Origin of the sequence: Pseudocitrobacter cyperus, assembly GCF_039889165.1 — a bacterium.
Taxonomy (GTDB): Bacteria; Pseudomonadota; Gammaproteobacteria; order Enterobacterales; family Enterobacteriaceae; genus Pseudocitrobacter; species Pseudocitrobacter cyperus.
In genome coordinates, this window is the sequence record NZ_JAYMYY010000001.1 from 1,373,158 (window position 1) to 1,430,828 (window position 57,671).

The 57,671-nt window shown below is 53.7% G+C and carries 52 protein-coding genes, 7 tRNA genes and 1 pseudogene (2 of these 60 only partly in view); 43 read left to right on the forward strand and 17 right to left on the reverse strand.

Annotated elements, in window-relative coordinates:
• The 3 genes in view from tcuA to tcuC are tightly spaced (at most 55 nt apart) and all read left to right on the forward strand, a layout consistent with a single transcriptional unit that may run on beyond the window.
• Positions 1 to 632: the 3' portion of an FAD-dependent tricarballylate dehydrogenase TcuA gene (tcuA, locus tag VSR74_RS06755; protein ID WP_347793969.1), read on the forward strand. It extends 772 nt beyond the left edge of the window; the window shows 632 of its 1,404 coding nt (coding positions 773–1,404); its start codon lies beyond the left edge, outside the window; the stop codon is at positions 630 to 632.
• On the forward strand, positions 619 to 1,758 hold the full coding sequence (tcuB, locus tag VSR74_RS06760) for a tricarballylate utilization 4Fe-4S protein TcuB (RefSeq protein WP_347793970.1): 1,140 nt from the start codon (positions 619 to 621) through the stop codon (positions 1,756 to 1,758). Before tcuA ends, tcuB begins: the two co-directional genes overlap by 14 nt.
• A 55-nt stretch (positions 1,759 to 1,813) precedes the next feature.
• Positions 1,814 to 3,109 (forward strand): tricarballylate/proton symporter TcuC, encoded by a 1,296-nt coding sequence (gene tcuC / locus VSR74_RS06765; RefSeq protein WP_347793971.1) that lies wholly within the window; start codon positions 1,814 to 1,816, stop codon positions 3,107 to 3,109.
• A 63-nt stretch (positions 3,110 to 3,172) separates the two neighbouring features.
• On the opposite strand, the gene VSR74_RS06770 is transcribed toward tcuC, so the two are convergent.
• From VSR74_RS06770 to nagE, 4 genes are all read right to left on the reverse strand, one after another.
• Complete coding sequence (locus VSR74_RS06770; protein WP_347793972.1) at positions 3,173 to 3,505, reverse strand: ChiQ/YbfN family lipoprotein; 333 nt, start codon at positions 3,503 to 3,505, stop codon at positions 3,173 to 3,175.
• Positions 3,506 to 3,556: 51 nt separating this feature from the next.
• Positions 3,557 to 4,960, reverse strand: coding sequence for a chitoporin ChiP (chiP, locus tag VSR74_RS06775; RefSeq protein WP_347793973.1), 1,404 nt, complete (start codon positions 4,958 to 4,960; stop codon positions 3,557 to 3,559).
• 394 nt (positions 4,961 to 5,354) lie between these two features.
• Positions 5,355 to 7,019, reverse strand: coding sequence for a glutamine--tRNA ligase (gene glnS, locus VSR74_RS06785; RefSeq protein WP_347793974.1), 1,665 nt, complete (start codon positions 7,017 to 7,019; stop codon positions 5,355 to 5,357).
• A 184-nt stretch (positions 7,020 to 7,203) separates the two neighbouring features.
• Positions 7,204 to 9,225 (reverse strand): N-acetylglucosamine-specific PTS transporter subunit IIBC, encoded by a 2,022-nt coding sequence (gene nagE, locus VSR74_RS06790; protein ID WP_347793975.1) that lies wholly within the window; start codon positions 9,223 to 9,225, stop codon positions 7,204 to 7,206.
• 322 nt (positions 9,226 to 9,547) lie between these two features.
• On the opposite strand from nagE, the gene nagB reads away from it, so the two are divergent.
• The 5 genes from nagB to asnB all read left to right on the forward strand — a co-directional run bounded on the left by nagB (position 9,548) and on the right by asnB (position 15,525).
• Positions 9,548 to 10,348 carry a glucosamine-6-phosphate deaminase gene (nagB, locus tag VSR74_RS06795; protein WP_347793976.1) on the forward strand — a complete coding sequence of 267 codons (801 nt, stop codon included), beginning with the start codon at positions 9,548 to 9,550 and terminating at the stop codon, positions 10,346 to 10,348.
• A 55-nt stretch (positions 10,349 to 10,403) separates the two neighbouring features.
• Positions 10,404 to 11,549 carry an N-acetylglucosamine-6-phosphate deacetylase gene (nagA, locus tag VSR74_RS06800; RefSeq protein WP_347793977.1) on the forward strand — a complete coding sequence of 382 codons (1,146 nt, stop codon included), beginning with the start codon at positions 10,404 to 10,406 and terminating at the stop codon, positions 11,547 to 11,549.
• A gap of 12 nt (positions 11,550 to 11,561) precedes the next feature.
• The gene (nagC, locus tag VSR74_RS06805) at positions 11,562 to 12,782 is read left to right on the forward strand and encodes a DNA-binding transcriptional regulator NagC (RefSeq protein WP_347793978.1); all 1,221 of its coding nucleotides are present in this window, start codon (positions 11,562 to 11,564) and stop codon (positions 12,780 to 12,782) included.
• An 80-nt stretch (positions 12,783 to 12,862) separates the two neighbouring features.
• On the forward strand, positions 12,863 to 13,615 hold the full coding sequence (gene nagD / locus VSR74_RS06810; RefSeq protein WP_015965359.1) for a ribonucleotide monophosphatase NagD: 753 nt from the start codon (positions 12,863 to 12,865) through the stop codon (positions 13,613 to 13,615).
• 245 nt (positions 13,616 to 13,860) lie between these two features.
• Positions 13,861 to 15,525, forward strand: coding sequence for an asparagine synthase B (asnB, locus tag VSR74_RS06815; RefSeq protein WP_347793979.1), 1,665 nt, complete (start codon positions 13,861 to 13,863; stop codon positions 15,523 to 15,525).
• A gap of 43 nt (positions 15,526 to 15,568) precedes the next feature.
• On the opposite strand, the gene VSR74_RS06820 is transcribed toward asnB, so the two are convergent.
• Positions 15,569 to 16,009, reverse strand: a complete 441-nt coding sequence (locus VSR74_RS06820) for a hypothetical protein (RefSeq protein ID WP_347793980.1) — start codon at positions 16,007 to 16,009, stop codon at positions 15,569 to 15,571.
• 349 nt (positions 16,010 to 16,358) lie between these two features.
• Here VSR74_RS06820 and VSR74_RS06825 point away from each other — a divergent pair.
• The 7 genes from VSR74_RS06825 (at position 16,359) to VSR74_RS06855 (ending at position 17,063) form a co-directional block, all read left to right on the forward strand.
• Positions 16,359 to 16,435: transfer RNA gene (locus tag VSR74_RS06825), tRNA-Met, on the forward strand.
• A gap of 9 nt (positions 16,436 to 16,444) precedes the next feature.
• Positions 16,445 to 16,529 (forward strand) — tRNA-Leu (locus VSR74_RS06830).
• A 23-nt stretch (positions 16,530 to 16,552) separates the two neighbouring features.
• A tRNA-Gln gene (locus VSR74_RS06835) sits at positions 16,553 to 16,627 on the forward strand.
• A 36-nt stretch (positions 16,628 to 16,663) separates the two neighbouring features.
• Positions 16,664 to 16,738, forward strand: a tRNA-Gln gene (locus VSR74_RS06840).
• A 19-nt stretch (positions 16,739 to 16,757) separates the two neighbouring features.
• A tRNA-Met gene (locus VSR74_RS06845) sits at positions 16,758 to 16,834 on the forward strand.
• Between the two features lie 43 nt (positions 16,835 to 16,877).
• Positions 16,878 to 16,952 (forward strand) — tRNA-Gln (locus tag VSR74_RS06850).
• Positions 16,953 to 16,988: 36 nt separating this feature from the next.
• Positions 16,989 to 17,063 (forward strand) — tRNA-Gln (locus tag VSR74_RS06855).
• A 90-nt stretch (positions 17,064 to 17,153) separates the two neighbouring features.
• Here the strand turns inward: VSR74_RS06855 and ubiF are convergent.
• The gene (ubiF, locus tag VSR74_RS06860) at positions 17,154 to 18,329 is read right to left on the reverse strand and encodes a 3-demethoxyubiquinol 3-hydroxylase (RefSeq protein WP_347793981.1); all 1,176 of its coding nucleotides are present in this window, start codon (positions 18,327 to 18,329) and stop codon (positions 17,154 to 17,156) included.
• 162 nt (positions 18,330 to 18,491) lie between these two features.
• Between ubiF and miaB the strand changes: the two genes are divergently transcribed.
• From miaB to rihA, 10 genes are all read left to right on the forward strand, one after another.
• A complete protein-coding gene (gene miaB, locus VSR74_RS06865) occupies positions 18,492 to 19,916 on the forward strand; it encodes a tRNA (N6-isopentenyl adenosine(37)-C2)-methylthiotransferase MiaB (protein ID WP_347793982.1) in 1,425 nt (474 codons plus the stop codon).
• A 186-nt stretch (positions 19,917 to 20,102) separates the two neighbouring features.
• Entirely contained in the window at positions 20,103 to 21,149 is a 1,047-nt protein-coding gene (locus tag VSR74_RS06870; protein WP_347793983.1) for a PhoH family protein, read from the forward strand.
• The gene (gene ybeY, locus VSR74_RS06875; RefSeq protein ID WP_347793984.1) at positions 21,146 to 21,613 is read left to right on the forward strand and encodes an rRNA maturation RNase YbeY; all 468 of its coding nucleotides are present in this window, start codon (positions 21,146 to 21,148) and stop codon (positions 21,611 to 21,613) included. The genes VSR74_RS06870 and ybeY overlap by 4 nt, the downstream gene beginning before the upstream one ends.
• Positions 21,614 to 21,711: 98 nt before the next feature.
• Positions 21,712 to 22,590 carry a CNNM family magnesium/cobalt transport protein CorC gene (corC, locus tag VSR74_RS06880; RefSeq protein WP_347793985.1) on the forward strand — a complete coding sequence of 293 codons (879 nt, stop codon included), beginning with the start codon at positions 21,712 to 21,714 and terminating at the stop codon, positions 22,588 to 22,590.
• 22 nt (positions 22,591 to 22,612) lie between these two features.
• Positions 22,613 to 24,151: an apolipoprotein N-acyltransferase gene (gene lnt, locus VSR74_RS06885; RefSeq protein WP_347793986.1), complete on the forward strand. Its 1,539-nt coding sequence runs from the start codon at positions 22,613 to 22,615 to the stop codon at positions 24,149 to 24,151.
• A 632-nt stretch (positions 24,152 to 24,783) separates the two neighbouring features.
• Entirely contained in the window at positions 24,784 to 25,689 is a 906-nt protein-coding gene (locus VSR74_RS06890; protein WP_347793987.1) for an amino acid ABC transporter substrate-binding protein, read from the forward strand.
• Between the two features lie 161 nt (positions 25,690 to 25,850).
• A complete protein-coding gene (gene gltJ, locus VSR74_RS06895) occupies positions 25,851 to 26,591 on the forward strand; it encodes a glutamate/aspartate ABC transporter permease GltJ (RefSeq protein ID WP_015965369.1) in 741 nt (246 codons plus the stop codon).
• Positions 26,591 to 27,268, forward strand: coding sequence for a glutamate/aspartate ABC transporter permease GltK (gltK, locus tag VSR74_RS06900; protein ID WP_347793988.1), 678 nt, complete (start codon positions 26,591 to 26,593; stop codon positions 27,266 to 27,268). Before gltJ ends, gltK begins: the two co-directional genes overlap by 1 nt.
• Positions 27,265 to 27,990, forward strand: coding sequence for an amino acid ABC transporter ATP-binding protein (locus tag VSR74_RS06905; RefSeq protein ID WP_347793989.1), 726 nt, complete (start codon positions 27,265 to 27,267; stop codon positions 27,988 to 27,990). Before gltK ends, VSR74_RS06905 begins: the two co-directional genes overlap by 4 nt.
• Before the next feature lie 117 nt (positions 27,991 to 28,107).
• On the forward strand, positions 28,108 to 29,043 hold the full coding sequence (rihA, locus tag VSR74_RS06910) for a pyrimidine-specific ribonucleoside hydrolase RihA (RefSeq protein WP_347793990.1): 936 nt from the start codon (positions 28,108 to 28,110) through the stop codon (positions 29,041 to 29,043).
• Positions 29,044 to 29,079: 36 nt separating this feature from the next.
• Here the strand turns inward: rihA and VSR74_RS06915 are convergent, their stop codons facing one another.
• The gene (locus tag VSR74_RS06915; protein ID WP_347793991.1) at positions 29,080 to 29,562 is read right to left on the reverse strand and encodes a zinc ribbon-containing protein; all 483 of its coding nucleotides are present in this window, start codon (positions 29,560 to 29,562) and stop codon (positions 29,080 to 29,082) included.
• 223 nt (positions 29,563 to 29,785) lie between these two features.
• Between VSR74_RS06915 and leuS the strand changes: the two genes are divergently transcribed.
• From leuS to nadD, 4 genes are read left to right on the forward strand one after another with little or no spacing between them, the layout of a single operon-like run.
• Complete coding sequence (leuS, locus tag VSR74_RS06920; RefSeq protein WP_347793992.1) at positions 29,786 to 32,368, forward strand: leucine--tRNA ligase; 2,583 nt, start codon at positions 29,786 to 29,788, stop codon at positions 32,366 to 32,368.
• 14 nt (positions 32,369 to 32,382) lie between these two features.
• Entirely contained in the window at positions 32,383 to 32,964 is a 582-nt protein-coding gene (lptE, locus tag VSR74_RS06925) for an LPS assembly lipoprotein LptE (RefSeq protein WP_347793993.1), read from the forward strand.
• Entirely contained in the window at positions 32,964 to 33,995 is a 1,032-nt protein-coding gene (holA, locus tag VSR74_RS06930) for a DNA polymerase III subunit delta (protein ID WP_347793994.1), read from the forward strand. Before lptE ends, holA begins: the two co-directional genes overlap by 1 nt.
• 1 nt (position 33,996) lies before the next feature.
• Positions 33,997 to 34,638, forward strand: coding sequence for a nicotinate-nucleotide adenylyltransferase (gene nadD / locus VSR74_RS06935; RefSeq protein ID WP_347793995.1), 642 nt, complete (start codon positions 33,997 to 33,999; stop codon positions 34,636 to 34,638).
• Positions 34,639 to 34,704: 66 nt separating this feature from the next.
• Here the strand turns inward: nadD and VSR74_RS06940 are convergent.
• Positions 34,705 to 34,806, reverse strand: a pseudogene (locus tag VSR74_RS06940) (hypothetical protein); the annotation flags it as partial.
• Between the two features lie 77 nt (positions 34,807 to 34,883).
• On the opposite strand from VSR74_RS06940, the gene VSR74_RS06945 reads away from it, so the two are divergent.
• The 11 genes from VSR74_RS06945 (at position 34,884) to lipA (ending at position 45,516) form a co-directional block, all read left to right on the forward strand.
• Positions 34,884 to 35,486: an adenosylcobalamin/alpha-ribazole phosphatase gene (locus VSR74_RS06945; protein ID WP_347793996.1), complete on the forward strand. Its 603-nt coding sequence runs from the start codon at positions 34,884 to 34,886 to the stop codon at positions 35,484 to 35,486.
• A gap of 265 nt (positions 35,487 to 35,751) precedes the next feature.
• The gene (rsfS, locus tag VSR74_RS06950; protein ID WP_347793997.1) at positions 35,752 to 36,069 is read left to right on the forward strand and encodes a ribosome silencing factor; all 318 of its coding nucleotides are present in this window, start codon (positions 35,752 to 35,754) and stop codon (positions 36,067 to 36,069) included.
• A 3-nt stretch (positions 36,070 to 36,072) separates the two neighbouring features.
• Positions 36,073 to 36,540 (forward strand): 23S rRNA (pseudouridine(1915)-N(3))-methyltransferase RlmH, encoded by a 468-nt coding sequence (rlmH, locus tag VSR74_RS06955; protein ID WP_108473933.1) that lies wholly within the window; start codon positions 36,073 to 36,075, stop codon positions 36,538 to 36,540.
• Between the two features lie 28 nt (positions 36,541 to 36,568).
• Entirely contained in the window at positions 36,569 to 38,470 is a 1,902-nt protein-coding gene (gene mrdA / locus VSR74_RS06960) for a peptidoglycan DD-transpeptidase MrdA (protein WP_347793998.1), read from the forward strand.
• Between the two features lie 2 nt (positions 38,471 to 38,472).
• Positions 38,473 to 39,585: a peptidoglycan glycosyltransferase MrdB gene (gene mrdB, locus VSR74_RS06965; RefSeq protein WP_347793999.1), complete on the forward strand. Its 1,113-nt coding sequence runs from the start codon at positions 38,473 to 38,475 to the stop codon at positions 39,583 to 39,585.
• A gap of 10 nt (positions 39,586 to 39,595) precedes the next feature.
• Positions 39,596 to 40,693, forward strand: coding sequence for an endolytic peptidoglycan transglycosylase RlpA (rlpA, locus tag VSR74_RS06970; RefSeq protein WP_347794000.1), 1,098 nt, complete (start codon positions 39,596 to 39,598; stop codon positions 40,691 to 40,693).
• Positions 40,694 to 40,840: 147 nt separating this feature from the next.
• Positions 40,841 to 42,040 carry a D-alanyl-D-alanine carboxypeptidase DacA gene (gene dacA / locus VSR74_RS06975; RefSeq protein ID WP_347794001.1) on the forward strand — a complete coding sequence of 400 codons (1,200 nt, stop codon included), beginning with the start codon at positions 40,841 to 40,843 and terminating at the stop codon, positions 42,038 to 42,040.
• 104 nt (positions 42,041 to 42,144) lie between these two features.
• Positions 42,145 to 42,408, forward strand: coding sequence for a DUF493 family protein YbeD (ybeD, locus tag VSR74_RS06980; RefSeq protein ID WP_015965386.1), 264 nt, complete (start codon positions 42,145 to 42,147; stop codon positions 42,406 to 42,408).
• 91 nt (positions 42,409 to 42,499) lie between these two features.
• Positions 42,500 to 43,141 (forward strand): lipoyl(octanoyl) transferase LipB, encoded by a 642-nt coding sequence (gene lipB, locus VSR74_RS06985; RefSeq protein ID WP_347794002.1) that lies wholly within the window; start codon positions 42,500 to 42,502, stop codon positions 43,139 to 43,141.
• A 256-nt stretch (positions 43,142 to 43,397) separates the two neighbouring features.
• On the forward strand, positions 43,398 to 44,351 hold the full coding sequence (locus VSR74_RS06990; RefSeq protein ID WP_347794003.1) for a YbeF family transcriptional regulator: 954 nt from the start codon (positions 43,398 to 43,400) through the stop codon (positions 44,349 to 44,351).
• Between the two features lie 199 nt (positions 44,352 to 44,550).
• Positions 44,551 to 45,516 carry a lipoyl synthase gene (gene lipA / locus VSR74_RS06995; RefSeq protein ID WP_347794004.1) on the forward strand — a complete coding sequence of 322 codons (966 nt, stop codon included), beginning with the start codon at positions 44,551 to 44,553 and terminating at the stop codon, positions 45,514 to 45,516.
• A 227-nt stretch (positions 45,517 to 45,743) separates the two neighbouring features.
• Here the strand turns inward: lipA and tatE are convergent, their stop codons facing one another.
• Positions 45,744 to 45,950 (reverse strand): twin-arginine translocase subunit TatE, encoded by a 207-nt coding sequence (gene tatE / locus VSR74_RS07000; protein ID WP_015965390.1) that lies wholly within the window; start codon positions 45,948 to 45,950, stop codon positions 45,744 to 45,746.
• 126 nt (positions 45,951 to 46,076) lie between these two features.
• On the reverse strand, positions 46,077 to 46,865 hold the full coding sequence (locus tag VSR74_RS07005; protein ID WP_347794005.1) for a deaminated glutathione amidase: 789 nt from the start codon (positions 46,863 to 46,865) through the stop codon (positions 46,077 to 46,079).
• A gap of 94 nt (positions 46,866 to 46,959) precedes the next feature.
• Here VSR74_RS07005 and crcB point away from each other — a divergent pair, with 94 nt between their 5' ends.
• On the forward strand, positions 46,960 to 47,337 hold the full coding sequence (gene crcB / locus VSR74_RS07010) for a fluoride efflux transporter CrcB (protein ID WP_347794006.1): 378 nt from the start codon (positions 46,960 to 46,962) through the stop codon (positions 47,335 to 47,337).
• A 58-nt stretch (positions 47,338 to 47,395) separates the two neighbouring features.
• Here the strand turns inward: crcB and cspE are convergent, their stop codons facing one another.
• The 7 genes from cspE to VSR74_RS07045 all read right to left on the reverse strand — a co-directional run bounded on the left by cspE (position 47,396) and on the right by VSR74_RS07045 (position 55,072).
• Positions 47,396 to 47,605 carry a transcription antiterminator/RNA stability regulator CspE gene (gene cspE, locus VSR74_RS07015; RefSeq protein WP_000034825.1) on the reverse strand — a complete coding sequence of 70 codons (210 nt, stop codon included), beginning with the start codon at positions 47,603 to 47,605 and terminating at the stop codon, positions 47,396 to 47,398.
• A gap of 192 nt (positions 47,606 to 47,797) precedes the next feature.
• A complete protein-coding gene (gene pagP, locus VSR74_RS07020) occupies positions 47,798 to 48,367 on the reverse strand; it encodes a lipid IV(A) palmitoyltransferase PagP (protein WP_347794007.1) in 570 nt (189 codons plus the stop codon).
• 155 nt (positions 48,368 to 48,522) lie between these two features.
• A complete protein-coding gene (locus VSR74_RS07025; RefSeq protein WP_347794008.1) occupies positions 48,523 to 51,642 on the reverse strand; it encodes an efflux RND transporter permease subunit in 3,120 nt (1,039 codons plus the stop codon).
• A complete protein-coding gene (locus VSR74_RS07030; RefSeq protein ID WP_347794009.1) occupies positions 51,639 to 53,075 on the reverse strand; it encodes an efflux RND transporter periplasmic adaptor subunit in 1,437 nt (478 codons plus the stop codon). Before VSR74_RS07030 ends, VSR74_RS07025 begins: the two co-directional genes overlap by 4 nt.
• On the reverse strand, positions 53,072 to 54,328 hold the full coding sequence (locus VSR74_RS07035) for a TolC family protein (RefSeq protein WP_347794010.1): 1,257 nt from the start codon (positions 54,326 to 54,328) through the stop codon (positions 53,072 to 53,074). Before VSR74_RS07035 ends, VSR74_RS07030 begins: the two co-directional genes overlap by 4 nt.
• Positions 54,329 to 54,340: 12 nt before the next feature.
• Positions 54,341 to 54,673 (reverse strand): copper-binding protein, encoded by a 333-nt coding sequence (locus VSR74_RS07040; protein WP_347794011.1) that lies wholly within the window; start codon positions 54,671 to 54,673, stop codon positions 54,341 to 54,343.
• A gap of 54 nt (positions 54,674 to 54,727) precedes the next feature.
• Positions 54,728 to 55,072, reverse strand: a complete 345-nt coding sequence (locus VSR74_RS07045) for a DUF2946 domain-containing protein (protein WP_347794012.1) — start codon at positions 55,070 to 55,072, stop codon at positions 54,728 to 54,730.
• Positions 55,073 to 55,448: 376 nt separating this feature from the next.
• On the opposite strand from VSR74_RS07045, the gene dcuC reads away from it, so the two are divergent.
• Both dcuC and rna read left to right on the forward strand, forming a co-directional pair.
• Positions 55,449 to 56,819: an anaerobic C4-dicarboxylate transporter DcuC gene (gene dcuC / locus VSR74_RS07050; RefSeq protein WP_347794013.1), complete on the forward strand. Its 1,371-nt coding sequence runs from the start codon at positions 55,449 to 55,451 to the stop codon at positions 56,817 to 56,819.
• A 91-nt stretch (positions 56,820 to 56,910) separates the two neighbouring features.
• A protein-coding gene (gene rna, locus VSR74_RS07055) for a ribonuclease I (protein WP_347794014.1) crosses the window boundary here: on the forward strand, positions 56,911 to 57,671 show its 5' portion. Its footprint extends 46 nt past the window's final position; only the first 761 of its 807 coding nucleotides appear in the window; the start codon lies at positions 56,911 to 56,913; its stop codon lies off the right edge, out of view.

A 57,671-nucleotide genomic window follows, 5' to 3' on the forward strand; every position in this document is an offset into this window, starting at 1 on the left:
ACTGCGTCTCTTTAGGGCTGGTAGTCAACCGTGATGCAGAACGCTTTTATGATGAAGGGGAAGATTTCTGGCCCAAACGCTATGCCATCTGGGGACGGCTGGTCGCCCAGCAACCGGGGCAAATCGGCTATTCGATTATCGACAGTAAAGCCATCGGTCACTTCATGCCGCCAGTATTCCCTGGCGCGCGGGCAAACACGCTGGATGAGCTTGCGCGTCAGTTAGGCCTTGATGCTGAACGTTTGACCCATACCATCACGCAATATAATCAGGCCTGTCAGCCAGGGCAGTTCGATCACACCACGCTGGATAACTGCGCGACGGCTAATCTTACCCCACCGAAAACGCATTGGGCGCGCCCAATCGATACCCCTCCCTATTATGGTTATGCCCTGCGCCCGGGGATCACCTTTACCTACCTGGGATTGAAAGTAAACGCTCACGCCGCCGTGCATTTTGCCGGAAAGCCAAGCCGAAACCTGTTTGTCGCCGGAGAGATGATGGCAGGCAACGTGCTGGGCAAGGGGTATACCGCGGGCGTCGGTATGTCGATTGGTACGACTTTCGGACGCATCGCCGGAAAAGAGGCCGCACTGGCAGCAAAACAGGAGGCGCGTCATGAAGCAGCTTGAAAAATTAATTATCGAGGCTCAAATTATCACCGAGCCAGAGGCGGAAGTTGAGCGCGTAATGCAGGTCTGTAATGCCTGCCGCTACTGCGAAGGCTTTTGTGCTGTGTTCCCGGCGATGACCCAGCGGCTTGAGTTCAATAAAGCGGATATCAACTACCTGGCGAACCTGTGCCATAACTGCGGCGCCTGTCTGCATGCCTGCCAGTATGCGCCACCGCATGAGTTTGCTATCAATGTGCCTAAAGCCATGGCCGAAGTCCGGCTGGAGACCTATCAGCACTACGCCCAGCCAGCCGCTTTCGCCGCACTCTATCGCCGGGTGGGCATCACCGTGACCCTGGCGCTGGTTTTCGGCCTGATCTTCTTTTTACTCCTCGCTATGGGGCTGAAAGGGTCGCTGCTCCATCCTCCGCTGGCGGGTGATTTTTATCAGATCTTCCCCCACAACCTGCTGGCCTGGATGTTTGGCTCCGTGTTTATTGTGGCAATCGGATTGCTAATGACCGGGGTCGTTCGCTTCTGGCGTGAAATTTCTCCCGGCCTTCCACAATCTGCGGATATCTCCGAAGCCTCACGCAACGCCCTCACGCTGAAATATCTCGATGGCGGCCATGGAAAGGGCTGTAATGAAGCGGACGATGCCTTTACCCTGCTGCGTCGCCGTTTTCATCACTTCACCTTCTACGGCTTTATGCTCTGTTTCGCTGCCACCCTCGTGGCGACAGGCTATCACTATCTTGCTGGCTGGGAAGCCCCCTACCCCTTCTTCAGCGTACCGGTCATGCTCGGCACCCTGGGCGGTGTGGGTCTGGTCGTCGGCCCGGCGGGGTTACTGTGGCTGAACCTGCGTCGCTCGCCTCTGCACGGCGATCCACGGCAAAAGCCGATGGATCGCGGTTTTATTTTACTGCTGTTACTCACCAGCCTGACGGGGTTAGGCCTGTTAGCCGGCAGGGACTCATCGTGGATGGGCATTCTGCTCGCCATCCACCTGGGGGTAGTCATGGCGCTTTTTTTGACCATTCCCTATGGAAAGTTCGCCCACGGATTTTATCGTTGCGCATCCCTACTCAAGTGGGCAATTGAGAAGCGACGCGGAAAACAGACGGGGGTCGCAGGCGACTAACCCATACACTCTTACCTCTATAACAACAAAATGAAGACAATGGAGAGCAAACCCAATGACTCAACCAACATCGCGCGCCGGAACGTTCGGCGCAATACTCAGAGTAACCAGTGGTAATTTCCTCGAACAGTTCGACTTTTTTCTGTTCGGTTTTTACGCCACCTATATCGCCAGAACATTTTTCCCGGCGGAGAGTGAGTTCGCCGCGCTAATGTTGACGTTTGCTGTGTTTGGTTCTGGTTTCCTGATGCGTCCTATCGGCGCCATTGTTCTTGGCGCCTACATTGACAGGATTGGTCGTCGTAAAGGGCTGATGGTCACGCTGGCGATTATGGGCTGCGGCACTCTGCTGATTGCCCTGGTTCCCGGTTATCAGACTATTGGCGTATTAGCCCCCATTCTGGTTTTGCTCGGTCGACTGCTCCAGGGCTTCTCTGCGGGGGTTGAATTGGGCGGTGTGTCGGTCTATCTGTCTGAAATTGCCACGCCTGGCAATAAAGGCTTCTATACCAGTTGGCAATCAGCCAGCCAGCAGGTCGCCATCGTTTTTGCCGCGCTGATCGGCTATGGACTGAATGCAACGCTCGGACACGATCAGATTTCCGAATGGGGCTGGCGCATTCCCTTTTTTATTGGCTGTATGATTATCCCACTGATTTTTGTCCTGCGACGTTCGCTCCAGGAAACGGAGGTCTTTTTACAGCGTAAGCACCGCCCCGATACCCGGGAGATTTTAACCACCATCGTGAAAAACTGGCGGATCATCACCGCCGGGACGCTGCTGGTGGCGATGACTACGACAACCTTTTATTTCATTACCGTCTATACCCCCACCTACGGCAGAACCGTTTTACATCTCAGCGCACGGGACAGCCTGATTGTCACGATGCTGGTGGGGATCTCGAACTTCATCTGGCTGCCCATCGGCGGGGCCATCTCCGACAGAATCGGCCGTCGCGCTGTGCTGATGGGCATTACGCTGCTCGCGCTGGCTACCACCTGGCCTGTGATGAACTGGCTAACGGCGGCGCCAGACTTCACCCGCATGACGCTGGTACTGCTGTGGTTCTCGTTCTTTTTTGGGATGTATAACGGCGCCATGGTCGCAGCGCTCACTGAGGTGATGCCGGTTTATGTACGCACCGTTGGTTTTTCGTTGGCATTCAGCCTCGCGACGGCCATTTTTGGCGGTCTGACGCCCGCAATTTCGACCGCGTTAGTGCAGATAACCGGAGATAAAAGCGCGCCGGGATGGTGGTTAATGTGCGCCGCATTATGCGGGCTGGCCGCGACGGCAATGCTATTTGTTCGGCTGAGTCGTGGCTATCAAACCGCGGAGAACAGGCTCTGATTTGAGATTATCCCGGGTAAGCAGCAGGCTTACCCGGATACTGTTTATCGGTATGGAAGGGATTTACTTCGTGTTGTTATTACTGTGAATTTCCTGCCAAATTTTACCGCAGTCGGTTTTCACAGCCTGATCGTTGCCGGTTTTTCTCGCCAGAATACACGCCTGGTAATCACTTACCCGCACACTTTCCTGGTTAGCAAACTGTTGATGCGCTTTGTCCTGCTTCAGCACATTCAACACCTGCTGACAGGCTTCGATTTTTTCCGGCGAACCTTCCGCAGTATTGATACAGGCGCTGTAGGCATCTTTCAGACGCGTATCTTCTTTCGGTGCATCAGACTGCGCACAGCCCGCCAGTCCCGCAACAAGCGCGGTGATCATCATCATTTTTTTCATGTTGTCAGCCCTATACGGTCCGGCGGGCATCGCAGCCCGCCGGAACGCTTATCAGAAGATGGTGAACGGTGCGATAACCATAAATTTCACGTCGCGCTCATCCTGGAAGATGTTGCCGTAACCACCGCTCCAGCTTGGGATATCGGAGTGGTTGTCGTACTGAGTGAAGTGCAGTTTAAACAGCGTACCTTTTGCACGACCATCCTGCACGGTGTAGGCCACATCCAGGCTATATGCGGACTCTTTGATGGTGTTGTTCTTGTCGTAATAGGCATCCGGGTTGATCTGCCAGGTTGCAGGTTTAGCATCCCAGGCATAAGCATATGAAGCACCGACAGCCCAGCCCGGCAGATTCCAGTTCTTCAGGTCATACATCGCGCCGAAGAAGACCGCCTTTTCGCCGTTGGCGTTAAAGTCAGAACGGTTATCCCACCAGATATCCAGACGACCGTTTGAAGAGGCGTAGGTTGGTGTCATACGTTGCAGGAAGTAGCCCTGCTGGCCTTCGGCCTTAACCCATGTCCCTTCCAGACGCAGGTCAACCTGGCCGACTTTGTAACCGAAGGTCAACGCCTGCAACCAGGCCGTGCCGTCGTAAATATCGTTTACAGTACGGTCATCGACTTTGTCGCGGGTACCGTAGAACTGGTAACTGGTAGAGAGCGGGCTACCCGCAATATCAAATTTATAGCTCGCTTTGGCGAAGTATTGATCGACATAACCTTCCGCCTGACCAAATGCCGCTTCCAGCACCAGGTCATTTTTGAAGTCATATTTCATACCGATGGAGTGCAGATAGTCGACTTTCGTGCGCTTATCGTTCTGGTAGAAATTATCCATTTCGATATGCCATGGGGCCTTGTATTCATTGGTCCACATGTAGGAGAAGCTCAGCGCGCCAGCATCGTCGAAGTCAAAATTAGCCCCGGCTTCCGCGCCCTGATAAGTACCCGGCATAAAGCTCCAGTGCGGCGCAAGTAATGTTTGACCGGTCGGTTGAATATAACCACCGCGCGCCCAAACCGGGCCATATTTAAATTTCGCCGCCGCTTTATAAAGGCTTACCCCGCTTTTATCGCCGGAGTAATCTTCTGAGTAGCCTTTATTTTTAGAAGAGAACGCAATTTCGTTTGGGTGACCACTTTCTGAGGATTCCGCCATTTCAATGGCAGTGAAAGCAGCAATATCAAGGCCAAACATATCAGCGGCATAGCCGGACTGGAAATCGAGATTCGCGTTCCAGGTGGAGTGAGAAAGGTTGGTTTTATATTTGTCGTTATCGGTCACATCTTTACGGTCACGCTCACGCTGCCAATAATAGATGCCGCCGGTTAACGTGGAATCATCGATAAAGCCTGCTGCACTCGCCTGGGGAACGACCACCAGACCCGACATTGCTGTGACACCGGCAATAGCCAGCGCCAGCGTACTACGTTTGCCACTGAACGTACGCATATGTGTATCCTCTTTGACTTTTAAAAATGCCGCTGCAAAGCAGAGGCTAAAAATAAAAAACTGATAAAAAAGTAGCGGGGTGAAAAGCACCTTTTGCTACAGGGTTAGATTATTTTTCGCGACGCGAATTATCAATCCTTTTTCGCGATCAAAACCCAGGATTATGACAAAGCGCACATATTTCGTTGCGTCTTGTAACAAATGAGATTTATTAACATAAACCGGCGCAATGCCTTATCTCATCGGGGGAAGATGTTAATACTCAGAGTTACGAGGATGTGTCTGGCGAGGATGATGCAAATGGACGATGTCTGCATGGAAAAGATTAATTCGCATCGCGAATATGAGAGATAAAAAAAACGCCGCAGGAGCGGCGTTTTTCTCAAGCAGAAGATTACTCCCCCACTTTCGCCCAGGTATCACGCAGGCCAACGGTGCGGTTAAACACCAGCTTATCAGCGGTAGCGTAACGGCTATCGAGGCAGAAGTAACCTTCACGCTCGAACTGATACGCTTTACCAGCTACAGCCGCTTTCAGGGATGGTTCAGCAAAGCCGTGCTTGATAACCAGCGAATCCGGGTTCATAACGGACAGGAAGTCATCAGCAGCGCCTGGGTTCGGTACGCTGAACAGTCGGTCGTAGAGACGGATCTCAACCGGCAGAGCGTGTGCTGCGCTCACCCAGTGAATAACGCCTTTCACTTTACGGCCATCTGCCGGGTCTTTGCTCAGGGTATCGGCATCGTAGGTACAGAAGATGGTGGTGATATTACCTTCTGCATCTTTCTCTACGCGTTCTGCTTTAATCACGTAAGCATTACGCAGACGCACTTCCTTACCCATCACCAGACGCTTGTACTGCTTGTTGGCTTCTTCGCGGAAGTCAGCACGGTCGATCCAGATTTCACCGCTAAACGGTACTTCACGGCTGCCCATTTCCGGTTTATTCGGATGGTTCGGCATGGTGACCATTTCGCCTTCGCCCTGGTAGTTTTCGATAACCAGTTTCACCGGATCGATAACCGCCATTGCGCGCGGCGCGTTTTCGTTGAGATCTTCACGAATGCAGGACTCCAGCGACGCCATCTCAATGGTGTTGTCCTGCTTGGTCACGCCGATGCGTTTGCAGAACTCACGGATAGCGGCAGCGGTGTAGCCACGACGACGCAGACCGGAAATGGTCGGCATACGCGGGTCATCCCAGCCTTCAACATGCTTGTCAGTAACCAGCAGGTTCAGCTTACGCTTGGACATCACGGTGTATTCCAGATTCAGGCGCGAAAATTCGTACTGGCGCGGATGAACCGGAATAGAGATGTTGTCGAGCACCCAGTCATACAGGCGGCGGTTGTCCTGGAACTCCAGGGTGCACAGAGAGTGCGTAATGCCTTCCAGCGCATCACTGATGCAATGGGTGAAGTCGTACATCGGGTAGATGCACCACTTGTTGCCGGTCTGGTGGTGCTCGGCGAATTTGATACGGTACAACACCGGGTCGCGCATCACGATGAACGGCGACGCCATGTCGATTTTCGCGCGCAGGCAGGCTTTACCTTCTTCGAAGCCGCCGGTACGCATTTTTTCAAACAGCGCCAGGTTCTCTTCTACGCTGCGATCGCGGAACGGGCTGTTTTTACCTGGCGCGGTGAGGGTGCCGCGGTATTCGCGGATCTCTTCCGCTGACAGCTCATCAACATAGGCCAGGCCTTTGTTGATCAGTTCAACGGCATACTGGTGCAGTTGATCGAAATAGTCGGAGGAGTAGTGAATATCACCAGCCCAGTGAAAACCTAACCACTCGACGTCGTGCTTGATGGACTCGACGTATTCGATATCTTCTTTTGCCGGGTTGGTGTCATCAAAACGCAGGTTGCACAGGCCTTGATAATCCTGCGCGACGCCAAAGTTCAGGCAGATCGATTTCGCATGGCCGATGTGCAGATAACCGTTCGGCTCAGGCGGAAAACGGGTATGGACTGTGGTGTGCTTCCCACTGGCCAGATCTTCATCGATGATCTGACGAATAAAGTTACTCGGGCGGGCTTCAGCCTCACTCATCGTGGATTCCTCAAAAGCGTAAATAACGTATAACGGCGTATGATCTTATAAGCAGGGCGCAGAGACAACCCTTAACTTACAGAAAATAGCGCTTTGAAGTGGAGTATGGGGATCATTTGCTGCAAAAAAAAGCGGCGGAGGAAAAGTCCCCCGCCGCTTAAGGCAATCGCGAACTCAGGAGCGATTATTTACCTTTAATTTCATACAGTGGTGTTTGCCCCGCAACAACCGCACCCTGCGCCTTAATCACCAGGCCGCTGAAGTCGTCGATGTTGCTGCAAACTACCGGGCTAATCATTGAACGTGCATTAGCATTCAGGAAGTCGAGATCCATTTCCAGCACCGGCTGCCCTGCTTTCACTTCCGCACCCTCTTCAACCAGGCGAGTGAAGCCCTGGCCGTTCAGCGCAACGGTATCAATACCCATATGGACAACGATTTCCGCGCCTTTTTCTGTTTCCAGGCAGAATGCGTGGTTGGTGTTGAAGATTTTCACGATCGTGCCCGCCGCCGGGGAAACCACGGTTTTATCCGTTGGTTTAACCGCTACGCCATCACCGACTGCTTTGCTGGCAAAGGCTTCGTCTGGTACCTCTTCCAGCGCCACAACATCACCGGTCACAGGAGACACCAGCTCCGCAATCACCGAACTGTTATTCGGCACCGCTTGCGGTTTTGCCGCAGGCGTAGCAGCCGGTGCCACAGTCGCTTCTGCTGCTGCAACCGGGCCAGTGGTTTTCATCGCGTTGGCGATTTTCTCTGCCACGAAGCCAACGATAATCTGCACGCTGGTTTTATTCAGGCGAATCACGCCGGATGCGCCCAGACGTTTGGCCATCGCATCGTTCACCAGTGAGGAGTCTTTCACGTTCAGACGCAGACGGGTGATACAGGCGTCGATACCGGTCAGGTTATCAGAACCGCCGATTGCGGCGATGTACTGACGCGCCAGGCCCGTAACGTCCTGCTCTTTATCGCTACCCACATTAGTGTCTTCGCCATCGGCTTCGCTACCGGCAACGGCCAGTTCACGACCCGGGGTCATCAGATTGAATTTGCTGATGGTGAAACGGAATACCACATAGTAAATAACGAAGAACACCAGCCCCTGAGGAATAAGCATCCACCAGTGAGTCGCCAGCGGGTTACGGGAAGAGAGCACCATATCCACCAGACCCGCGCTAAAGCCGAAGCCGGCAATCCACTGCATGCTGGCCGCGATGAACACGGAGATACCGGTCAGGAAGGCGTGGATGACATACAGCACCGGCGCCACGAACATGAAGGAGAACTCCAGCGGTTCGGTGATCCCGGTGAAGAACGCGGCGAACGCGCCCGCCATCATAATACCCAACACTTTCGCTTTGTTTTCAGGACGTGCGCAGTGGTAGATAGCCAGAGCTGCACCCGGCAGGCCGAACATCATGATTGGGAAGAAGCCCGCCTGATAACGACCAGTGATACCGACAACCGCTTTACCGGCTTCGATAGACTGCGCGCCACCGAGGAAGTTAGGAATGTCGTTAATGCCCGCCACGTCGAACCAGAACACGGAGTTCAGGGCATGGTGCAGGCCAACCGGAATCAACAGACGGTTGAAGAAGGCGTAAACGCCCGCGCCGACGGAACCCAGTTTCTGAATGTGTTCACCAAAGTTCACCAGACCGTCGAAAATCACCGGCCAGATGTACATCAGAATGAAGGCGACCACGATCATCACAAACGAGGTCAGAATAGGCACCAGGCGGCGACCGCTGAAGAACGACAGCGCCTTCGGCAGCTCAACGCTGCTGAAGCGGTTGTAGAGTTCCGCAGAGATAATACCGACCAGAATACCCACGAACTGGTTGCTGATTTTACCAAATGCCGCCGGAACCTGGTCCGCCGGGATCTTTTGGATCATTGCAACTGCCGCCGGAGAACAGAGCGTGGTCAACACGAGGAAGCCCACGAAACCGGTCAACGCCGCCGCGCCGTCTTTATCTTTCGACATACCATAAGCCACACCAATGGCAAACAGCACGGACATGTTATCAATAATGGCGGAGCCAGACTTGATAAAGAACGCAGCAAGGGCGTTATCTCCACCCCAGCCGACAGGGTCGATCCAGTAACCAACCCCCATCAAAATTGCCGCTGCAGGCAGCGTGGCGACTGGCACCATCAGTGCGCGCCCCACCTTCTGTAAATAACCTAGAATACTCACTTTATTCCCCCTATGAGACCCCGTTAGGCTCACCAATCGCTGTTTTTTTATAGTGTCGTTAATGATTACTACGATGAATTATTCATTCACACGTGGAGTGTGTGAAAAATTAATTCGTATCGCAAATTAAACGCCCTGTTTTTGTGATTATAGTCACCAAATATTGCTATAACCCCTCCCTTTTGCTGGCTAACACGCAAAACTTATTTTATCATTCAAAAAATCAAAGCGGATTGACCCCTTGTTACCGCGAAAGTGCGTTACGCTTATCATTAGCACTCGTCAATCCACGACCTGTTTAAATTAACTATAGAGGTGAACAATGAGACTGATTCCCCTGGCTACAGCAGAACAAGTGGGCAAATGGGCCGCGCGTCATATCGTTAACCGCATCAACGCGTTCAACCCGACAGCCGATCGTCAGTTCGTGCTGGGTCTGCCGACTGGCGGCACACCGCTGACTGCCTATAAAGCACTGGTAGAAATGCATAAAGCGGGCCAGGTTAGCTTCAAGCACGTTGTGACGTTCAACATGGACGAATACGTGGGTCTTCCGAAGGAGCATCCGGAAAGCTATCACAGCTTCATGCACCGCAATTTCTTCGACCACGTTGATATTCCGGCTGAAAACATTAATTTGCTGAATGGTAATGCCGCAGATATTGACGCAGAATGCCGTCGTTATGAAGAAAAAATTCGTTCTTACGGCAAAATCCACCTGTTTATGGGCGGCGTGGGCAACGATGGTCACATCGCGTTCAACGAACCGGCCTCTTCTCTGGCTTCCCGCACCCGTATCAAAACCCTGACCCACGAAACCCGTGTGGCGAACTCTCGTTTCTTTGACGGCGACGTCTCTCTGGTACCAAAATACGCGCTGACTGTAGGCGTGGGCACCCTGCTGGATGCCGAAGAAGTGATGATCCTCGTGCTGGGCAACCAGAAAGCACAGGCTCTGCAGGCGGCTGTCGAAGGCAACGTCAACCACATGTGGACTATTAGCTGTCTGCAGTTGCATCCGAAAGCTGTGATGGTGTGCGATGAGCCATCCACGATGGAGCTGAAAGTGAAAACGTTGAAATATTTCAACGAACTGGAAGCGGAAAACATCAAAGGTCTGTAATGTATTCTCGTCCCGCCACGCAGCGGGACGCTTTTTTAGAAACCCGGGGGTCGTAATGTATGCATTAACTCATGGTCGGATTTACACTGGCCGCGAAATTCTGGATGACCACGCGATTGTTATCGCCAATGGCCTTATCGAACGTCTCTGCCCGCTGGCAGATTTACCGGCTGATATTGAACAACGCTCCGTCAACGGCGCCATCATTGCCCCTGGTTTTATCGATGTTCAGCTTAATGGCTGCGGCGGCGTACAGTTCAACGACACGGCTGAAGCCGTCAGCGTTGAAACGCTGGAAATCATGCAGAAAGCTAATGAAAAATCGGGCTGCACCAGCTACCTGCCAACGCTGATTACCTGTAGCGACGATCTCATGAAACAGGGCGTGCGCGTGATGCGCGAGTACCTGGCCAAACATCCTAATCAGGCGCTGGGTCTTCACCTGGAAGGGCCGTGGCTGAATATTATTAAGAAAGGCACCCATAACCCGGCTTATATCCGCAAGCCCGATGCTGCGCTGGTCGACTTCCTGTGTGAAAACGCAGACGTGATCACCAAAATCACCCTGGCGCCGGAAATGGTAGAGCCGGAAGTTATCCGTAAACTGGTTGCCGCAGGGATCGTGATTTCTGCTGGTCACTCCAACGCGACGCTGGAAGAAGCCAAAACGGGCTTCCGCGCAGGCATTACCTTTGCCACCCACCTTTATAACGCGATGCCGTACATCAGCGGTCGCGAACCGGGCCTGGCGGGCGCTATTTTTGACAACGCCGACGTTTACTGTGGGATCATCGCCGATGGCCTGCACGTCAACTACGCCAACATCCGTAACGCCAAACACCTGAAAGGTGACAAACTCTGTTTGGTTACGGACGCCACCGCACCGGCAGGCGCAAACATTGATCAGTTCATTTTTGCTGGTAAAACAATATACTACCGTAACGGTTTATGCGTGGACGAAAACGGTACGCTGAGCGGCTCTTCCCTGACCATGATCGAAGGGGTTCGTAACCTGGTTGAGCATTGCGGTATTGCGCTCGACGAAGTACTGCGTATGGCGACACTCTACCCGGCGCGCGCCATTGGCGTTGATAGCCATCTGGGCCAGATTGCCCCGGGGATGACTGCAAACCTGACCGCGTTTACGCGCGATTATAAAATCACTAAGACCATCGTTAATGGTGACGAGGTCGTTAACTGAGTAAGCGAAAGTATGACATCAGGCGGACAAGCTCAAATTGGTAATGTTGACCTCGTAAAACAGCTTAACAGTGCGGCCGTTTACCGCCTGATTGATCAGCATGGGCCAATCTCGCGCATTCAAATTGCCGAACAGAGCCAGCTTGCTCCCGCCAGCGTAACCAAAATTACGCGTCAGCTTATTGAGCGCGGATTGATTAAAGAAGTCGATCAACAGGCCTCCACCGGGGGCCGCCGCGCTATCTCTATCGTCACCGAGACACGCAATTTCCACACTATCGGCGTGCGCCTCGGGCGCCATGACGCGACACTGACGCTTTACGACCTCAGCAGTAAGGCCATTGCCGAAGAGCATTACCCTCTTCCCGAGCGCACCCAGGAGACGCTGGAGCATGCGCTGCTCAACACCATTGCCACCTTTATAGAAACCTGCCAGCGAAAAATTCGTGAGTTGATTGCCATCTCCGTCATTTTACCCGGTCTGGTTGATCCGGAGAGCGGAGTCATTCGTTATATGCCGCATATCCCGGTCGAGAACTGGGGGTTGGTAGGCGCGCTGGAAAAACGCTTTAACGTCACCTGTTTTGTCGGTCATGACATTCGCAGCCTCGCGCTGGCGGAGCACTACTTCGGTGCAAGTCAGGACTGCGAAGACTCTATTCTGGTGCGCGTACACCGCGGAACCGGGGCGGGGATCATCTCTAACGGGCGGATTTTTATCGGCCGCAACGGCAACGTCGGTGAAATTGGTCATATACAGGTCGACCCGCTCGGCGAGCGCTGCCACTGCGGCAACTTCGGTTGCCTTGAAACCGTTGCCGCCAACGCCGCCATTGAGCATCGTGTACGTCACCTGCTGGAGCAAGGCTACCAGAGCCGAATCACACTGGATGACTGCAATATCAAAGCCATCTGCAAAGCCGCCAATAAGGGCGATGAACTGGCAACGGAGGTGGTTGAGCACGTAGGCCGCCACCTGGGTAAAACCATCGCCATCGCCATCAACTTGTTTAACCCGCAAAAAATTGTCATTGCCGGGGAAATTACTGATGCTGAGCGCATCCTGTTGCCCGCCATCGAAGGTTGTATCAATACTCAGGCGCTGAAGGCGTTCCGTAAAAACCTGCCAGTGGTTCGCTCCACGCTCGATCACCGCTCGGCGATAGGTGCTTTCGCCCTCGTTAAACGTGCGATGCTCAACGGCATTTTGTTGCAGCATCTTCTCGAAGGCTAATCATCCCGGCTGTCTCTGGCGAGGCAGCCCGCTTAATTCTGTGTATAATTACGCCTCTTTCAAACCATGTCAGGTAGTCCATGACCATTCAGAATGTAATTTGTGATATCGACGGCGTGCTGATGCACGATAACGTGGCCGTACCGGGTGCCGCAGAATTTTTAACACGGATTCTGGAGAAAGGGCTGCCGCTGGTACTGTTGACCAACTACCCTTCCCAGACCGGGCAGGATCTGGCAAACCGTTTCGCCACCGCCGGGGTCGATGTGCCGGACAGTGTGTTCTACACCTCAGCCATGGCCACCGCCGATTTTCTGCGCCGCCAGGAAGGAAAAAAAGCCTATGTCGTTGGCGAAGGCGCGCTGATCCACGAACTCTATAAAGCGGGCTTTACCATTACCGATGTGAATCCGGACTTTGTTATCGTCGGCGAAACCCGTTCCTATAACTGGGAAATGATGCATAAAGCCGCCTTTTTCGTCGCCAACGGTGCGCGCTTTATCGCCACCAACCCGGACACCCACGGCCGCGGTTTCTATCCGGCCTGCGGCGCGCTGTGCGCAGGCATCGAGAAAATCTCCGGGCGTAAACCGTTCTACGTTGGCAAGCCCAGCCCGTGGATTATTCGTGCCGCACTGAACAAAATGCAGGCCCACTCCGAGCAGACGGTCATTGTCGGCGACAACCTGCGCACCGATATTCTGGCGGGCTTCCAGGCCGGGCTGGAGACCATTCTGGTGCTCTCCGGCGTCTCGACGCTGGACGATATCGACAGCATGCCGTTCCGCCCGTCGTGGATTTATCCGTCGGTCGCGGAAATCGATGTAATTTAAGTCAATGTTACGCCGGATGACGCTTCGCTTATCCGGCAACACATAAACATCAATTCATTCAACAGAACTGCCACTTTATTAAGAAATCGTCAATTCTATAGTTCAAAACCCAGCCATTTTTCAACATTCCCCAACTCCTGTTGCACTTTTTCTTTTTTACCCCCTAAAACCCTTGCACCCTCTCCCCCTTTACGGCATTTTCTAATACATCAGTCAGACAATTTACAGGGTTAACGGAGAAGTCTATGTGTTCGATTTTTGGTGTACTGGATATTAAAACTGACGCGGGCGAGCTGCGTAAAAAGGCGCTTGAGCTCTCCCGCCTGATGCGCCACCGCGGCCCGGACTGGTCCGGTATTTATGCGTGTGACAAAGCCATTCTGGCACACGAACGTCTGTCGATTGTCGACGTCAACGCCGGTGCGCAGCCGCTGTATAACGAAAAGAAAACGCATGCGCTGGCCGTGAACGGTGAAATCTACAACCATCAGGCACTGCGCGCAGAATACGCAGACCGCTACCAGTTCCAGACCGGTTCTGACTGCGAAGTGATCCTCGCGCTGTATCAGGAAAAAGGCCCGGAATTTCTCGACGATTTGCAGGGCATGTTCGCCTTCGCCCTCTACGACAGTGAAAAAGATGCCTACCTGATTGGTCGCGACCACATTGGGATCATCCCGCTGTATATGGGTTATGACGAGTTCGGTAACTTCTATGTCGCGTCTGAAATGAAAGCGCTGACTCCGGTTTGCCGCACCATCAAAGAGTTCCCGGCGGGCAGCTACCTGTGGAGCAAAGACGGCGAAATTCGCCAGTATTATCAGCGCGACTGGTTCGACTACGACGCGGTGAAAGACAACGTGACCGATAAAAACGAACTGCGCCAGGCGCTGGAAGAGTCCGTTAAAAGCCACCTGATGTCTGACGTGCCTTACGGCGTACTGCTTTCCGGCGGCCTGGACTCCTCCGTGATTTCAGCCATCACCAAAAAATTCGCCGCGCGCCGCGTGGAAGATCAAGAGCGCTCTGAAGCATGGTGGCCGCAGTTGCACTCCTTCGCGGTAGGCCTGGAAGGTTCTCCGGATCTGAAAGCAGCGCAGGAAGTGGCAAACCACCTCGGCACCGTGCACCATGAAATTCACTTCACCGTGCAGGAAGGGCTCGATGCTATCCGTGATGTTATCTATCACATCGAAACTTATGATGTGACGACCATTCGCGCCTCGACGCCAATGTATTTGATGTCGCGTAAAATCAAAGCGATGGGCATTAAAATGGTACTGTCAGGCGAAGGTTCTGATGAAGTCTTTGGCGGCTACCTTTACTTCCATAAAGCGCCGAATGCGAAAGAACTGCACGAAGAAACCGTGCGTAAACTGCAGGCGCTGCATATGTATGACTGCGCACGTGCCAACAAAGCGATGTCCGCCTGGGGCGTGGAAGCGCGCGTACCGTTCCTGGATAAAAAATTCCTCGACGTGGCGATGCGCATCAACCCGCAGGACAAAATGTGCGGCAACGGCAAAATGGAAAAACACATTCTGCGTGAATGTTTTGAATCCTATCTGCCGGCAAGCGTAGCATGGCGTCAGAAAGAGCAGTTCTCTGACGGCGTAGGCTATAGCTGGATTGATACCCTGAAAGAAGTGGCGGCGAAGCAAGTTAGCGATCAGCAACTGGAAACCGCGCACTTCCGCTTCCCGTACAACACCCCGAGCTCTAAAGAAGGCTATTTGTACCGTGAAATCTTCGAAGAGCTGTTCCCGGTGCCAAGCGCTGCGGAATGTGTTCCGGGCGGCCCGTCCGTTGCCTGCTCTTCTGCGAAAGCCATTGAGTGGGATGAAGCGTTCAAAACGATGGACGATCCATCAGGCCGTGCGGTAGGCGTTCACCAGTCCGCCTACAAATAAGACCCTGTTGTGAAATGCCCCGGCTCGCGCGCCGGGGTTTTTATTACTGCTTTTTCGTCTCTTGTTCCAGGTACGCTGTCAGGAAATGCTCGGCATTTGCGCCACTTCCGTTAGAGAGTTCCTCGTTATAGTTGATCCACCAGGTGGATTGCTCATCAGGAATGTAAAGGCTGCCGTTACCATCTTTAATACGCACCAGCTCAAACGGTTTCCCTTTGATGTCAGCGGTATAACTTTTCTCGCCGTCTCGCGTCATTTGAACCTTGCAGCGGAAAATACGCCCATCAATGTCGTTATCGATATGAGAAACCTGCACTAACGCTTCATTCGCTGCCCGTGGCCCAATACGCATTAGCCAGACAACCGCCCCCTCTTGCCCACGGTAAGCCTGCACGTATTTACCGGTTTCCGGGCGAGCGGTTTCAGCAAACGCAGACTGCATCAGTAAAAAAACGCCTAAAACGGCTGTGATAAAACGCAACATACTATTCCCTCAATAATGTAGCGGCGGAGTTTCCTCCTTCTGGTCGTGACCAAAATGCAGGCGCAACCCTTCCTGCCCTGTCAAATTTGGCGGTGTTAGTATTTCACAGAGCAATTTCGCCGCACTATTGATGGATTCCGAATTTCATCCTTTCCGCTGAAATAACAGCTTCATGGCATGTATAAAAACGCGAAGTAACCAATTTTTGCCGAATATTCCATCACGCTGTTCGCAACCTAACCAAACAGTCACATTCCGGCAATTTTCATTGAAAAAGAGGTTGACGCTAAAGGGCTCAATACGCATAATGCGCCCCGCAACGCCGATAAGGTAACGCGAAAAAAAAGATGGCTACGTAGCTCAGTTGGTTAGAGCACATCACTCATAATGATGGGGTCACAGGTTCGAATCCCGTCGTAGCCACCATCTTTTTTTGCGGGAGTGGCGAAATTGGTAGACGCACCAGATTTAGGTTCTGGCGCCGCAAGGTGTGCGAGTTCAAGTCTCGCCTCCCGCACCATTCACCCGTATGCGTTGCACGGATGGGGTATCGCCAAGCGGTAAGGCACCGGTTTTTGATACCGGCATTCCCTGGTTCGAATCCAGGTACCCCAGCCACCTTTCTTCGATATTTGCGGTTATCCGCGACGGTATTGGGGTATCGCCAAGCGGTAAGGCACCGGTTTTTGATACCGGCATTCCCTGGTTCGAATCCAGGTACCCCAGCCATCGAAGAAACGCAGTACCTGGCTACGTAGCTCAGTTGGTTAGAGCACATCACTCATAATGATGGGGTCACAGGTTCGAATCCCGTCGTAGCCACCAAATTAGAAATTTATCGATGTTTTCGGTAAACTAAAAGAATTGTTGGGGTATCGCCAAGCGGTAAGGCTCTGGTTTCTGATACCAGCATTCCGAGGTTCGAATCCTCGTACCCCAGCCATTTTCCAAAGACGTTCACACTGTGAGCGCACCCTGTTGGGGTATCGCCAAGCGGTAAGGCTCTGGTTTCTGATACCAGCATTCCGAGGTTCGAATCCTCGTACCCCAGCCACTCTTTTAAAAGCTCGCTTCGGCGAGCTTTTTTGTTTTTGTCGTCCAGGGAAAGTGCCGGATACGCTACGCTTATCCGGCCTGGGGAAAACTACAACCCTAACGCGTACTTCAGCGCCTGGCGTTTTAACACACCTGCGCGCTGGGCGGCCATTAACCCAATATTACGCGCAATCTTCAGCGGGCTGAGATCGTTACTGAACCCCGCATAGAAAAGATCCATGCCTGACTGCATCAGGAAATTATCTGCGAGTCGGCGAGACTGGTAGCGCTTCAGTACGCGTTCACTGGCCCAGTCTTCGGCATAACCGCGCGCATTCGCCAGCACGTCAATCAGCGCTTCCACGTCGCGATAACCCAGATTCACGCCCTGCCCCGCCAGTGGGTGAATGGTATGTGCCGCATCGCCGACCAGAGCCAGCCCCGGCTGGACATACTGCAACGCGTGACGGCGGGTAAGTGGGAATGCACCTGCCGCGATGGGGGTGACGTGACCCAGCCGCTGCGGGAAATGGGTGTGGATCTCCTGCTGAAGTTGCGGCATAGACAGCGCCTGTAGCTGACGAATGCGTGCAGGCGTGTCGTACCACACCAACGATGCCCAATTATCGAACAACGGTAAAAACGCGCGCGGCCCGGTGGGCGAAAATTGCTGCCAGGTGCTGTCTCCAGGGTCGTTTTCACACTGTACGGTGATCAGCATGCAGGATTGCGGATACTGCCAGCCATGTATGCCGATACCCGCCATCTGGCGCACCTGAGAAAATGCGCCGTCCGCGCCAATGACCAGACGGGTGGACAGCGTATCTCCCTCAGCCAGCGTCAACAGGCGACGTCCCGCTTCCATTGTCATCCCATTAAGGGTTTTGCCGGTTATCAGCGTCACCTGTGGATGCGCTTCAAGCGCCTGCCACAACGCCCACTGCAGGACGTTGTTCTCAACCATATAACCCAGTTGCGGCAGTTTCAGCTCGGCGGCATCGAACACCACATGCGCATTCTGCCACTCCCATGTTTCCAGGCGACGCCAGGCGTGAACGCGCATGGCCTGTATGGCCTCCCACACGCCTAGCCCACGCAGCAGCGATACTGATGCCGCGCTGATGGCCGAAATGCGCACATCGGGCTGCGATCCCGGCTCAAAATAAACAGGCGCTGATTTTTCCAGAACAGTAACGGAAAAACCGGCCTGCGCCAGCCCCAGGGCCAGAGCGCCGCCGACCATTCCACCGCCTACCACGACGACATCTGTTTGCCGAATTGTCATAGTCAATTATCCTTAACCGTTAATGCCTTAAGTTTACCGGATTTTCCACCGCTTGAGGTCATACTGGTCACAACCGCATCAAAGCATTACAATACGCGCCCTGTATTCCTGGCTATTTCCCCGCCATTTTCGGGGTATAAACACTTAAGCAAGAGCAAGTCGATGACAAAAAAACTCCATATTAAAACCTGGGGCTGTCAGATGAACGAGTACGATTCATCCAGGATGGCCGATCTGCTGGATGCCACTCACGGGTATCAACTCACTGAAGTGGCTGAAGAAGCGGATGTGCTGCTGCTTAATACCTGCTCAATCCGCGAGAAGGCACAGGAAAAAGTCTTCCATCAATTAGGTCGCTGGAAATTATTAAAGGAAAAAAAACCAGGCCTGATTATTGGCGTCGGCGGCTGCGTGGCCTCTCAGGAGGGCAAGCTGATTCGTCAGCGCGCGCACTACGTGGATATCATTTTTGGCCCGCAGACGCTGCACCGTCTGCCAGAGATGATTAATGCTGTGCGCGAAAAACGCCGCCCGGTTATTGACGTCAGCTTCCCGGAAATTGAGAAGTTCGACCGCCTGCCGGAACCCCGCGCGGAGGGGCCGACAGCCTTTGTTTCCATCATGGAAGGCTGCAACAAATATTGTACTTACTGCGTGGTGCCATATACCCGTGGTGAAGAAGTCAGCCGCCCATGTGATGATATCCTGTTTGAAGTCGCGCAACTGGCGGCGCAGGGTGTGCGTGAAATTCACCTGCTCGGTCAGAACGTGAATGCCTGGCGCGGTGAAAACTACGACGGCACAACTGGCTCATTTTCTGAACTGCTGCGCCTGGTCGCCGCCATCGATGGTATCGACCGCCTGCGTTTCACCACCAGCCATCCAATCGAGTTCACCGACGATATCATTGAAGTCTACCGCGACACGCCTGAACTGGTCAGTTTCCTCCATCTGCCAGTGCAGTGCGGTTCCGACCGCGTACTGAACCTGATGGGCCGCACACACACTGTGCTGGAGTATAAATCGATCATCCGTAAGCTGCGCGCAGCGCGCCCGGATATCCAGATTAGCTCTGACTTTATCGTCGGTTTCCCTGGTGAAACCACTCAGGATTTCGAGCAAACCATGAAGCTGATTGGTGAAGTCAATTTCGACGTCAGCTACAGCTTTATTTTCTCCGCCCGCCCGGGTACGCCTGCCGCCGATATGGTCGACGATGTGCCGGACGAAGAGAAAAAACAGCGCCTGTATATCTTGCAGGAGCGCATCACCCAGCAGGCCATGGCGTGGAGCCGCCGTATGCTTGGCACCACCCAGCGTATTCTGGTCGAGGGTACCTCGCGTAAGAGCGTGATGGAGCTGACGGGTCGTACCGAAAATAACCGCGTGGTGAACTTTGAAGGCACCCCGGATATGGTCGGTAAGTTTGTCGATGTCGAGATTGTGGATGTCTACACCAACTCGCTGCGCGGCAAACTGGTGCGCACAGAAGATGAAATGGGCCTGCGTGTGGTCGAATCACCGGAATCGGTCATCGCCCGTACCCGTAAAGAGAATGAACTGGGCGTCGGTGTTTACCAGCCGTAAACCTTTCGGCCTGCCGCTCCGGCAGGCCTTGTTTTCTCTGCCTTTCACCCAAATATCCATTGCAATGCTTGCGCCTTTATTACCTGGCGTGAATAATTTCATCAATGATGACCCGATTGTCGGGATGAGTCTGATCCCAGGCCGGATACGCGTATCGCCATCCGGTAAACATGAAAGAGGAACAGTTTGAACATAGACACTCGCGAAATTACTCTGGAGCCAGCAGACAACGCCCGCCTGCTGAGCCTGTGCGGCCCGTTTGATGACAACATCAAACAGCTTGAGCGGCGACTGGGCATCGAAATCAACCGCCGCGATAATCACTTCAAACTCACCGGACGCGCGATTTGCGTCACCGCTGCGGCAGACATTCTACGCAGCCTGTATGTCGATACCGCCCCGATGCGCGGTCAGATTCAGGATATTGAGCCGGAGCAAATCCACCTCGCGATCAAAGAAGCACGCGTGCTGGAACAGAGCGCCGAGAGCGTGCCGGACTACGGCAAGGCTATCAATATCAAAACCAAACGTGGCGTTATTAAGCCACGCACGCCAAACCAGGCGCAGTATATCGCCAACATTCTTGACCACGACATCACCTTCGGCGTGGGCCCGGCGGGTACAGGTAAAACCTATCTGGCGGTCGCGGCGGCGGTTGATGCGCTGGAACGTCAGGAAATTCGTCGTATTCTGCTGACTCGTCCGGCCGTGGAAGCGGGTGAAAAACTGGGCTTCCTGCCCGGGGATTTAAGCCAGAAAGTTGACCCGTATCTGCGCCCGCTGTACGACGCGCTGTTTGAGATGCTCGGCTTCGAGAAAGTAGAAAAACTGATTGAGCGCAACGTGATTGAAGTGGCCCCGCTGGCCTACATGCGCGGACGCACGCTGAACGATGCCTTTATCATTCTTGATGAGAGCCAGAACACCACCATCGAACAGATGAAAATGTTCCTGACCCGCATCGGCTTTAACTCAAAAGCGGTGATCACCGGCGACGTCACCCAGATTGACCTGCCGCGCAACACCAAATCCGGCCTGCGCCATGCCATTGAAGTGCTGGCCAACGTCGATGAAATTAGCTTTAACTTCTTCCACAGCGAAGACGTGGTTCGTCACCCTGTGGTGGCGCGCATCGTTAACGCCTATGAAGCCTGGGAAGAAGCAGAACAAAAACGTAAAGCTGAGCTGGCTGCGGAACGAAAACGCGAAGCTCAGGAACAGGAGCAGAAATGAGTCAGGTGATCCTCGATCTCCAGTTGGCCTGTGAAGACAACACCGGTCTGCCCGACGAAAGTCAATTTCAGACATGGCTGGATGCCGTTATCCCGCAATTTCAGGAAGAATCAGAAGTGACGATTCGCCTGGTGGATAGCGCGGAAAGCCATGAGCTCAACCTGACCTATCGCGGAATGGACAAACCGACCAACGTGCTCTCCTTCCCGTTCGAAGCACCGCCTGGCATGGAGATGCCGCTGCTGGGCGATCTCATTATCTGCCGTCAGGTCGTTGAACGCGAAGCGAAAGAACAGAATGTGCCGCTGGACTCCCACTGGGCGCATATGGTGGTGCACGGTAGCCTGCATCTGCTGGGGTACGACCATATCGAAGATGACGAAGCCGAAGAGATGGAAGGCATCGAAACGGAGATAATGCTTGCTCTGGGCTATGAGGATCCGTACATTGCCGAGAAAGAGTAACTGCCGGGCTTCGGCCCGACAGTTTTTTTATTGCCGCCCAACGCTGAGTTTGCGCGTGGCGGCTTTGATAAACTAACCATGAGAACCCAAACGACGCCATGAGCGACGACAATTCACACAGTAGTGACACAGTAAACAGCAAAAAGGGATTTTTCTCCCTCTTACTCAACCAGCTTTTCCACGGTGAACCGAAAAACCGCGATGAACTGCTGGAGCTGATCCGTGATTCCGGGCAAAACGACCTTATCGACGAAGATACGCGTGATATGCTCGAAGGGGTAATGGACATCGCCGACCAGCGCGTTCGCGATATCATGATCCCCCGCTCCCAGATGATTACCCTGAAACGTAACCAGACCCTTGATGAATGTCTCGACGTCATCATCGAATCTGCGCACTCTCGTTTCCCGGTGATTAGCGAGGACAAAGATCACATCGAAGGGATTTTGATGGCCAAAGATCTGCTGCCGTTTATGCGCAGCGATGCCGAAGCCTTCAGCATGGACAAAGTGTTACGTCAGGCGGTTGTCGTCCCTGAGAGCAAACGGGTTGACCGGATGCTCAAAGAGTTCCGCTCGCAGCGCTATCACATGGCGATTGTTATCGATGAGTTTGGCGGCGTCTCCGGCCTCGTGACCATCGAAGATATTCTCGAACTGATTGTCGGTGAAATTGAAGATGAGTACGACGAAGAAGATGATATCGACTTCCGTCAGCTCAGCCGCCACACCTGGACGGTGCGCGCGCTGGCTTCCATCGAAGATTTCAACGAAGCCTTTGAAACGCACTTCAGCGATGAAGAAGTGGATACCATTGGCGGCCTGGTAATGCAGGCATTTGGTCATCTGCCGGCACGCGGCGAGACCATCGACATTGACGGTTACCAATTCAAGGTAGCAATGGCGGACAGCCGTCGTATCATCCAGGTTCATGTCAAACTTCCTGATGACGCGCCGCAGCCGAAAATGGAAGACTAAACTAACAGGACATTTAGCCTAAATGGTATTTGCCTCTCTTATTGAACGCCAGCGCGTGCGCTTACTGCTGGCGCTGTTATTCGGAGCCAGCGGAACGCTGGCTTTTTCTCCTTATGATATCTGGCCTGCCGCTCTTATCTCCCTGATGGGCTTACAGGCGCTCACTCTGAATCGACGTCCGCTACAAAGCGCCTGGATTGGCTATTTCTGGGGAATGGGGCTGTTCGGTTCCGGTATCCACTGGATTTACGTCAGCATCGCCCAGTTTGGTGGCATGCCAGGCCCGGTGAATGTCTTCCTCGTAGTGCTGCTGGCGGCGTATATGTCGCTCTATACCGGGCTATTTAGCGGCATTCTGTCGCGCCTGTGGCCGAAAGCAAACTGGATACGCGTCGCGATAGCCGCGCCGGTTATCTGGCAAATCACCGAGTTTCTGCGCGGCTGGGTATTGACCGGCTTCCCGTGGTTACAGTTCGGCTATAGTCAGATTGACGGCCCGTTGAAAGGCCTTGCGCCGATCATGGGCGTGGAGGCGATCAACTTCCTGCTGATGTCCGTTAGCGGCCTGCTGGTGCTGGCGGCGGTAACGCGTAACTGGCGTCCTGCCGTGGTCGCGATGGTGCTCTTCGCCCTGCCCTTCCCGCTGCGTTACATCCAGTGGTATCAGCTTGAGCCGCAGCGCGCAACGCAGGTTTCACTGGTGCAGGGCGATATTGCCCAGTCGCTGAAGTGGGATGAAAACCAGCTTATCAATACGCTGAAAATTTATCTCAACGCCACGCAACCCGAGATGGGCAAGTCGCAACTGATTATCTGGCCTGAGTCAGCCATTCCGGATCTGGAAATTAATCAGCAGAACTTCCTGCGCATGATGGATGACCTGCTGCGTTCAAAAGACACTACGCTGGTAACGGGCATCGTCGACGCACGTCTGAACAAACAGAACCGTTACGACACCTACAACACCATCATTACGCTGGGCAAAGACAATCCTTACAGCTATGAGTCTAAGAACCGCTATAACAAAAATCACCTGGTTCCCTTTGGTGAGTTTGTGCCGCTGGAATCGATTCTGCGCCCGTTAGCACCGTTCTTCGACCTGCCAATGTCATCGTTCAGCCGCGGAGCCTACGTCCAGCCGCAACTGCTGGCGCATAATATGAAGCTGACTGCCGCCATTTGCTACGAGATTATTCTTGGCGAGCAGGTGCGCGATAACTTCCGTCCGGATACCGACTTCCTGCTAACCATCTCCAACGATGCGTGGTTTGGTAAGTCTATCGGCCCATGGCAGCACTTCCAGATGGCACGTATGCGCTCCCTGGAACTGGCTCGCCCGCTGTTGCGCAGCACCAACAACGGCATCACTGCGGTAATTGGCCCGCAGGGTGAGATTCAGGCGATGATCCCGCAGTTTACCCGCCAGGTGCTGACCACCACCGTGACGCCAACCACAGGCTTAACGCCTTATGCCCGTACCGGTAACTGGCCACTGTGGGCGCTCACCGCGCTGTTTGGCTTTGGTGCGCTGGTGATGAGTTTGCGTCAGCGTCGGAAGTAATCTTCCTCCCCTCACCCTAACCCTCTCCCGCAGGGAGAGGGGACTGTTCGCCCCCGTTTTTATGCCCTGCGCTGGTTTTCTCCCTCTCCCTCAAGGGAGAGGGGACTGATTGTGCACGTTGTTAAGTTCCGCGCTGGTTTTCTCCCTCTCCATGTGGGAGAGGGCCGGGGTGAGGGCATCAGCGCGCACATTTCCCCCTCACCCTAACCCTCTCCCTCAAGGGAGAGGGGACGGATTGTGCACGTTGTTAAGTTCCGCGCCGGTTTTCTCCCTCTCCCTGTGGGAGAGGGCCGGGGTGAGGGCATCAGCGCACATACCCCCCCACACTCCCCATTCTGGCACGACAATTGCTTAATACATTCAGGCAGTAATGAATTTTGTATTAGCGCAACCCGGTAGCACCAAAATGAATCATAGGTAGCACCTCTTCAGTGCAATCTGCGATTTTTGCCACAAAATGGTGCGGAGCAGTTCGCAAAAACAAACAATAAATCACCAAATTCTTTACATTAAGCCACACTGAATGTTAACAAACAGAGATAACGCTGCACGCCAAAGTTGCACGCGATAACAACACAAACATCACTAAGGGTATCTATGCGTCGATGGCGCAGATGATAAAGGAGCTGGATATGCAATTACGTAAACTGACCGCTGCCATGCTGGCGATGGGATTATGCGCCGGGCTGGCACACGCAGAAGATGCGCCGGCGGCAGGTAGCACCCTGGACAAAATCGCCAAAAATGGCGTGATTGTTGTCGGACACCGCGAATCTTCCGTTCCGTTTTCCTACTACGACAACCAGCAAAAAGTGGTCGGCTACTCTCAGGATTACTCCAACGCCATCGTTGAAGCCGTGAAGAAGAAGCTGAACAAACCTGACCTCCAGGTCAAATTGATCCCTATTACCTCTCAGAACCGTATCCCGCTACTGCAAAACGGCACCTTCGATTTTGAGTGCGGCTCTACCACCAACAACCTTGAGCGCCAGAAGCAAGCGGCTTTCTCTGACACCATCTTCGTCGTCGGCACACGTCTGCTGACCAAAAAAGGCGGTGCCGTGAAAGACTTCGCTGACCTGAAAGGTAAAGCGGTCGTCGTGACCTCCGGCACCACCTCTGAAATTCTGCTGCACAAGCTGAACGACGAACAAAAAATGGATATGCGCATCATCAGCGCCAAAGACCACGGCGACTCCTTCCGTACTCTGGAAAGCGGACGCGCAGTGGCGTTCATGATGGATGATGCTCTGCTGGCCGGTGAACGCGCGAAAGCGAAGAAACCAGACAACTGGGAGATCGTCGGCAAGCCTCAGTCTCAGGAAGCCTACGGTTGTATGCTGCGTAAAAACGACCCGGACTTCAAAAAGCTGATGGATGACACCATCGCGAAAGCACAAACCTCCGGGGAAGCGGCGAAATGGTTTGATAAGTGGTTTAAAAACCCAATCCCGCCAAAAAACCTGAACATGAACTTTGAACTGTCTGAAGAAATGAAGGCCCTGTTTAAAGAACCGAATGACAAAGCTCTGAACTAATTATAACAACCAGGGCGGGACTACCTGCCCTCTCGATTGTTGAATAGCACGGACAGACTACAGGCCTGGCGGTCGTTCCCCGCCGGGCCCGAATATCGCAGTACGCCGTTCACCAATCTTCGAGGGTAGCACTGCTACCCTTTTTTTTCTGGAGTAGATTTATGTCAATAGACTGGAACTGGGGGATTTTTCTTCAGCAAGCCCCGTTCGGCAACACCACCTATCTTGGCTGGCTATGGAGTGGTTTTCAGGTCACCGTCGCCCTGTCGATTACCGCCTGGATTATCGCTTTCTTCGTAGGCTCCCTGTTCGGCATCCTGCGTACCGTTCCGAACCGTTTCCTTTCCGGGATCGGCACCCTGTACGTCGAACTCTTCCGTAACGTCCCATTGATCGTGCAGTTCTTTACCTGGTACCTGGTTGTTCCGGAATTACTGCCGGAAGATCTGGGAATGTGGTTTAAAGCAGAGCTGGATCCCAACATTCAGTTCTTCCTCTCATCGATGATTTGTCTTGGCCTCTTTACCGCGGCACGCGTGTGTGAGCAGGTGCGCGCGGCGATTCAGTCGCTGCCTCGCGGGCAGAAAAACGCCGGCCTGGCGATGGGCTTAACGCTGCCGCAAACCTACCGTTATGTGCTGTTGCCGAACGCCTACCGCGTGATCGTGCCGCCAATGACCTCGGAGATGATGAACCTGGTAAAAAACTCGGCCATCGCCTCCACCATCGGGCTGGTGGATATGGCGGCGCAGGCGGGCAAGCTGCTGGATTACTCCGCGCATGCCTGGGAATCTTTCACCGCAATCACCCTTGCGTATGTCCTGATTAACGCCTTCATTATGCTGGTGATGACCCTGGTGGAACGCAAAGTTCGCCTGCCGGGCAATATGGGAGGCAAATAATGTACGAGTTTGACTGGAGTTCTATCGTCCCTTCTCTGCCCTATCTGTTGGCCGGGCTGGTCGTGACGCTAAAAATCACCGTTACCGCCGTCATTGTCGGTATCGTCTGGGGCACCATCCTCGCGGTGATGCGCCTCTCCTCTTTCGCGCCTGTCGCGTGGTTTGCTAAAGCCTACGTCAACGTTTTCCGCTCCATCCCGCTGGTCATGGTGCTGCTGTGGTTTTACCTCATTGTGCCCGGGCTATTGCAGGATGTGCTGGGGCTATCGCCAAAAGCCGATATCCGTCTGATTTCCGCCATGGTGGCCTTCTCGATGTTTGAAGCGGCCTACTACTCGGAAATTATTCGCGCAGGTATTCAGAGCATTTCGCGCGGGCAATCCAGCGCTGCGCTGGCGCTTGGCATGACCCACTGGCAGTCGATGAAACTTATCATTCTGCCGCAGGCCTTCCGCGCAATGGTACCGCTGCTGCTTACCCAGGGGATCGTTCTGTTCCAGGATACCTCACTGGTTTATGTTTTAAGTCTTGCCGACTTCTTCCGTACCGCCTCCACCATCGGCGAGCGTGACGGAACGCAGGTTGAAATGATCCTGTTTGCCGGCGCCGTTTATTTTGTGATTAGCCTGAGTGCTTCGTTGTTGGTCAGCTACTTGAAAAGAAGGACAGTTCAATGATTACCCTGAAAAATGTTTCTAAATGGTATGGTCACTTTCAGGTGCTGACCGACTGCTCCACGGAAGTGAAAAAAGGTGAAGTCGTGGTGGTTTGCGGCCCGTCCGGCTCCGGAAAGTCGACGCTTATCAAAACCGTAAACGGCCTTGAGCCAGTGCAACAGGGGGAGATCCTGGTTAACGGTATTCAGGTGAACAATAAGAAAACCAACCTTGCGACGCTGCGCTCGAAGGTCGGAATGGTGTTCCAGCATTTTGAGCTGTTCCCTCACCTGTCGATTATTGAAAACCTGACGCTGGCGCAGGTAAAAGTGCTGAAACGCGACAAAGCGGCATCGCGCGAAAAAGGGCTGAAATTGCTGGAGCGCGTGGGGCTTTCCGCCCATGCTAATAAGTTCCCGTCGCAGCTTTCCGGCGGCCAGCAACAGCGCGTGGCTATCGCCCGTGCGCTGTGTATGGATCCGGTGGCGATGCTGTTTGATGAGCCAACGTCGGCGCTCGATCCTGAGATGATCAACGAAGTACTGGATGTCATGGTGGAACTGGCTAACGAAGGTATGACTATGATGGTGGTGACCCACGAGATGGGCTTCGCCCGCAAAGTGGCAAACCGGGTGATCTTTATGGATGAAGGGAAAATCGTGGAGGACTCAGAGAAAGAGGCCTTCTTCGCTAACCCGAAATCCGATCGAGCAAAAGACTTCCTCGCCAAAATTCTGCATTAATCTATCCGGCGCGCGCTTCAGAGTGCGCGCCGCTTCACGCTTTTTTGTCTCGCCCCTCGAATGCCTTGACGCACAGCGCTACCCTTGTCGCAAAAAAACGCCTGACAAGGAGTATTTATGGCAACCCCGATTATTCTCGACTGCGACCCAGGGCATGACGACGCCATCGCGATTGTGCTCGCCCTCGCCTCCCCGGAACTGGAGGTCAAAGCAATCACCTCCTCCGCTGGAAACCAAACGCCGGACAAAACCCTGCGTAACGTGCTGCGCATGCTGACGCTGCTGAAACGTACCGATATTCCGGTGGCGGGCGGCGCGATTAAGCCGCTGATGCGTAAACTGATTATTGCCGATAACGTGCACGGGGAAAGCGGCCTCGACGGCCCGGCGCTGCCGGAACCCGGTTTTGCCCCGCTTACCTGCACCGCCGTAGAGTTAATGGCCAAAACCCTGCGTGAGAGCGACCAACCGGTCACGATTGTTTCGACCGGGCCACAAACCAACGTTGCCCTGCTGCTTAACAGCCATCCGGAACTGCACGCTAACATTGCGCAAATTGTGATAATGGGCGGCGCGATGAGCCTGGGTAACTGGACGCCAGCGGCCGAATTTAATATTTACGTTGACCCGGAAGCCGCAGAGATTGTTTTCCAGTCCGGCATTCCGGTGGTGATGGCGGGGTTAGATGTGACGCATAAAGCGCAGATCCACACCGCGGATACGGAGCGTTTTCGCGCCATCGGTAATCCGATTTCCACGATTGTCGCCGAACTGCTCGATTTCTTCCTTGAGTATCATAAAGATGAAAAATGGGGATTTGTCGGCGCACCGCTGCACGACCCGTGCACCATTGCCTGGCTGCTGAAACCGGAACTGTTTACCACCATCGAGCGTTGGGTTGGGGTGGAAACGCAGGGGAAATATACCCAGGGGATGACGGTGGTGGATTATTACTTCCTGACAGGCAATAAGCCAAACGCGAAAGTAATGGTAGATGTGGATCGTCAGGGGTTTGTCGATTTACTGGCGGAAAGATTAGCGTTTTACCACTAAACAAATGCCGGATGCGCAGCGCATCCGGCGCACTCTTTACGGCTCAAACGGCCTTCTCTGAAACTGGTCATGCCCGCATTTCGGGCACAGTGGCAATACATCTGGCGTATATACGGCTAAATGGAAATGGCACTTCTCACACACCAGATTCCCCAGCCCCACCACCTCACCGCTGTGATACACGCCGTGATGATTGAGATCCTGGAAAACTTCACGCCATTCAAGCTGGGTTTTATCGGTAATATCCGCCAGCTCCTGCCAGATGCTCTCTTTAATAACGCGCAAAAATACGCTGTCTTCTTCGTCTTCCTGGCTCTCGCTGTAGCTCATAGCGAACTCTTCCAGGTCGCGCTTAACCGCGCGGATCAGTTCGTCCACTTCCGTTCGCGTTAACTCGCCAGTCTGGACAACCCGCGCACGCGCCTGTTCCACCAGCGCATCGATATCACGCTCACCATTGCGTAGCCGCTCGGAAAGCGTCGCCACCAGTTCGCGGTAAAATTGAGCAACCTTGTTCATTGTTTCCTCTCCCGGGCAGTTAACCTGGTCTTATAATAGACCTTATTTCTTTACTACTCTGTCAACTTCCCCACAGAGTTCGTAAATCTGTGCCCGGGCTTTTCGTCGCCATAATGTGTGAAAGGCTGTTTTGACGGTAAGCTTTGGGCTATGCTATGCGGATCTGATTACCATATCCATTGGCTACTTTGTAGCTGTATTGAAAACAGGACCACTGGCTGCCATGCAAGAGCAATACCGCCCGGAAGAGATAGAATCAAAAGTCCAGAAACACTGGGACGAGAAGCGTACCTTTGAAGTCACTGAAGACAACAGCAAAGAGAAGTATTACTGCCTGTCGATGCTTCCTTATCCTTCTGGTCGACTACACATGGGCCACGTGCGTAACTACACCATCGGTGACGTAATTGCCCGTTATCAGCGCATGCTAGGAAAAAATGTACTCCAGCCTATCGGTTGGGATGCGTTTGGTCTGCCGGCAGAAGGTGCGGCGGTTAAAAACAATACAGCACCGGCACCGTGGACGTATGACAACATCGCCTACATGAAAAACCAGCTCAAAATGCTGGGCTTCGGCTATGACTGGAGCCGTGAACTGGCGACCTGTACCCCGGAATATTACCGTTGGGAGCAGAAATTCTTCACTGAGCTGTATAAAAAAGGCCTGGTGTATAAGAAAACGTCTGCGGTCAACTGGTGCCCGAACGATCAAACCGTTCTGGCAAACGAACAGGTTATCGACGGCTGCTGCTGGCGCTGCGATACCAAAGTTGAGCGTAAAGAGATCCCGCAGTGGTTTATCAAAATCACCGCATACGCGGACGAACTGCTGAACGACCTGGATACGCTCGACCACTGGCCTGACACGGTGAAAACCATGCAGCGCAACTGGATTGGCCGTTCCGAAGGCGTAGAAATCTCCTTCGACGTCAACGACTATGCCGATAAGCTGACCGTTTACACCACCCGTCCGGACACCTTTATGGGTTGTACCTACCTGGCCGTTGCTGCGGGCCACCCGCTGGCGCAGCAGGCTGCTGCCAACAACCCAACGCTGGCTGCCTTTATCGACGAGTGCCGTAATACCAAAGTGGCCGAAGCCGACATGGCGACCATGGAGAAAAAAGGCATTGATACCGGCTTTAAAGCGATTCACCCGCTGACTGGCGAAGCGATTCCGGTGTGGGCCGCTAACTTCGTTCTGATGGAGTACGGTACTGGCGCGGTAATGGCGGTTCCCGGTCACGATCAGCGCGACTATGAGTTCGCCACCAAATATGGTCTCGACATTAAGCCGGTTATCCTGGCAGCCGACGGTTCAAAACCAGACCTCTCCGAACAGGCATTGACCGAAAAAGGCACCCTGTTCAACTCCGGCGAATTTGACGGTCTCGACCACGAAGCGGGCTTTAACGCCATTGCCGACAAGCTGGCAGCCATGGGCGTGGGCGAACGTAAAGTGAACTACCGTCTGCGCGACTGGGGCGTTTCCCGTCAGCGTTACTGGGGTGCGCCGATTCCGATGGTGACTCTGGAAGACGGCACCGTCATCCCAACGCCTGAAGATCAACTGCCGGTTATTCTGCCGGAAGATGTGGTCATGGATGGCATCACCAGCCCAATCAAAGCTGACCCGGAGTGGGCGAAAACCACCGTTAACGGCATGCCTGGCCTGCGTGAAACCGACACCTTTGACACCTTTATGGAATCTTCATGGTACTACGCGCGCTACACCTGCCCGCAGTATCAGGAAGGCATGCTCGATTCCGACGCGGCTAACTACTGGCTGCCGGTGGATATCTACATTGGCGGTATCGAACACGCCATCATGCACCTGCTCTACTTCCGCTTCTTCCACAAACTGATGCGCGATGCAGGCATGGTCAACTCCGACGAACCGGCTAAACAGTTGCTGTGCCAGGGTATGGTGCTGGCTGATGCCTTCTACTACGTCGGCGCGAACGGTGAGCGTAACTGGGTTTCTCCGGTTGATGCTATTGTTGAGCGTGACGAAAAAGGCCGTATCGTAAAAGCGAAGGACGCGGCAGGTCATGAGCTGGTGTATACCGGCATGAGCAAAATGTCCAAGTCCAAAAACAACGGCATCGACCCGCAGGTGATGGTTGAACGCTACGGCGCGGATACCGTTCGTCTGTTTATGATGTTCGCCTCCCCGGCCGATATGACGCTGGAATGGCAGGAATCTGGCGTTGAAGGCGCAAACCGCTTCCTGAAACGTGTCTGGAAACTGGTTTACGAGCATACCGCTCAGGGCCCGGTTAGCGCGCTGAATGTAGACGCGCTGAGCGAAGATCAACAATCCCTGCGCCGTGACGTTCATAAAACTATCGCCAAAGTGACCGATGATATCGGTCGTCGTCAGACCTTCAACACCGCTATCGCGGCAATCATGGAGCTGATGAACAAACTGGCGAAAGCGCCGGTGGAAGGCGAGCAGGATCGCGCCCTGATGCAGGAAGCGCTGCTGGCGGTCGTGCGTATGCTCAACCCGTTCACCCCACACGCCAGCTTCACCCTGTGGCGTGAACTGGGAGGTGTTGGCGATATCGACAACGCACCGTGGCCTGTTGCAGACGAAAAAGCGATGGTTGAGAACACCACGCTGGTCGTCGTCCAGGTTAACGGTAAGGTGCGTGGCAAAATCACCGTAGCCGTTGATGCAACCGAAGAACAGGTTCGTGAACGTGCAGGCCAGGAACACCTGGTCGCGAAATACCTTGATGGCGTTACCGTGCGTAAAGTGATTTACGTTCCGGGTAAACTCCTTAACCTGGTCGTCGGCTAAGCGCGGGAGGAAACGTGCGATATTTGACAACGTTGTTGTTATCTTTGGCGGTGCTGGTCACCGCCGGATGTGGCTGGCACCTGCGTAGCACTACGCAGGTTCCCAGCGAAATGAAAACGATGATCTTCCAGTCCGGGGATCCAAACGGCCCGTTAAGCCGTGCGGTACGTAATCAGTTGCGCCTGAATGACGTGACGCTGCTGGAAGACAGTACGCTGCGTAAAGATGTGCCGTCGCTGCGCATCCTGAAATCCAGTTTTTCTCAGGATACCGCATCCGTATTCCAGAATGGTCAAACTGCGGAATACCAGATGGTGTTAGTGGTCAATGCATCGGTGCTGATCCCGGGTCAGGATATCTTCCCGATCTCCACCAAAGTGTACCGCTCATTCTTTGATAACCCGCAGCGAGCGCTGGCGAAAGATGCTGAACGTACCATTATCATCAATGAAATGTACGAAAAGGCGGCTGAACAGTTGATCCGTAAACTGCCAAGCGTACAAATCGCTGACAGCAAAACGGCACCGGACAGCATACCGATGGCTGAAGAGTCACCGATCGGCCCAGGTCGCGTCTCCACAACTCTGGGTAACTGATGATTCGGTTGTATCCGGAACAACTCCGCGCGCAGCTCTCTGAAGGGCTGCGCGCGGCCTATCTATTGCTGGGTAACGATCCGTTGCTGCTCCAGGAAAGCCTGGACGCAGTGCGCCATGTCGCCACCGAACAGGGTTTTATCGAGCACCACACTTTTTCTGTTGATGCCAGCACCGACTGGAGCGAAATCTTCTCGCTTAGCCAGGCGTTGAGCCTCTTCTCCAGCCGACAAACGCTACTGCTGTTGCTGCCGGATAACGGCCCTAATGCGGCGATCAACGAACAACTGGCGCGCCTGGTATCCATGCTGCATGGCGATCTGCTGTTGATTGTTCGTGGCAGCAAGCTCACCAAAGCGCAGGAAAATGCAGCGTGGATCACCGCGCTTGCCAGTAATGCCGTCCAGGTAAGCTGCCAGACGCCGGAACAGGCCCAGCTTCCACGCTGGCTGGCCACCCGCGCAAAACAGCTCAATTTGCAACTGGATGAGCCCGCAAGCCAGCTTCTCTGTTACTGCTACGAGGGCAACCTGCTGGCGCTGTCTCAGGCACTGGAACGCTTATCGTTGCTCTGGCCCGATGGCAAACTCACCCTTCCGCGTGTGGAACAGGCTGTCAATGATGCGGCGCATTTTACCCCCTTCCACTGGGTGGACGCCCTGCTGGCAGGGAAAAGCAAACGTGCCCTGCACATTCTGCAACAGCTACGGCAGGAAGGCAGCGAGCCGGTGATTTTGCTGCGAACAGTGCAGCGCGAGTTGCTGTTACTGGTGAATCTGAAACGCCAAAGTGCCCACACGCCGCTGCGCGCCCTGTTTGATAAACACCGCGTCTGGCAAAATCGTCGTGGTATGATCGGTGAGGCCGTTAATCGTCTGAGCGGCGACCAGCTTCGTCAGGCGGTAACGCTACTGACCCATGCGGAACTCACGTTAAAACAAGATTACGGTCAGTCCATCTGGGCTGAACTGGAAAGCCTTTCGCTACTGCTTTGCCATAAAGCCTTAGCCGATGTATTTATTGACGGATGATATGACAAAGCTGCAAGCGCTGTTTGGCGGTACCTTCGATCCGATTCATTACGGGCATCTGAAGCCAGTGGAAATTCTGGCGAATCAGATTGGTTTGTCGCGCATAATTATCATGCCCAATAATGTGCCGCCTCACCGCCCGCAACCGGAAGCAACCAGCGATCAACGCAAGCATATGGTGGAACTGGCGATTGCCGATAAACCGTTGTTTGTACTTGATGAGCGAGAACTGCGCCGCGATATGCCGTCGTATACCGCACAAACGTTACAGGAGTGGCGTCACGAAGAGGGCCCGGAAACACCGCTGGCATTTATCATCGGCCAGGACTCACTGCTAACGTTTCCCACCTGGCACCAGTACGAAACCATTCTTGATAACGCGCACCTGATTGTCACGCGCCGCCCCGGCTACCCGCTGACAATGCAGCAACCGGAGCACCAGCAGTGGCTGGACGACCGGCTGACGCTGCGTTCAGAAGATCTGCACGAACAACCTGCCGGGAAAATTTTTCTCGCGGAGACACCGTGGTTTGATATCTCCGCAACCATCATTCGCGAGCGCCTGCAGAATGGCGAGTCCTGCGAGGAGATGATGCCCGCGCCGGTGCTAGCCTACATCATGCAGCAGGGTTTATACCGCTAAATACCTCACTTAACGCCCGGTACTGCCGGGCGTGTTCTTCCCACAGCGAATAATATCCTCCATCCCGATTAACATCGGCTTTAGCGACGCAGGCATACCCACAGGATTGATATTCGCGCTAAAATCAACGAGCATGCGCGCCGCCTCACGAAGATTACCGCCGTGCATGCTGGTAAGCTTCTACAAGCGACTTCCCCGCCCAAAAGCGGTATCTCACTTCAGTTTGCTGATACAGGGAGAAAGACATGAAACTCTGGCTGGTTCGTCACGGCGAAACACAGGCCAATGTCGATGGGCTCTATTCAGGCCACGCGCCGACTCCGCTTACGCTGAAGGGGATTCAGCAGGCCACATCGCTCGGCCCCCTGTTGCAACACGTCCCCTTTGATCATGTGATGTGCAGCGAACTTGCGCGCACACAGGATACGGCACGTCTTATGCTGGGCACCCGCCCGCTACAGCCTGAAATCGTCCCGGAACTCAACGAGATGTTTTTTGGCGACTGGGAGATGCGCCATCACCGCGATCTGATTATCGAAGATGAGGCTAACTACGCCGCCTGGTGTAACGATTGGCAGAATGCTATTCCGACGAACGGCGAAGGTTTTCAGGCATTCTCGCTACGGGTGAACGGCTTTATCGAACGGCTGCCGCATTTAGCGTATCAGAACCTGCTGCTGGTGAGTCATCAGGGCGTATTAAGCCTTTTGGTCGCACGTTTACTGAAGATGCCTCAGTCGGCGATGTGGCATTTTCGCATCGACCAGGGTGCCTGGAGTATGATTGATTTCTCGCCGGAATTTGCCACTCTTCGCGTGCTGAACAGCCGGGCCACCTGGCAGCCGTAAGCGGGATAATCCCGATTTATCCCGCAGGGCCTGGTACAGCCATTGACACCCGGCGACAGACTGTTATTCTCCGCAGCCAGAATCATCCCGGACGCAGCTATCTACAAAGATTGTTTTACAAAAATGGCGATGCATTCGTTATTAATGAATGGGATGATAGCCCGCCTTACGACCCGTCCGGTGACATTTGTCCCGATAACGCCTTTAGTTCGGGTATACTGTCGGGCTCTATTACTATTTGTTCACACACCCAAGGGGAATACACTTGCAGGGTAAAGCACTCCAGGATTTTGTAATCGACAAAATTGATGATCTGAAAGGTCAGGACATCGTGACTATCGACGTTCACGGTAAATCCAGCATCACCGATTGCATGGTGATTTGCACCGGCACTTCCAGCCGTCATGTTATGTCTATCGCTGACCACGTGGTACAGGAATCTCGCGCTGCCGGCTTGTTGCCGCTGGGCGTTGAAGGCGAAAACGTCGCCGACTGGATCGTCGTTGATTTAGGCGATGTGATTGTCCACGTCATGCAGGAAGAGAGCCGTCGCCTGTATGAACTGGAAAAGCTCTGGAGCTAAGTTGTGAAGTTGCAGTTGGTCGCCGTCGGCACCAAAATGCCGGACTGGGTACAAACCGGGTTTACCGAATATCTACGCCGTTTTCCGAAAGATATGCCGTTCGAACTGGTGGAAATTCCAGCCGGTAAGCGTGGCAAGAATGCGGACATCAAGCGCATTCTCGATAAGGAAGGTGAGCTGATGCTCGCCGCCGCAGGAAAAAATCGCATTGTCACGCTCGATATCCCCGGCAAACCCTGGGATACGCCGCATCTGGCAGTTGAACTTGAACGCTGGAAGCAGGATGGCCGTGATGTCAGTTTGCTGATTGGCGGGCCTGAAGGGCTCTCTCCGGCGTGTAAAGCGGCTGCGGAACAGAGCTGGTCGCTCTCGAACCTGACGATGCCGCATCCGCTGGTGCGCGTGCTGGTCGCTGAGAGCTTGTACCGGGCGTGGAGTATCACTACCAACCACCCTTACCACCGCGAGTAATGATGACCAGGGTAAAATTAAGCAGCGAATGAAACTACAGAACTCTTTTCGCGACTATTCGGCTGAGTCTGCGCTGTTTGTGCGCCGGGCTCTGGTCGCCTTTATGGGGATATTGCTGCTTACCGGTGTGCTGATCGCTAACCTCTATAATCTGCAGATTGTCCGTTTCACCGATTACCAGACTCGTTCGAACGAGAACCGTATTAAGCTTGTGCCCATCGCGCCAAGCCGCGGCATTATCTACGATCGTAACGGCACGCCGCTGGCGCTCAACCGTACCATCTATCAACTGGAGATGATGCCGGAAAAAGTCGACAGTGTGCAGAATACCCTGGAATCACTGCGCGGCGTGGTCGATCTGACCGACGACGATATCGCCAATTTCAAAAAAGAGCGTTCACGCTCCCATCGTTTCACCTCCATCCCGGTGAAGACCAATCTGACAGAAGTTCAGGTGGCGCGTTTTGCGGTCAATCAGTACCGTTTCCCGGGCGTGGAAGTGAAAGGCTACAAGCGCCGCTACTACCCGTTTGGCTCCGCCCTCACCCACGTAATCGGCTACGTCTCGAAAATTAACGATAAAGACGTGGAGCGGCTGGACAAAGACGGCAAGCTCGCCAACTACGCGGCAACGCACGATATCGGTAAGCTCGGCATCGAACGCTATTACGAAGATGTGCTGCATGGCGAGACCGGTTACGAAGAAGTTGAAGTCAACAACCGCGGGCGCGTTATCCGTCAGCTAAAAGAAGTGCCGCCTCAGGCCGGACACGACATCTATCTGACGCTCGACCTTAAGCTGCAACAGTATATTGAAACGCTGCTGGCGGGCAGTCGCGCTGCCGTGGTCGTCACTGACCCACGTACAGGCGGTATTCTGGCGCTGGTGTCAATGCCAAGCTACGACCCAAACCTGTTCGTTGACGGCATCTCCAGCAAAGATTATTCCGGGCTGCTGAACGACCCGAACACGCCGCTGGTTAACCGCGCCACGCAGGGGGTTTACCCGCCAGCGTCAACCGTGAAACCTTATGTTTCCGTCTCCGCCCTGAGCGCGGGCGTCATTACCCGCAATACCAGCCTGTTCGACCCTGGCTGGTGGCAATTACCGGGCTCAGAAAAACGCTATCGCGACTGGAAAAAATGGGGACACGGTCATCTGAACGTCACCAAAGCGCTGGAAGAGTCTGCGGATACCTTCTTCTATCAGGTTGCCTACGACATGGGGATCGACCGTCTATCCGAGTGGATGGGCAAATTTGGCTATGGCCATTATACCGGCGTCGACCTCTCTGAAGAACGCTCCGGCAACATGCCGACACGCGAATGGAAACTGAAACGCTTTAAGAAACCGTGGTATCAGGGCGACACCATTCCGGTGGGGATCGGCCAGGGCTACTGGACGGCAACGCCGATTCAGATGAGCAAGGCGCTGATGATCCTGATTAACGATGGGGTGGTGAAAGTACCGCACTTGCTCTCCAGCACCATGGATGCAGGAAAACGGATCCCATGGGAACAGCCGCACGAGCCGCCGGTTGGCGATATCCACTCCGGTTTCTGGGAGATCGCCAAAGACGGGATGTATGGCGTAGCCAACCGCGGCAACGGCACAGCGCATAAGTACTTTGCCAGCGCACCGTATAAAATCGCCGCAAAATCCGGTACAGCCCAGGTCTTTGGCCTGAAAGCAAACGAAACCTACAACGCGCATAAAATTGCCGAGCGTCTGCGTGACCATAAACTGATGACCGCCTTCGCGCCGTATAACGATCCGAAAGTCGCCGTCGCCATTATTCTGGAGAACGGCGGCGCGGGCCCGGCGGTAGGTACCATTATGCGTCAAATTCTTGACCACATTATGCTTGGCGATAACAACACTGAGTTGCCGACTGAAAATCCGGCCGTATCTGCGGCGGAGGACCAATAAACATGACGGATAATCCGAACAAAAAGTCGATATGGGATAAAATCCATATCGATCCGGCCATGATGCTGATCCTGCTGGCACTGCTGATCTACAGTTCGCTGGTCATCTGGAGCGCCAGCGGCCAGGACATCGGCATGATGGAACGTAAAATCGGCCAGATCGCGATGGGTCTGGTGATCATGGTGGTGATGGCGCAAATTCCGCCTCGCGTCTATGAAGGCTGGGCGCCGTGGCTCTATATTTTCTGCATCATTCTGCTGGTGGCGGTAGATGCCTTCGGCGCCATTTCAAAAGGGGCGCAGCGCTGGCTCGACCTCGGTATTGTGCGCTTCCAGCCGTCGGAAATTGCCAAAATAGCGGTACCGCTGATGGTCGCACGCTTTATTAACCGCGACGTCTGCCCACCTTCGCTGAAAAACACCGGGATCGCGCTGGTGCTTATTTTCATGCCAACGCTGCTGGTCGCGGCACAACCTGACCTTGGCACATCCATTCTGGTGCTACTCTCCGGCCTGTTCGTGCTGTTCCTCTCTGGCCTTAGCTGGCGGCTTATTGGCATCGCCGTAGTGCTTATCGCGGCGTTTATTCCAATATTATGGTTCTTCCTGATGCACGATTATCAACGCCAACGCGTGATGATGCTGCTCGATCCGGAATCTGACCCGCTCGGTGCGGGCTATCATATTATTCAGTCTAAAATCGCGATTGGCTCAGGCGGCCTGCGTGGCAAAGGCTGGTTGCACGGTACCCAGTCGCAGCTTGAGTTTTTACCTGAGCGCCACACCGACTTTATCTTCGCGGTTCTGGCAGAAGAGCTGGGGCTGATTGGCATTCTGGTTTTACTGGCGCTCTACGTGCTGCTAATCATGCGCGGGTTGTGGATAGCCTCCCAGGCGCAAACCACCTTTGGTCGCGTCATGGCCGGTGGCCTTATGCTGATTTTATTCGTTTATGTCTTTGTAAATATTGGTATGGTAAGTGGCATCCTTCCGGTGGTGGGCGTTCCATTGCCGTTAGTCAGCTACGGGGGTTCGGCCCTGATCGTACTGATGGCCGGGTTTGGTATCGTGATGTCGATACACACCCACAGAAAAATGTTGTCGAAAAGCGTCTAAGAGGTGCTCAATGCAAAAGCTTTGGCTGGGGATCTGCATCGCAGCAGGATTGCTGGCAGGTTGTTCGAATGATGATGTGCAGCAGAAAACCGTCACCGTTCCGCAGCCCGCGGTATGTAATGGCCCGATAGTGGAAATCAGCGGGGCCGATCCGCGCTTTGAGCCGCTGAACGCCACCGCAAACCAGGATTACCAGCGCGAGGGAAAAAGCTACAAAATCGTGCAGGATCCCTCCCGCTTCAGTCAGGCGGGCTTTGCCGCCATTTACGATGCAGAGCCAGGCAGTAACCTGACGGCAACCGGCGAAGCGTTCGACCCAACGCAGATCACCGCAGCGCACCCTACGCTGCCGGTGCCGAGCTACGCGCGCGTCACCAACCTGGCAAACGGACGCATGATTGTCGTGCGCATTAACGATCGTGGGCCTTACGGTAACGATCGCGTGATTTCGCTTTCCCGCGCGGCAGCCGATCGCCTGAATACATCGAACAATACCAAAGTCCGCATCGACCCGATTATCGTCGCCCAGGATGGTACGCTTTCCGGGCCAGGTATGGCCTGCACCACCGTGGCAAAACAGACCTATGCCCTGCCGAGCCGTCCTGACCTGAGCGGCGGATTGGGCAGTGTGTCATCTGCACCACAAGCTTCAGCGCCACAGGGCGATGTTCGCGCGATCAGCAATGACACGCTGAAGCCTGAAGATACCGCCGGGGCGCCGGTAAACAGCAGTGGCTTCCTGGGAGCCCCTACGCCGCTTAACAGCGCGGTTCTGGAAAGTAATGAACCCGCAGCCCCGGCACAGGCCGCAGCACCGGTGAGCGCACCAGCAGCGCCCGCGCCTGTCGCCGCTCCGGCCGCAACCGCTGCGCCTGCCGCAACGGGAGACTTTGTCGTCCAGGTGGGTGCCGTTAGCGATCAGACTCGCGCCCAGCAGTACCAGCAGCGCCTGAGCCAGCAGTTCTCCGTGCCGGGCCGTGTGATGCAAAACGGTGCCGTGTGGCGCATTCAGCTTGGCCCATTCAGCAGCAAAAACGAAGCCAGCACTTTGCAGCAACGTTTGCAGAGCGAAGCCCAACTGCAATCATTTATTACTCGCGCCAACTAAAGTGCAGGCAGCCATACCGACATCGTTCTCTAATGAATGTAAAAGTCATTAACAAAGTCGTACACGATGTCGGATGCCTGCCCGCAGTGCATTTGCTATAGTAAGGCACTTTTTTTAATTCCATAAACGGATGTCGTTGTTCTGACCATGAAGACCTCTCTTTCTGCTTGCTTACTCATCCCAGCGCTCTCAGTCGCCGTACTGACCTCCGCTGCCCATGCCGATGATTTAAACATCAAAACCATGATCCCGGGCGTACCGCAGATTGATGCGGAGTCTTACATCCTGATCGACTACAACTCAGGCAAAGTTCTGGCGGAACAGAATGCCGACGCCCGCCGCGACCCGGCCAGTCTGACCAAAATGATGACCAGCTATGTCATCGGTCAGGCAATGAAAGCGGGTAAATTTAAAGAGTCCGACCTGGTCACCATCGGTAACGATGCATGGGCAACCGGCAACCCGGTGTTTAAAGGTTCATCGCTGATGTTCCTGAAACCTGGCATGCAGGTTCCGGTTTCCCAGTTGATCCGCGGTATCAACCTGCAATCCGGAAATGATGCCTGCGTGGCGATGGCTGATTACGTTGCCGGCAGCCAGGATGCATTCGTTGGCCTGATGAACAGCTACGTTACTGCGCTGGGTCTGCAAAACACCCACTTCCAGACCGTTCACGGCCTGGACGCCGACGGCCAGTACAGCTCTGCCCGTGATATGGCGAAAATCGGCCAGTCGCTGATTCGCGACGTCCCGAACGAATACACCATCTACAAAGAGAAAGAGTTCACTTTCAACGGTATTCGCCAGACCAACCGTAACGGCCTGCTGTGGGATAACAGCCTGAACGTTGACGGTATTAAAACAGGTCATACCGATAAAGCAGGTTACAACCTGGTGGCCTCCGCGACTGAAGGCCAGATGCGCCTGATCTCCGCCGTAATGGGTGGTCGTACCTACAAAGGCCGCGAAACCGAAAGCAAGAAACTGCTGACCTGGGGCTTCCGCTTCTTTGAAACCGTCAGCCCGCTGAAAGCCGGTAAAGAGTTCGCCTCTGAACCCGCATGGTTTGGTGACAGCGACCGCGCCTCTCTGGGCGTGGATAAAGACGTTTATCTGACTATTCCGCGCGGCCGGATGAAAGATCTGAAAGCCAGCTACGTGCTGACCACAACCGAACTGCATGCACCGCTGCAGAAAAACCAGGTTGTCGGCACCATTAATTTCCAGCTTGATGGCAAAACCATCGAACAGCGTCCGCTGGTCGTGCTGCAGGAAATTCCGGAAGGTAACTTCTTCGGCAAAATCATTGATTACATTAAATTAATGTTCCATCACTGGTTTGGTTAAAAATCACCCACTTGAAAGTGTGATTTCGATCCCCATATACTATGTAACGTTAAACAACTCCCGCCTGTCAGGTGGGAGTTGTTCTTTTTACCACTGGAGCTGACATGAAAACCAAACTGAACGAACTGCTTGAATTCCCAACCCCCTTTACTTACAAAGTGATGGGTCTGGCGAAACCTGAGTTGGTTGACCAGGTGGTGGAAGTGGTACAGCGCCATGCGCCTGGTGATTACTCTCCGCAGATAAAACCGAGCAGCAAAGGCAATTACCACTCGGTATCCATTACCATCAACGCGACGCATATTGAGCAAGTGGAGACGCTGTACGAAGAGTTAGGCAATATTGAAATTGTTCGTATGGTGCTGTGATCCCTGCCACGTTACCCGCCCCGTCGGGTAACGTTAATTTTCTGTGATATAATCCCCGTCCATAAAATTCTCTCTCCACGGAGATGCTGTTTTGGACACCAATACCCTTCTCATTCGCCAGCTCGGCCTACAACCCTATGAACCGGTCTCCCGGGCTATGCATGAGTTTACCGATCAACGTGACGACACAACGCCTGATGAAATCTGGCTGGTTGAGCATCATCCCGTTTTCACTCAGGGCCAGGCCGGTAAGGCGGAGCATGTGCTGGTGCCGGGTGATATTCCGGTCATTCAGAGCGATCGTGGTGGACAGGTGACTTACCACGGGCCAGGCCAGCAGGTGATGTACGTATTGTTGAATCTTAAACGCCGTAAGCTGGGTGTGCGTGAACTGGTGACGCTTCTGGAGCAAACAGTCGTGAATACGTTGGCAGAATGCGACATTGACGCCCATCCGCGCGCAGATGCGCCCGGCGTCTACGTGGGTGAGAAAAAAATCTGCTCTTTAGGGCTACGCATCCGTAAAGGGTGTTCATTCCATGGTCTGGCGCTAAACATTGCCATGGATTTATCGCCGTTTCTGCGCATTAACCCTTGTGGTTATGCCGGAATGGAAATGACACAGATTCAGCAGTGGAAAGCCGACGCAACCCCTGCCAATATCGCGCCACTTCTTGTTTCACATTTTTTAGCCTTGCTAAACAATCCACCACACGAATATATTCACGCTTAATATATATTTTATTCGGGCCCGGCATTAACATCGGGCCCGCTGCTATTTATGCTCACCCTCTTTACAAGAATATTAATTTTCTATATTTTCTCTTCAGATGCACCCGTTCAAAATCATCGTTTGATAAACAAATAGAAGAATTAACGCATTGAATTAACAATATAAAAGCATTCTGCTCAATATTGCCGCCACCGATAATAAGAATAGCAATAACACCAAATCATTCACGCAATGAATATAAATAGAGTAAACACGAGTGGAATATCAACAGCCAACAGAAAATAAATCTTCTCATTACATCGATAATGATGGCACCCAACTATTTCGCACTCTGCGCAATATTGATCTCAATTTATTGACCATTTTCGAAGCCGTCTATGTTCATAAAGGGATTGTCAACGCGGCAAAAGTGTTGAATATCACCCCTTCAGCTATCAGCCAGTCGATACAAAAGCTACGCAATATTTTCCCTGACCCGCTATTTATCCGTAAGGGCCAGGGCGTCGCCCCGACCGCATATGCCACCCATCTGCATGAACATATCAGCCAGGGGCTGGAATCGATTCTCGGCGCGCTTGACCTCACCGGCAGCTACGATAAGCAACGCACGCTGACCATCGGCACCTCCCCTTCCATCGGGGCACTGGTGATGCCCACGATTTATCAGGCGGTCAAAGAGGTATTTCCCCGGATACTACTACGCAATACCGCTGTGCTGGACATTGACAGCCAGCTTAGCCAGTTTCAGACAGATTTGATTATCGACGCTCGACGCCAGAAGATGCCCGCACTGACCAGCCATCCGCTATTTAGCGATCCTTTAGTACTGGTGGGCCGTCGCGATCACCCCATATTACTGCAACCACTGAGCCTCGAATCGCTGAAGCAATTCGAATACACGCTCCTCACGCTTGATAGTCACAGTCATAACAGCCTGTATCAGCGTATTCACGACATACTCCCGGACACTCAGGTCAGTTTTAGCAGTTACAACCTGTTTACCATTGCGTCACTGATTGGCGGCAGCGACCTGCTGGGGATCATGCCGCAACGTCTTTACTCACTCTATTGCCAGTGCTGGCCGTTAACCTGTATTAACTTTCCCCCACTACAACAAGAAGAAGTAGTATTTTCATTGCATTACAATAAGCTCAGCCTGCGCGATCCCGTTTTGGAGGGTGTCATTGATATCATTCGGCATGCGTTCTAATGGAGAAAATCATCAGTCAGCCCAATAACTAAAAAGCATAAAACAACAACTATTTTACAATTTGCCGCACTGGCAGGCTGCTTTGACACCCGTTTCAATGGTATACTGCTTACAATAGATTCAAAAATAGTTGATAAATGCAACATTTCATTGAATTGAAACGTTTTCCTTAAAGACTCGCAACTGGAACACGCACGCTATGAGTAAACCCATTGTGATGGAACGCGGTGTTAAGTACCGCGACGCCGATAAAATGGCACTTATCCCGGTCAAAAACGTGGCGACCGAGCGCGAAGCGCTGCTACGCAAACCCGAATGGATGAAAATCAAACTTCCGGCGGACTCCTCCCGTATTCAGGGTATCAAAGCAGCGATGCGCAAGAATGGTCTGCACTCTGTTTGTGAAGAAGCATCTTGTCCTAACCTGGCGGAATGTTTTAACCACGGTACGGCGACCTTCATGATTCTGGGCGCCATCTGTACCCGCCGTTGCCCATTCTGTGACGTTGCCCACGGTCGCCCTGTTGCACCGGATGCCAACGAACCAGGCAAGCTGGCGCAAACCATCGCTGATATGGCGCTGCGTTACGTGGTGATCACCTCTGTTGACCGTGATGACCTGCGTGACGGCGGTGCCCAGCATTTCGCCGATTGCATCAGCGCGATCCGCGAGAAAAGCCCCACGATTAAAATTGAGACGCTGGTTCCTGACTTCCGTGGCCGTATGGATCGTGCACTAGAGATCCTGACCGCAACCCCGCCGGATGTTTTCAACCATAACCTGGAAAACGTACCGCGTATCTACCGCCAGGTGCGTCCGGGCGCAGACTACAACTGGTCGCTGAAGCTGCTGGAACGCTTTAAAGAAGCGCATCCTGACATCCCGACCAAGTCTGGCCTGATGGTTGGCCTTGGTGAAACCAATGCAGAAATCATCGAAGTAATGCGTGACCTTCGCCGTCACGGTGTAACGATGCTGACCCTTGGCCAGTACCTGCAACCGAGCCGTCACCACCTGCCGGTACAGCGTTATGTCAGCCCGGATGAATTTGAAGAGATGAAAGCCGAAGCGCTGGCGATGGGCTTCACTCACGCCGCTTGTGGCCCGTTTGTTCGCTCTTCTTATCACGCTGACCTGCAGGCCAAAGGGATGGAAGTGAAATAAGCGTACAGCGTAACGCTAAAAAAGCCGTTGCCTTCCGGGCAGCGGCTTTTTTATAGCTGTCTTAGAAATATCTTATTGCAACTTAATACCATCAGTCACATTTTTGGCCATAAAAAAAGGCCGCTGCGTAAACGCCGTGGCCTTTTTTACAGACAAGAATTGCCTGATGAAGGTATGCATCTGCTCAATGCAGAATTTGATCCGCACACCTCATGAATGTGTGCTGCTTACTCTTTGTGAGAGAGCTTTTCCGCCGGGATGTCATCCGCATCAACGCTCTTCTTCGCGCTGACGTCATCCTCGTTCATGGCTTTCTTAAAGCCTTTGATTGCTGAGCCCAGGTCGCCGCCCAGTGTACGTAATTTTTTGGTACCAAACACCAGAACAATCAGCGCTGCGACAACCAGCAGTTTGGTAATACTAATCTCACCCATGGATACCTTCTCTCTAAAACAGGCTGCAAAATGCGAATAATGACCATAACGTATTAACGGTCATCTTACCGCGCGCACACAATAGCAATCTGTAACAAGGTGAATCAAGTGTTGTTTAAAAAAACGTCACAGTAATTGCGGTAGCGCAAAGCGACGGTTAGTTAATACCGGCAATTGGGCGCGAACTTCTTTTAGCTGCTGCGCAGAGACTTCCGCCATAATAAACTGCGGCGTCGCACCTGCCCCGGCAAGCGTCACGCCCAATGGGTCGATAATCCGACTCTGTCCGATATTCCGGCCTCCACACTCTCCTGCCGCCACCATATAGCAGGTGGTATCCAGCGCCCGTGCCGCCAGCAGCGTAGCCCAGTGATGCTCTTTTAACGGCCCACGAACCCAGGCTGCGGGAAGAACCAGCAGCTCCGCGCCCTGAAGCGCCAGGCTTAGCGCCAGTTCGGGAAAGCGCAGATCGTAGCAGGTCATCAACCCGATACGCATTCCCTCCACCTCAATCAGCGGGGGGATTAACGACCCGGCATCGACGAGTCTCGACTCCTGCACACTGAAAGCATCGTAGAGATGCAGTTTCTGATACAGCGCGATTGTTTCCCCGCCTCGCAGCGCCACCAGTGTGTTGACGGCTCTGCCCGGCGTAGAGGGCACGTGGAGGGTCAGGATGGTCGTCAGGCTATCCTGACGGCTCTGGGTCATAAGGGCCTGCATAAAGCCGCCATCAAGCGTTTGCGCTGACTTCACGCTAAGATCGGGATCGGCGATGTCACGAGCCAGCAAAGCTTCAGGCAGAACCAGTAGCGAAGCGCCGCGATCCGCCGCCGTGCGCATCAGAGCCACGCACTCCCGCGCATTCGCCTGCCAGTCGGCTGAAACACTAAATTGCCCCGCAGCTACCCACATGTGCTCACCCTCTTTTTGACGTTGCTTCTGGCAAGAGTAGCAGTTTCAGCGCTAAACTCACCCACTTCAATGTTATGAAAACGGGAAAAAACAGGTGTTCAACGTTCTCCTGGCAGTTTTTATCGGTGGAGGAACCGGCAGCGTTGCGCGCTGGATGCTCAGCACCAGACTCAACCCAATGCATCATGCGCTGCCTGTCGGCACGTTAACGGCCAACCTGCTGGGTGCTTTTATCATCGGCGCAGGGCTGGCGTGGTTTAACCGTATGACGCATATTGATCCCATGTGGAAGTTGCTTATCACAACGGGATTCTGTGGCGGCTTAACCACCTTTTCCACCTTCTCGGCAGAGGTCGTGTTTCTGTTGCAGGCGGGGAAACCGGGATGGGCGCTGTTGAATGTGGCAGTGAACCTGTTGGGGTCGTTCGCGATGACCGCCCTGGCGTTCTGGCTGTTTAACGCCAGCCGATAACAGGCGAAAAAAAACCCGCGATTAGGCGGGTTTTGAATTCTGACTGCTAATGCGCTGATTACAGAGCGATTACGTTAGCAGCAGAAGGGCCTTTGGCACCGTTAGTGATTTCGAACTCTACACGCTGACCTTCAGCCAGAGTTTTGAAACCATTGGTCTGGATTGCAGAGAAGTGTACAAACACGTCTTTGCTGCCATCTTCCGGAGTAATGAAACCGAATCCTTTGGACTCATTAAACCACTTAACGTTACCTTTAATCTTAGACATCAAAATTACCTTTATATGAAAAAACGACACAAATGCTGTGTCAGGTATCAGTACAACAATAATGCTGCGCTTTGTCCAGTGCAGGTTAGCTAAAAAGTGATAAATGTCTCTAACTTTTTTAAGGAGGTTGACTTTAAAAAAAGTTTGTTAGCAATCCAGTGAAACCCACTGCCAGTGGGTCGGTTTTCAGAATTAAAACTGGAAGCGCATCCAGGCAAAGTAGACGTTACCGTTATTGTACGTCCCCGGAATGTAAGTCATCTGGAAGGTTGCCGGCCCATAGCCGATAGAGGCCATCGGTAACAGCACCGGGATTGGCACATAGTTGTAGTTATCACGCGCCGTCACCCCCACCGTGTAGCCCAGACCCAGACGGAAATTATCATCCGTCAGCGGTCGCCAGGTTTTCTCCCAGCCATAGCCGCCGATAGGTTCCCACTTATTCCACGAATCCTTAAACGCCATCAGATAGATGCCGTGCCAGTTTCCCTTTTCATCCCAGCGGGAGACGCCAAAACCCGCGCCCCATGGACGTTCGTTATAACGGTCGGTCTTCTCTTTATCGTATGCAAATCGCGCATGCCAGGTGATCGCCGGAATGTAGAGATCGTAATGCTGGGGCTCATCCCAGGTTTGCGCAATATTATCATTCAGCGTGGAAAACCCGTTGCGCACCGTTTCGGTAAACGAGGCATTAGCAACAGGAAGAAAACAGAGTTGTGCTGCAATAAAAGCAGCAACAATATAAATTCGTTTTAGCATTAACACGTTAGCATTACCAGAGCTTATTACATAATAGAATTAGCTTACCAATGCTAACCTTAATCAAGTCTTAACAATATCGGGTTATTCTTTATTTTAGGGTAATTCTTAGTAAATTAAGTAAAGTAATTAAGCACCCCGAAGGGTGCTTGTATTCATTTTTTGCGATGTATTATGCGATAGAGTGCGGGAATAACCAGCATGGAAAGCAGAGGCGCGGATATCATCCCCCCAATCATCGGCGCGGCTATACGGCTCATCACCTCTGACCCTGTGCCGCTGCCCCACATGATAGGCAGTAAACCGGCCATGATGGTGGCGACAGTCATCACTTTCGGGCGCACACGTAGCACCGCGCCTTCGTGAATTGCACGCATTAATAACGGCGTTCCGCCATCAGGGTCGACTTTGCGATATTTCTCAAGAGCATGATTTAAATAGAGCACCATAATCACGCCAAATTCCGCAGAAACGCCCGCAAGCGCAATAAACCCGACAGCGCCGGCAACCGAGAGATTATAACCCAGTAGCCACAACAACCAGACACCGCCAATCAGCGAAAAGGGCAATGTCCCCATAATCAGTAACACATCTGAAATACGTCGGAAGGTTAACCAAAGCAGAGTGAAAATAATCACCAATGTAACCGGAAGGACTATTTTCAGCTTCGCCGTGGCGCGTTCCAGATATTCAAATTGCCCGGACCAGGAGAGCGTAACACCCTGCGGCAACGTCACTTGTTGCGCGACACACTGCTGCATATCATCTACTGCAGACTTCAGATCGCGCCCACGTAAATCGACATAGATCCAGTTCGACAATCGCGCGTTTTCACTTTTCAGCATCGGCACGCCTTCGGTGATGCGAATATCCGCCAGTTCGCTGAGCGCCACCTGACTGCCGTTCGCCGTCACCACCGGCATTGCCCGTAGTTTGTCGATATTATCGCGCCACTCTCGTGGATAACGGATATTAATCGGATAGCGTTCACGCCCTTCAATGGTCTGGCCGACATTTTCGCCCCCCACCAGCGTCGACACCAGTGATTGCAGCTCTTTCACCGACACGCCATAGCGCGCCGCCTGCTGGCGATTAATCGCAATGTCAACATAGCGCCCGCCGGAAAGACGCTCAGCCAGCGCGGAGGTCACGCCGGGCACTCCCTTCACAACTTGCTCAATTTCGCGGGCGACTCGTTCGATATCCGCGAGGTTATTGCCGTTTACTTTAATGCCGACCGGGCTCTTAATACCGGTCGCCAGCATATCGAGGCGGTTGCGGATGGGCGGCACCCAGACGTTGGCGATCCCCGGTACTTTTACCGTTTTATCCAACTCGTCAATCAGTTTGTCCGGCGTCATGCCCGGTCGCCACTGGTCTCGTGGCTTAAACTGAATAGTGGTTTCAAGCATGGTCAGGGGAGCGGGGTCGGTCGCCGTTTCCGCACGCCCGGCTTTGCCGAACACGCTGGCCACTTCCGGCACGCTCTTTATCAACCGGTCGGTTTGTTGTAGCAGACGGCTCGCTTCGCGCGCGGAGATGCCCGGCAGCGTGGAGGGCATATAGAGCAAATCCCCTTCATCCAGCGGCGGCATAAATTCACTACCCAACTGGCTAAGCGGCCAGAGCGTCACCCCCAGCAGCAGCAACGCCAGCGCCAGCGTAGCCTTCGGCCATGCCAGCACCTTATCGAGCAGTGGCTCATAGGCGCGAATCAGCCAGCGGTTAATCGGGTTCGATTGCTCATCAGGAATTTTTCCGCGAATAAAATAGCCCATCAATACCGGCACTAACGTGATGCCGAGCCCTGCGGCCATCGCCATCGCCCAGGTTTTGGTGAACGCCAGCGGTGCGAACATCTTCCCTTCCTGTGCTTCCAGCGAGAAAACCGGAATAAAGGAGAGCGTGATAATCAGCAGGCTGCAAAACAGCGCGGGCCCCACTTCCGTTGCGGCCTGCCCGGCAATATGCCAGTAGTCCGGCCCCGTTGGCGTTTGACCCGGATGATCGTGCCGCCACTGTTCCAGTACCTTGTGCATGTTTTCGATCATCACGATAGCCGCATCGACCATAGCGCCAATAGCAATCGCAATGCCGCCCAACGACATGATGTTGGCGTTAATCCCCTGATAGTGCATGACGATAAACGCCCCGAGGATACCCAATGGCAATGAAACAATCGCCACCAGCGCCGAACGGAAGTGGAACAGAAACAGCGTACAGACCAGCGCAACGACAATAAACTCTTCTATAAGCTTATGGGTCAACGTTTCGATAGCGTGGTCGATAAGCTGTGAACGATCATAAACCGGCACTATCTCCACGCCTTCCGGCAAAGTTTTTTGCAGCGACTGAAGTTTCGCTTTCACATCCAGGATGGTCTGATGCGCATTTTTGCCATAACGCATGATAATAATACCGCCAGCAACCTCCCCTTCGCCGTTAAGTTCCGCCACGCCGCGGCGAATTTCCGGGCCTATACGCACATCCGCGACATCCGACAACAGCACCGGGATGCCCTCGCGGCTGGTCACCACCACCTGGCGGAACTCCTCCAGCGAATGCAGATAACCGGTGGTGCGCACCATGTATTCCGCTTCTCCCATCTCCATCAGCGCCCCGCCCCCCTCCTGGTTGGCGGATTTCAGCGCGTCGACAATCTGCTGGTGGGTGACGTTAAGCGCACGCATACGCGTCGGATCGGCGATCACCTGATACTGTCGTACCATCCCGCCAACGCTGGCGACTTCCGACACGTTAGGCACCGTTTTTAGCTCGTACTTCAGCGTCCAGTCCTGCAGAGCGCGAAGATCAGCCAGGCTATGCTTGCCGGTACGATCGACCAGCGCATACTCGTAAATCCAGCCGACGCCTGTGGCATCCGGCCCCAATGCAACCGTGACCCCTTCCGGCATCTGCGCCTGAATCTGGCTCAGATACTCCAGCACCCGCGAACGCGCCCAGTAGAGATCGGTACCATCCTCAAACAGTACATAAACGTAAGCATCGCCAAACATTGAAAACCCGCGAACCGTCTTCGCGCCTGGGACGGAAAGCATCGTTGTGGTGAGCGGATAAGTAACCTGATCTTCGATGATCTGCGGCGCTTTCCCCGGGTAGCTGGCACGGATAATCACCTGCACATCAGAGAGATCCGGCAAAGCATCCAGAGGGGCGCGTTGCACCGCCCACGCCCCCCATAACGCCATCCCCAGCGCGGCGAAAATCACCAGCAGGCGATTGCGCAGTGCGGCACGAATTACGGCTGCAATCATTTCGCGCCCCCCGCCATCGGCATCCATTGGGAAATCAGCGGCCCTTGATCGTCATCCAGCGTAAAGTGAAACATAATCTGCTCGCCAGACTTCGGTATAGCCACATTGGCACCCAGCGTGAAGTCCATGGTCATCGCGCCCCAGTGCAGCGCAGGAATCGGCTGATGGGCGAGCGTCACGGTATTGCCCTCAATTCCTTTGACGACCCCGTTACCGACATACTCTTCGGCCTTTTTTGTTTCCTGCGGCAGAGCGCTGCGCAGGCTGGCTTCCGAATCAATCAGGAACTGCCCGGAGGTAACAACCTTGTCCCCCTCCTTCAACCCGTCTTTAATCTCCGTCCAGCCGTTGGCAGTGATCCCGGTAGTGACGTGAACGGGTGCAAAATGACCATCGCCGGTTGCGACAATCACCCTGTTTTCACTGCCAGTCGCAATCAGCGCTTCTTCCGGAATCGCCAGTACTGGCGGCTCAGCAGGCGTATCCCGTAAGCTCACGGTTAAAAACATGCCAGGCTTCAGTTTGTGCTGCGGGTTATCCAGCACAATGCGCGCTTTCAGCGTGCGCGTGGTGGTCTCCATTTGCGGCAGCAGTTCACTCACCCTGCCGTGAAATTGCTCTCCCGGCCAGCCATCAGCACGGGCAATAACGTCGTTGCCCGGCATCAGGCGCTGTGCCTGAGTCTGGGGATAATCAATCACCACCCATACCGGATCCTGGCTTGCCAGTTCAAACAGCGGCGCAGTGGCACTCACCTGCGCCCCTTCGCGGGTATCCAGTTTCAACACATAACCGTCCTGCTCCGCACGCAGTACCATGCGCGCCTGCGGTTTTCCGCTGCGCTCTACCTGGCGAATCACCGCTTCCGGCATAAAGGCCAGCGTTAAACGCTCTCTGGCCGCCCGGGTCAGCCCGATATCACCTAACTGCCGCACGGCCAGATACTCCTGTTGTGCCGCCGTCCACTCGGGTATCCAGAGCTGCGCCAACGGCTCACCCGCTTTCACCCACTGCTGCGGGGCGCGAACAAACAATTTTTCCACCACCCCCGTTGCGGGGGACGGAATAATTTGCAGGCTGCGCTCGTCGGTCGTCACCGTCGCGAATGCAGAAAAGGGTTGGATTAATACACGTTTCTCCACCGCGCCAGTACGCATCCCCAGGCTTTGCTGCTGCTGAGGGCTAATGCTGACACCGCCGTCATCGGGCGTTTCATCGGCATAGCGCGGCACCAGTTGCATATCCATAAACGGTGATTTACCTGGTTTATCAAAGCGTTGGCCAGGTACCATTGGGTCGTACCAGTAGAGAACTTTGCGCGCAGGTGAATCGCTCACGCTGGGGTCTGCGACAGGGCTACGGTGCCCCGCGTAATAACCTGCACCGGCGGCCAGCACGGCGACAATCGCGATGGTGAGTACACGCATTTTCATAGTGCCAGCTCCTGCGGAATCAGATAATGAATCGCCGCCCAGCTACGGGCGACCTCACGTTCGGCCTGACTGGCAGCGAGCGTGCTATCAAGCACATCGCGGCGAGCGGCGAGTAAGGAAGCGAGGTCTGACTGCCCGGCGCGATACTGAGCAGTCAGCAGAGAAAGGCGCTGCTGCTGTAACGGCAGCGTTTCATCGCGCAGGCGTAGCCAGATACTTTGCGCCGCCTGATATTCAGCAATCAGCGAGCTAATCTGCGCCGCATGATCGCGTTCAGTCAGCGATAGCTGGTCATTGGCCTGCATGGTGCGCGACACATCCGCCGCGTAATCTTTGTCCTGACGTTTATCTTTAAATAGCGGTAAATCGACGGTGAACATCACCCCCGCCATATCGTCATACCCTTCCGAACGATGGGCGTAGTAAACCTCCACATCCACATCGGGAATAGCGGCTACCGCCGACTGTGCCGAACGCGCTTTGGCTTCATTTGCCTGGCGGGCGGCGGCTATCACTTCCGGGTGCAGGCTCACGCCTTCCAGCAGCGATTTTTCATCCGCCGGTAAACGTTGATACGGCGGCAGCGCGCCGGAGACGGACTCAATCGGTTGACCGGTAAACTTCATCAGTTTTGCCCGCGCGACCTGTACATCACGCTCGGCAAGGGTGACGTTATTACGCATGGCATTCAGCGTCACCTTCAGCGCCAGTACGCTATCCGGGGTCGCCGTTCCGCTCCCTACACTGGCGCGCTGGGTTCCCTGCTGACGTTCCGTCTCGGCCACCAGCTTGTTAGCCGATTGCAGCGCTTTTTCAGACAGCGCGAGATCCAACCACGCCTGCGCCGTATCGCGTTGCAGGGCGGCGCGAATCGCTTCGGATTTTGCGTTCACACTTTGCGCCTGCGCCTGCAAAGTCTGCGCTTTACGCTCGCGTTTTTCGGCGCTGACGTAACGCTGCATGATGCCCACCTTCTGCATGGTCATCCCTTCACGGGTGAGGCGTTGATTATTGCCGCCCTGCACCGGGACGTTTTCGATACCGAACTTCAGTTTCGGGTCAGGTAATTCACCTGCGGAGTCCGCCATATTTTCCAGCGCCCGGGCTTCATTGCGATTAGCAGAAAGTTCTGCGGAATAGCGCTGGGCTTGCGACAGAGTTTGCGTGAGCGTCCATGACTCCGCCTGCACGGCGGAGCCAAAAAGCCCAAGCAACACCCCGCCGAGCCAAAGGCTCAACGTGCGTTGTGTCATGATTCCTCCGGCTTAGCGGTGCGGGTTCAGAGAAACAATCTGGTAGCCGGCATCACCTTCAGTAAAGGTGAAATCAACTTCCTCACCGACGCTTTGCGCGGTTAAAGGATGGGTAGCCGGTTGAGCAAATTGCATCGTCATCGCAGGCCAGTTCAGCGCGGGGATGGGATGATGGGCAATGGTAATGGCGGTTGGGGTCACTTTTTTGATGATACCTTCGCCCTGCCAGGTGGCTGTGGACGGCATCGTCATCGTCGCGTGAGCGCTCATATCGTGCGCAGAGACGGAAAAAGCGGATACAGAAAGCAGTGCGCCAGTCAGCACACGGGTAAAAATAGTAGACATAGTTAACTCCTGATAATCGTTAATTAATTGATAGTTAAACGGATTATCAGGTTTCTATTCGCGGAACCGGCAAAAACGAATTGTCGCCGGCGGCCCTGCTGCGGGAGGGGTTAATGACCACGCTTCTTCCTCACGCCCCACGCACGAAGGCATCACGACGGCCAGTGCCATAACCACCGGGATCGCGAGTAATGAGGTGTTATCGAGAGTTTTCTGCGCGGAATCGGGAACACAATGTTGCCCGCACAAAGACATGTTTGTCGGGGAGTCGTGCGGCGACATTTGGTGATCCATATGCTGGATCATCGCCACTTCCCCGGTGGGCGTTAACGGACAGTCGTGAGAAGCAATTACCACCTGGCACTGGATAAACCATAAACCGAACGCGAGCAAAAGCATCAGAAAATGTTTTCTGATGAAGCGTAAGCGCCAGTTCCAGGATACGTACATAATCACAAATCAGTTAATGAAAGTAACGAGAGTATACGCAGCCAATATTCAGAAAATAAAGCCTTTTTTAATTGTTTTAAGATTCAACAAAAAGGAAGCAATCATAACAATTAATTTACTTTTCAGACATCCCCTAACCGACTATAATAAATAATGTTTCAGCTTTGTGATTTACTCGATAAATTGTCTGTTGTATTACAATAAATAATCATTTTATTGATTTCCATCAGCTAATACTGTCGATTATTTCGGCACATTCCCCCTATTATTCTTTTTTATGTGCCTTTTACAGTGCATATTTTCAACAATGATGACAGGTATAAATATGTTAACGGCATTTGAGCTCCTCATCGGAGTGGTGGTCATTGTGGGCGTTGCCCGCTATATCATTAAGGGTTTTTCCGCAACGGGCGTTCTGTTCGTTGGTGGTATTGTGCTGCTGATTGCCAGCGCGTTAATGGGCCATAAAGTTTTACCGGCCAGCGAAACCAGCACCGGCTATTCAGCCACCGACATCGTTGAATATATTAAAATTCTGCTGATGAGCCGCGGCGGCGACCTCGGTATGATGATCATGATGCTGTGTGGTTTTGCCGCTTACATGACACATATTGGCGCTAACGATATGGTTGTTAAGCTGGCCTCGAAACCGCTGCGTTATATTAACTCCCCCTACTTATTAATGATCGCCGCCTATTTTGTTGCCTGTCTGATGTCGCTTGCGGTCTCTTCCGCAACCGGCCTTGGCGTACTGTTAATGGCCACGCTCTTCCCGGTGATGGTCAACGTCGGCATTAGCCGTGGCGCGGCAGCAGCCATTTGTGCCTCCCCGGCCGCAATTATTCTCTCGCCAACATCCGGTGACGTTGTGCTGGCAGCAAAAGCGGCTGAAATGCCCTTAATTGATTTTGCCTTTAAAACCACGCTACCTATTTCTATTGCGGCGATTATTGCGATGGCCATCGCCCACTTCTTCTGGCAGCGTTTCCTTGATAAAAAAGAAAATGTCTCCCATGAAATGCTCGACGTAAATGAAATTACCACTACGGCGCCGAGCTTCTACGCTATCCTGCCGTTTGCACCTATTATCGGCGTCCTGATTTTCGACGGTAAATGGGGCCCGCAACTGCACATTATTACCATTCTGGTTATCTGTATGCTGCTGGCCGCGATTCTGGAGTTCTGCCGCAGCTTCAATACGCAAAATGTCTTTTCCGGGCTGGAAGTGGCCTATCGCGGTATGGCGGATGCCTTCGCGGGCGTGGTCATGTTGCTGGTTGCGGCGGGCGTCTTCGCCCAGGGTCTGAGCACCATCGGCTTTATCGACAGCCTTATCTCAATTGCCACGTCGTTCGGTTCTGCAAGCATTATTTTGATGCTGGTACTGGTGGTGTTAACGATGCTGGCAGCGATGACCACTGGTTCTGGTAACGCGCCGTTTTACGCTTTCGTCGAGATGATCCCGAAACTGGCGCACACTTCAGGTATTAACCCGGCCTATCTTTCTATTCCGATGCTGCAGGCTTCCAACCTCGGCCGAACCATTTCCCCGGTTTCCGGCGTGGTCGTCGCCGTTGCCGGGATGGCGAAAATATCCCCCTTCGAAGTGGTAAAACGCACCTCGGTTCCGGTGCTGGTTGGCCTGGTGGTCGTGATTATCGCAACGGAAATCCTCGTGCCGGGCAGCGCCCTGTAAGTATTCACGAAACTGATAAAAGGCGTCTAATGACGCCTTTTTTATGCTTTAATAATCCTCACGAATAGTTAACCCCCCCAGGATAAGTGTAATGTTCAGGAAGGATATTCTGGCCGGATGCGTCGGCATGTTGCTGCTGGTAGCAAATGGTGCCAGCGCGACGCCCCTCACCCCCACGCAATATGGCGATTTTGACCGCTATGTTCTGGCGCTTTCATGGCAAACCGGTTTCTGTCAGAGCATGAATGACCGAAATCGCAAAGAGCCGCAAGAGTGTAAAATCCAGAAAGAGACAGCCAACAAAGCTGACCATCTCACCGTTCATGGTTTATGGCCGGGGCTGCCCAAATCTATCGCCTCGCGTGGCGTAGATGAGAACCGATGGATGCGTTTCGGCTGCGCTACTCGCCCAGTCCCGAACATGCCGGAAGCCCGGGGTAGCCGGAAATGCGCAGCAGCAGAGACGGGGCTGTCGCTTGAAATGGCGAACAAACTGAACAGCGTGATGCCCGGTAGCGGCGGTAAATCTTGCCTCGAACGCTATGAATATGCGAAGCACGGCGTCTGTTTTGGCTTCGACCCGGATGCTTACTTTGGCACGATGGTGCGCCTCAATGGCGAGATAAAAGCGAGTGCGTTGGGGCAATTCCTGGCCGCAAATTACGGGCAAAAAGTGAGCCGCAGCGACTTTAATAACACCGTTGCCAGCGCATTTGGCAAGGAGAACGTCAAAGCGTTTAAACTCACCTGTAATGGCAATCCAGCCTATCTCACCGAAATGCAGATTTCGCTAAAAGCAGGGAACATCAACGCCCCGCTCTCGGCCTCTTCATTCCTGCCTCAGCCGCATCC

Excerpts from the sequence above, each read along its gene's own strand:
- tcuB (WP_347793970.1), top strand. The coding sequence starts at position 619 with ATGAAGCAGCTTGAAAAATTAATTATCGAGGCTCAAATTATCACCGAG.
- tcuC (WP_347793971.1), top strand. The coding sequence starts at position 1,814 with ATGACTCAACCAACATCGCGCGCCGGAACGTTCGGCGCAATACTCAGA.
- VSR74_RS06770 (WP_347793972.1), bottom strand. The coding sequence starts at position 3,505 with ATGAAAAAAATGATGATGATCACCGCGCTTGTTGCGGGACTGGCGGGC.
- chiP (WP_347793973.1), bottom strand. The coding sequence starts at position 4,960 with ATGCGTACGTTCAGTGGCAAACGTAGTACGCTGGCGCTGGCTATTGCC.
- glnS (WP_347793974.1), bottom strand. The coding sequence starts at position 7,019 with ATGAGTGAGGCTGAAGCCCGCCCGAGTAACTTTATTCGTCAGATCATC.
- nagB (WP_347793976.1), top strand. The coding sequence starts at position 9,548 with ATGAGACTGATTCCCCTGGCTACAGCAGAACAAGTGGGCAAATGGGCC.
- nagA (WP_347793977.1), top strand. The coding sequence starts at position 10,404 with ATGTATGCATTAACTCATGGTCGGATTTACACTGGCCGCGAAATTCTG.
- nagC (WP_347793978.1), top strand. The coding sequence starts at position 11,562 with ATGACATCAGGCGGACAAGCTCAAATTGGTAATGTTGACCTCGTAAAA.
- nagD (WP_015965359.1), top strand. The coding sequence starts at position 12,863 with ATGACCATTCAGAATGTAATTTGTGATATCGACGGCGTGCTGATGCAC.
- asnB (WP_347793979.1), top strand. The coding sequence starts at position 13,861 with ATGTGTTCGATTTTTGGTGTACTGGATATTAAAACTGACGCGGGCGAG.
- VSR74_RS06820 (WP_347793980.1), bottom strand. The coding sequence starts at position 16,009 with ATGTTGCGTTTTATCACAGCCGTTTTAGGCGTTTTTTTACTGATGCAG.
- ubiF (WP_347793981.1), bottom strand. The coding sequence starts at position 18,329 with ATGACAATTCGGCAAACAGATGTCGTCGTGGTAGGCGGTGGAATGGTC.
- miaB (WP_347793982.1), top strand. The coding sequence starts at position 18,492 with ATGACAAAAAAACTCCATATTAAAACCTGGGGCTGTCAGATGAACGAG.
- ybeY (WP_347793984.1), top strand. The coding sequence starts at position 21,146 with ATGAGTCAGGTGATCCTCGATCTCCAGTTGGCCTGTGAAGACAACACC.
- corC (WP_347793985.1), top strand. The coding sequence starts at position 21,712 with ATGAGCGACGACAATTCACACAGTAGTGACACAGTAAACAGCAAAAAG.
- lnt (WP_347793986.1), top strand. The coding sequence starts at position 22,613 with ATGGTATTTGCCTCTCTTATTGAACGCCAGCGCGTGCGCTTACTGCTG.
- VSR74_RS06890 (WP_347793987.1), top strand. The coding sequence starts at position 24,784 with ATGCAATTACGTAAACTGACCGCTGCCATGCTGGCGATGGGATTATGC.
- gltJ (WP_015965369.1), top strand. The coding sequence starts at position 25,851 with ATGTCAATAGACTGGAACTGGGGGATTTTTCTTCAGCAAGCCCCGTTC.
- gltK (WP_347793988.1), top strand. The coding sequence starts at position 26,591 with ATGTACGAGTTTGACTGGAGTTCTATCGTCCCTTCTCTGCCCTATCTG.
- VSR74_RS06905 (WP_347793989.1), top strand. The coding sequence starts at position 27,265 with ATGATTACCCTGAAAAATGTTTCTAAATGGTATGGTCACTTTCAGGTG.
- rihA (WP_347793990.1), top strand. The coding sequence starts at position 28,108 with ATGGCAACCCCGATTATTCTCGACTGCGACCCAGGGCATGACGACGCC.
- VSR74_RS06915 (WP_347793991.1), bottom strand. The coding sequence starts at position 29,562 with ATGAACAAGGTTGCTCAATTTTACCGCGAACTGGTGGCGACGCTTTCC.
- leuS (WP_347793992.1), top strand. The coding sequence starts at position 29,786 with ATGCAAGAGCAATACCGCCCGGAAGAGATAGAATCAAAAGTCCAGAAA.
- holA (WP_347793994.1), top strand. The coding sequence starts at position 32,964 with ATGATTCGGTTGTATCCGGAACAACTCCGCGCGCAGCTCTCTGAAGGG.
- nadD (WP_347793995.1), top strand. The coding sequence starts at position 33,997 with ATGACAAAGCTGCAAGCGCTGTTTGGCGGTACCTTCGATCCGATTCAT.
- VSR74_RS06945 (WP_347793996.1), top strand. The coding sequence starts at position 34,884 with ATGAAACTCTGGCTGGTTCGTCACGGCGAAACACAGGCCAATGTCGAT.
- mrdA (WP_347793998.1), top strand. The coding sequence starts at position 36,569 with ATGAAACTACAGAACTCTTTTCGCGACTATTCGGCTGAGTCTGCGCTG.
- mrdB (WP_347793999.1), top strand. The coding sequence starts at position 38,473 with ATGACGGATAATCCGAACAAAAAGTCGATATGGGATAAAATCCATATC.
- rlpA (WP_347794000.1), top strand. The coding sequence starts at position 39,596 with ATGCAAAAGCTTTGGCTGGGGATCTGCATCGCAGCAGGATTGCTGGCA.
- dacA (WP_347794001.1), top strand. The coding sequence starts at position 40,841 with ATGAAGACCTCTCTTTCTGCTTGCTTACTCATCCCAGCGCTCTCAGTC.
- ybeD (WP_015965386.1), top strand. The coding sequence starts at position 42,145 with ATGAAAACCAAACTGAACGAACTGCTTGAATTCCCAACCCCCTTTACT.
- lipA (WP_347794004.1), top strand. The coding sequence starts at position 44,551 with ATGAGTAAACCCATTGTGATGGAACGCGGTGTTAAGTACCGCGACGCC.
- tatE (WP_015965390.1), bottom strand. The coding sequence starts at position 45,950 with ATGGGTGAGATTAGTATTACCAAACTGCTGGTTGTCGCAGCGCTGATT.
- VSR74_RS07005 (WP_347794005.1), bottom strand. The coding sequence starts at position 46,865 with ATGTGGGTAGCTGCGGGGCAATTTAGTGTTTCAGCCGACTGGCAGGCG.
- cspE (WP_000034825.1), bottom strand. The coding sequence starts at position 47,605 with ATGTCTAAGATTAAAGGTAACGTTAAGTGGTTTAATGAGTCCAAAGGA.
- pagP (WP_347794007.1), bottom strand. The coding sequence starts at position 48,367 with ATGCTAAAACGAATTTATATTGTTGCTGCTTTTATTGCAGCACAACTC.
- VSR74_RS07025 (WP_347794008.1), bottom strand. The coding sequence starts at position 51,642 with ATGATTGCAGCCGTAATTCGTGCCGCACTGCGCAATCGCCTGCTGGTG.
- VSR74_RS07030 (WP_347794009.1), bottom strand. The coding sequence starts at position 53,075 with ATGAAAATGCGTGTACTCACCATCGCGATTGTCGCCGTGCTGGCCGCC.
- VSR74_RS07035 (WP_347794010.1), bottom strand. The coding sequence starts at position 54,328 with ATGACACAACGCACGTTGAGCCTTTGGCTCGGCGGGGTGTTGCTTGGG.
- VSR74_RS07040 (WP_347794011.1), bottom strand. The coding sequence starts at position 54,673 with ATGTCTACTATTTTTACCCGTGTGCTGACTGGCGCACTGCTTTCTGTA.
- VSR74_RS07045 (WP_347794012.1), bottom strand. The coding sequence starts at position 55,072 with ATGCTTTTGCTCGCGTTCGGTTTATGGTTTATCCAGTGCCAGGTGGTA.
- dcuC (WP_347794013.1), top strand. The coding sequence starts at position 55,449 with ATGTTAACGGCATTTGAGCTCCTCATCGGAGTGGTGGTCATTGTGGGC.